General features: G+C 59.3%; 51 protein-coding genes and 8 pseudogenes (2 of these 59 running past the window's edge). 30 read left to right on the forward strand and 29 right to left on the reverse strand.

Annotation, left to right across the window (positions count from 1 at the left end; all coding sequences use genetic code 11):
• From KIO74_RS29880 to KIO74_RS32380, 5 genes are all read left to right on the forward strand, one after another.
• A protein-coding gene (locus KIO74_RS29880; protein WP_213339451.1) for a CaiB/BaiF CoA transferase family protein crosses the window boundary here: on the forward strand, positions 1-29 show its 3' end. It extends 1,060 nt beyond the left edge of the window; the window shows 29 of its 1,089 coding nt (coding positions 1,061-1,089); its start codon lies beyond the left edge, outside the window; it ends in the stop codon at positions 27-29.
• 56 nt (positions 30-85) lie between these two features.
• Positions 86-709 (forward strand): TetR/AcrR family transcriptional regulator, encoded by a 624-nt coding sequence (locus KIO74_RS29885; RefSeq protein ID WP_213339452.1) that lies wholly within the window; start codon positions 86-88, stop codon positions 707-709.
• Between the two features lie 106 nt (positions 710-815).
• Positions 816-2,837 carry an oxidoreductase gene (locus KIO74_RS32580; protein WP_213339453.1) on the forward strand — a complete coding sequence of 674 codons (2,022 nt, stop codon included), beginning with the start codon at positions 816-818 and terminating at the stop codon, positions 2,835-2,837.
• Positions 2,767-3,576 (forward strand): TetR/AcrR family transcriptional regulator, encoded by an 810-nt coding sequence (locus KIO74_RS29895; protein ID WP_213339457.1) that lies wholly within the window; start codon positions 2,767-2,769, stop codon positions 3,574-3,576. Before KIO74_RS32580 ends, KIO74_RS29895 begins: the two co-directional genes overlap by 71 nt.
• Before the next feature lie 261 nt (positions 3,577-3,837).
• Positions 3,838-4,131 (forward strand): SDR family oxidoreductase, encoded by a 294-nt coding sequence (locus KIO74_RS32380; protein WP_283772227.1) that lies wholly within the window; start codon positions 3,838-3,840, stop codon positions 4,129-4,131.
• Here the strand turns inward: KIO74_RS32380 and KIO74_RS29905 are convergent.
• Positions 4,049-7,015: a Tn3 family transposase gene (locus KIO74_RS29905; RefSeq protein ID WP_213339465.1), complete on the reverse strand. Its 2,967-nt coding sequence runs from the start codon at positions 7,013-7,015 to the stop codon at positions 4,049-4,051. The two genes, KIO74_RS32380 and KIO74_RS29905, sit on opposite strands and share 83 nt — an antisense overlap.
• Positions 7,016-7,174: 159 nt before the next feature.
• Between KIO74_RS29905 and KIO74_RS29910 the strand changes: the two genes are divergently transcribed.
• Positions 7,175-7,756 carry a recombinase family protein gene (locus KIO74_RS29910; protein ID WP_213339554.1) on the forward strand — a complete coding sequence of 194 codons (582 nt, stop codon included), beginning with the start codon at positions 7,175-7,177 and terminating at the stop codon, positions 7,754-7,756.
• Positions 7,757-7,986: 230 nt separating this feature from the next.
• On the opposite strand, the gene KIO74_RS29915 is transcribed toward KIO74_RS29910, so the two are convergent.
• The 8 genes from KIO74_RS29915 to KIO74_RS29950 all read right to left on the reverse strand — a co-directional run bounded on the left by KIO74_RS29915 (position 7,987) and on the right by KIO74_RS29950 (position 14,292).
• The gene (locus KIO74_RS29915; RefSeq protein ID WP_249731665.1) at positions 7,987-8,790 is read right to left on the reverse strand and encodes an SDR family NAD(P)-dependent oxidoreductase; all 804 of its coding nucleotides are present in this window, start codon (positions 8,788-8,790) and stop codon (positions 7,987-7,989) included.
• A gap of 5 nt (positions 8,791-8,795) precedes the next feature.
• Positions 8,796-9,092, reverse strand: coding sequence for a YciI family protein (locus KIO74_RS29920; RefSeq protein WP_213339468.1), 297 nt, complete (start codon positions 9,090-9,092; stop codon positions 8,796-8,798).
• A 4-nt stretch (positions 9,093-9,096) separates the two neighbouring features.
• The gene (locus KIO74_RS29925; protein WP_349629246.1) at positions 9,097-9,924 is read right to left on the reverse strand and encodes an SDR family NAD(P)-dependent oxidoreductase; all 828 of its coding nucleotides are present in this window, start codon (positions 9,922-9,924) and stop codon (positions 9,097-9,099) included.
• Between the two features lie 71 nt (positions 9,925-9,995).
• Positions 9,996-10,964 (reverse strand): phosphotransferase family protein, encoded by a 969-nt coding sequence (locus tag KIO74_RS29930; RefSeq protein ID WP_213339469.1) that lies wholly within the window; start codon positions 10,962-10,964, stop codon positions 9,996-9,998.
• The gene (locus tag KIO74_RS29935; RefSeq protein WP_213339470.1) at positions 10,957-11,262 is read right to left on the reverse strand and encodes a hypothetical protein; all 306 of its coding nucleotides are present in this window, start codon (positions 11,260-11,262) and stop codon (positions 10,957-10,959) included. Before KIO74_RS29935 ends, KIO74_RS29930 begins: the two co-directional genes overlap by 8 nt.
• Entirely contained in the window at positions 11,259-12,287 is a 1,029-nt protein-coding gene (locus KIO74_RS29940; protein WP_213339471.1) for an Rv3169 family protein, read from the reverse strand. Before KIO74_RS29940 ends, KIO74_RS29935 begins: the two co-directional genes overlap by 4 nt.
• Complete coding sequence (locus KIO74_RS29945) at positions 12,284-13,906, reverse strand: class I adenylate-forming enzyme family protein (RefSeq protein ID WP_213339472.1); 1,623 nt, start codon at positions 13,904-13,906, stop codon at positions 12,284-12,286. The genes KIO74_RS29940 and KIO74_RS29945 overlap by 4 nt, the downstream gene beginning before the upstream one ends.
• A complete protein-coding gene (locus KIO74_RS29950) occupies positions 13,903-14,292 on the reverse strand; it encodes a nuclear transport factor 2 family protein (protein ID WP_213339473.1) in 390 nt (129 codons plus the stop codon). Before KIO74_RS29950 ends, KIO74_RS29945 begins: the two co-directional genes overlap by 4 nt.
• Before the next feature lie 143 nt (positions 14,293-14,435).
• Here KIO74_RS29950 and KIO74_RS29955 point away from each other — a divergent pair, with 143 nt between their 5' ends.
• Positions 14,436-15,182: an SDR family NAD(P)-dependent oxidoreductase gene (locus KIO74_RS29955; RefSeq protein ID WP_213339474.1), complete on the forward strand. Its 747-nt coding sequence runs from the start codon at positions 14,436-14,438 to the stop codon at positions 15,180-15,182.
• A gap of 6 nt (positions 15,183-15,188) precedes the next feature.
• Here KIO74_RS29955 and KIO74_RS29960 read toward each other — a convergent pair whose 3' ends face one another.
• From KIO74_RS29960 to KIO74_RS29985, 6 genes are all read right to left on the reverse strand, one after another.
• Positions 15,189-15,899 carry an ABC transporter ATP-binding protein gene (locus KIO74_RS29960; protein ID WP_213339475.1) on the reverse strand — a complete coding sequence of 237 codons (711 nt, stop codon included), beginning with the start codon at positions 15,897-15,899 and terminating at the stop codon, positions 15,189-15,191.
• Positions 15,886-16,644, reverse strand: coding sequence for an ABC transporter ATP-binding protein (locus tag KIO74_RS29965; protein WP_213339476.1), 759 nt, complete (start codon positions 16,642-16,644; stop codon positions 15,886-15,888). The genes KIO74_RS29960 and KIO74_RS29965 overlap by 14 nt, the downstream gene beginning before the upstream one ends.
• Entirely contained in the window at positions 16,610-17,926 is a 1,317-nt protein-coding gene (locus KIO74_RS29970) for an ABC transporter permease subunit (RefSeq protein WP_213339477.1), read from the reverse strand. The genes KIO74_RS29965 and KIO74_RS29970 overlap by 35 nt, the downstream gene beginning before the upstream one ends.
• The gene (locus KIO74_RS29975; RefSeq protein WP_213339478.1) at positions 17,923-18,864 is read right to left on the reverse strand and encodes a branched-chain amino acid ABC transporter permease; all 942 of its coding nucleotides are present in this window, start codon (positions 18,862-18,864) and stop codon (positions 17,923-17,925) included. The genes KIO74_RS29970 and KIO74_RS29975 overlap by 4 nt, the downstream gene beginning before the upstream one ends.
• A gap of 126 nt (positions 18,865-18,990) precedes the next feature.
• Positions 18,991-19,557 carry an ABC transporter substrate-binding protein gene (locus tag KIO74_RS29980; protein WP_213339479.1) on the reverse strand — a complete coding sequence of 189 codons (567 nt, stop codon included), beginning with the start codon at positions 19,555-19,557 and terminating at the stop codon, positions 18,991-18,993.
• Positions 19,554-20,378 carry an IS5 family transposase gene (locus KIO74_RS29985; RefSeq protein ID WP_213331959.1) on the reverse strand — a complete coding sequence of 275 codons (825 nt, stop codon included), beginning with the start codon at positions 20,376-20,378 and terminating at the stop codon, positions 19,554-19,556. Before KIO74_RS29985 ends, KIO74_RS29980 begins: the two co-directional genes overlap by 4 nt.
• 168 nt (positions 20,379-20,546) lie before the next feature.
• Here KIO74_RS29985 and maiA point away from each other — a divergent pair, with 168 nt between their 5' ends.
• The 4 genes and pseudogenes from maiA to KIO74_RS30005 all read left to right on the forward strand — a co-directional run bounded on the left by maiA (position 20,547) and on the right by KIO74_RS30005 (position 23,509).
• Positions 20,547-21,011 carry a maleylacetoacetate isomerase gene (gene maiA / locus KIO74_RS29990; protein ID WP_213339481.1) on the forward strand — a complete coding sequence of 155 codons (465 nt, stop codon included), beginning with the start codon at positions 20,547-20,549 and terminating at the stop codon, positions 21,009-21,011.
• Between the two features lie 63 nt (positions 21,012-21,074).
• Positions 21,075-21,841 (forward strand): annotated as a pseudogene (locus KIO74_RS29995) (IS5 family transposase).
• A complete protein-coding gene (locus tag KIO74_RS30000; RefSeq protein ID WP_213339482.1) occupies positions 21,814-22,308 on the forward strand; it encodes an FAD-binding protein in 495 nt (164 codons plus the stop codon). The pseudogene KIO74_RS29995 and the gene KIO74_RS30000 overlap by 28 nt, the downstream one beginning before the upstream one ends.
• 43 nt (positions 22,309-22,351) lie before the next feature.
• Positions 22,352-23,509 (forward strand): epoxide hydrolase family protein, encoded by a 1,158-nt coding sequence (locus KIO74_RS30005; RefSeq protein ID WP_213339483.1) that lies wholly within the window; start codon positions 22,352-22,354, stop codon positions 23,507-23,509.
• Positions 23,510-23,682: 173 nt separating this feature from the next.
• Here the strand turns inward: KIO74_RS30005 and KIO74_RS30010 are convergent, their stop codons facing one another.
• From KIO74_RS30010 to hmgA, 4 genes are all read right to left on the reverse strand, one after another.
• Positions 23,683-24,789, reverse strand: a complete 1,107-nt coding sequence (locus KIO74_RS30010) for a Gfo/Idh/MocA family protein (RefSeq protein WP_213339484.1) — start codon at positions 24,787-24,789, stop codon at positions 23,683-23,685.
• 260 nt (positions 24,790-25,049) lie between these two features.
• Complete coding sequence (locus KIO74_RS30015; RefSeq protein WP_213339485.1) at positions 25,050-26,114, reverse strand: fumarylacetoacetate hydrolase family protein; 1,065 nt, start codon at positions 26,112-26,114, stop codon at positions 25,050-25,052.
• 22 nt (positions 26,115-26,136) lie between these two features.
• On the reverse strand, positions 26,137-26,961 hold the full coding sequence (locus KIO74_RS30020) for an IS5 family transposase (RefSeq protein ID WP_213331959.1): 825 nt from the start codon (positions 26,959-26,961) through the stop codon (positions 26,137-26,139).
• A 54-nt stretch (positions 26,962-27,015) separates the two neighbouring features.
• A complete protein-coding gene (hmgA, locus tag KIO74_RS30025) occupies positions 27,016-28,392 on the reverse strand; it encodes a homogentisate 1,2-dioxygenase (protein ID WP_213339486.1) in 1,377 nt (458 codons plus the stop codon).
• Positions 28,393-28,548: 156 nt separating this feature from the next.
• Here hmgA and KIO74_RS30030 point away from each other — a divergent pair, with 156 nt between their 5' ends.
• Positions 28,549-29,049 carry a MarR family winged helix-turn-helix transcriptional regulator gene (locus KIO74_RS30030; protein ID WP_249731660.1) on the forward strand — a complete coding sequence of 167 codons (501 nt, stop codon included), beginning with the start codon at positions 28,549-28,551 and terminating at the stop codon, positions 29,047-29,049.
• 165 nt (positions 29,050-29,214) lie between these two features.
• Here KIO74_RS30030 and KIO74_RS32585 read toward each other — a convergent pair whose 3' ends face one another.
• Positions 29,215-29,475: a beta/alpha barrel domain-containing protein gene (locus tag KIO74_RS32585; RefSeq protein ID WP_349629247.1), complete on the reverse strand. Its 261-nt coding sequence runs from the start codon at positions 29,473-29,475 to the stop codon at positions 29,215-29,217.
• Positions 29,472-30,296, reverse strand: coding sequence for an oxidoreductase (locus KIO74_RS30035; RefSeq protein WP_349629248.1), 825 nt, complete (start codon positions 30,294-30,296; stop codon positions 29,472-29,474). Before KIO74_RS30035 ends, KIO74_RS32585 begins: the two co-directional genes overlap by 4 nt.
• Before the next feature lie 191 nt (positions 30,297-30,487).
• Between KIO74_RS30035 and KIO74_RS30040 the strand changes: the two are divergent.
• Positions 30,488-31,365 (forward strand): annotated as a pseudogene (locus KIO74_RS30040) (IS1595 family transposase); the annotation flags it as partial.
• Positions 31,366-31,642: 277 nt separating this feature from the next.
• Here the strand turns inward: KIO74_RS30040 and KIO74_RS30045 are convergent.
• The gene (locus tag KIO74_RS30045) at positions 31,643-32,893 is read right to left on the reverse strand and encodes a cytochrome P450 (protein ID WP_213339488.1); all 1,251 of its coding nucleotides are present in this window, start codon (positions 32,891-32,893) and stop codon (positions 31,643-31,645) included.
• A gap of 209 nt (positions 32,894-33,102) precedes the next feature.
• On the opposite strand from KIO74_RS30045, the gene KIO74_RS30050 reads away from it, so the two are divergent.
• Positions 33,103-33,426, forward strand: a complete 324-nt coding sequence (locus KIO74_RS30050) for a 2Fe-2S iron-sulfur cluster-binding protein (protein ID WP_213339489.1) — start codon at positions 33,103-33,105, stop codon at positions 33,424-33,426.
• A 15-nt stretch (positions 33,427-33,441) separates the two neighbouring features.
• On the opposite strand, the gene KIO74_RS30055 is transcribed toward KIO74_RS30050, so the two are convergent.
• Positions 33,442-34,368, reverse strand: a complete 927-nt coding sequence (locus tag KIO74_RS30055; protein ID WP_213339490.1) for an NAD(P)-dependent oxidoreductase — start codon at positions 34,366-34,368, stop codon at positions 33,442-33,444.
• A gap of 134 nt (positions 34,369-34,502) precedes the next feature.
• On the opposite strand from KIO74_RS30055, the gene KIO74_RS30060 reads away from it, so the two are divergent.
• From KIO74_RS30060 to KIO74_RS30105, 10 genes and pseudogenes are all read left to right on the forward strand, one after another.
• Positions 34,503-34,928, forward strand: coding sequence for a carboxymuconolactone decarboxylase family protein (locus KIO74_RS30060; RefSeq protein WP_213339491.1), 426 nt, complete (start codon positions 34,503-34,505; stop codon positions 34,926-34,928).
• Positions 34,929-35,030: 102 nt separating this feature from the next.
• Entirely contained in the window at positions 35,031-35,984 is a 954-nt protein-coding gene (locus KIO74_RS30065; RefSeq protein WP_213339492.1) for a Bug family tripartite tricarboxylate transporter substrate binding protein, read from the forward strand.
• A gap of 64 nt (positions 35,985-36,048) precedes the next feature.
• Positions 36,049-36,510 (forward strand): tripartite tricarboxylate transporter TctB family protein, encoded by a 462-nt coding sequence (locus KIO74_RS30070; protein ID WP_213339493.1) that lies wholly within the window; start codon positions 36,049-36,051, stop codon positions 36,508-36,510.
• A 2-nt stretch (positions 36,511-36,512) separates the two neighbouring features.
• On the forward strand, positions 36,513-38,015 hold the full coding sequence (locus tag KIO74_RS30075; RefSeq protein WP_213339558.1) for a tripartite tricarboxylate transporter permease: 1,503 nt from the start codon (positions 36,513-36,515) through the stop codon (positions 38,013-38,015).
• 6 nt (positions 38,016-38,021) lie between these two features.
• On the forward strand, positions 38,022-39,269 hold the full coding sequence (locus KIO74_RS30080) for an NAD(P)/FAD-dependent oxidoreductase (RefSeq protein WP_213339494.1): 1,248 nt from the start codon (positions 38,022-38,024) through the stop codon (positions 39,267-39,269).
• 71 nt (positions 39,270-39,340) lie between these two features.
• A pseudogene (locus tag KIO74_RS30085) lies at positions 39,341-39,505 on the forward strand (transposase); the annotation flags it as partial.
• A 180-nt stretch (positions 39,506-39,685) separates the two neighbouring features.
• Positions 39,686-40,717 (forward strand): IS110 family RNA-guided transposase, encoded by a 1,032-nt coding sequence (locus KIO74_RS30090; protein WP_213332749.1) that lies wholly within the window; start codon positions 39,686-39,688, stop codon positions 40,715-40,717.
• Positions 40,718-41,040: 323 nt separating this feature from the next.
• The gene (locus tag KIO74_RS30095; RefSeq protein ID WP_213339496.1) at positions 41,041-42,258 is read left to right on the forward strand and encodes an IS701 family transposase; all 1,218 of its coding nucleotides are present in this window, start codon (positions 41,041-41,043) and stop codon (positions 42,256-42,258) included.
• Positions 42,259-42,545: 287 nt separating this feature from the next.
• Positions 42,546-42,878: pseudogene (locus KIO74_RS30100) on the forward strand (IS110 family transposase); the annotation flags it as partial.
• A 179-nt stretch (positions 42,879-43,057) separates the two neighbouring features.
• Positions 43,058-43,609: pseudogene (locus tag KIO74_RS30105) on the forward strand (IS21 family transposase); the annotation flags it as partial.
• A gap of 22 nt (positions 43,610-43,631) precedes the next feature.
• Here KIO74_RS30105 and istB (KIO74_RS30110) read toward each other — a convergent pair.
• Positions 43,632-44,402, reverse strand: a complete 771-nt coding sequence (gene istB, locus KIO74_RS30110) for an IS21-like element helper ATPase IstB (protein WP_213339498.1) — start codon at positions 44,400-44,402, stop codon at positions 43,632-43,634.
• Between the two features lie 20 nt (positions 44,403-44,422).
• Entirely contained in the window at positions 44,423-45,958 is a 1,536-nt protein-coding gene (gene istA, locus KIO74_RS30115; RefSeq protein WP_213339499.1) for an IS21 family transposase, read from the reverse strand.
• Positions 45,959-46,127: 169 nt separating this feature from the next.
• Here istA and KIO74_RS30120 point away from each other — a divergent pair.
• From KIO74_RS30120 to KIO74_RS30130, 3 genes and pseudogenes are all read left to right on the forward strand, one after another.
• Positions 46,128-47,174 (forward strand): annotated as a pseudogene (locus tag KIO74_RS30120) (Mu transposase domain-containing protein); the annotation flags it as partial.
• Positions 47,171-48,064: an IS21-like element helper ATPase IstB gene (istB, locus tag KIO74_RS30125; RefSeq protein ID WP_213339500.1), complete on the forward strand. Its 894-nt coding sequence runs from the start codon at positions 47,171-47,173 to the stop codon at positions 48,062-48,064. The pseudogene KIO74_RS30120 and the gene istB (KIO74_RS30125), both read left to right, overlap by 4 nt.
• A 43-nt stretch (positions 48,065-48,107) precedes the next feature.
• Positions 48,108-48,825 (forward strand): annotated as a pseudogene (locus KIO74_RS30130) (IS110 family RNA-guided transposase); the annotation flags it as partial.
• Between the two features lie 284 nt (positions 48,826-49,109).
• Here KIO74_RS30130 and KIO74_RS30135 read toward each other — a convergent pair.
• Positions 49,110-49,691: a recombinase family protein gene (locus KIO74_RS30135; protein ID WP_213339554.1), complete on the reverse strand. Its 582-nt coding sequence runs from the start codon at positions 49,689-49,691 to the stop codon at positions 49,110-49,112.
• 159 nt (positions 49,692-49,850) lie between these two features.
• Between KIO74_RS30135 and KIO74_RS30140 the strand changes: the two genes are divergently transcribed.
• Together KIO74_RS30140 and KIO74_RS30145 are read left to right on the forward strand one after the other, a co-directional pair.
• Positions 49,851-52,817, forward strand: a complete 2,967-nt coding sequence (locus tag KIO74_RS30140; protein ID WP_213339465.1) for a Tn3 family transposase — start codon at positions 49,851-49,853, stop codon at positions 52,815-52,817.
• A gap of 51 nt (positions 52,818-52,868) precedes the next feature.
• Positions 52,869-52,982, forward strand: a pseudogene (locus KIO74_RS30145) (transposase domain-containing protein); the annotation flags it as partial.
• On the opposite strand, the gene KIO74_RS30150 reads toward KIO74_RS30145, so the two are convergent.
• Positions 52,946-53,560: a COG3904 family protein gene (locus KIO74_RS30150; RefSeq protein WP_213339501.1), complete on the reverse strand. Its 615-nt coding sequence runs from the start codon at positions 53,558-53,560 to the stop codon at positions 52,946-52,948. The pseudogene KIO74_RS30145 and the gene KIO74_RS30150 sit on opposite strands and share 37 nt — an antisense overlap.
• A 1,245-nt stretch (positions 53,561-54,805) precedes the next feature.
• Here KIO74_RS30150 and KIO74_RS30155 point away from each other — a divergent pair.
• The gene (locus KIO74_RS30155; RefSeq protein WP_110378463.1) at positions 54,806-55,072 is read left to right on the forward strand and encodes a WGR domain-containing protein; all 267 of its coding nucleotides are present in this window, start codon (positions 54,806-54,808) and stop codon (positions 55,070-55,072) included.
• A gap of 123 nt (positions 55,073-55,195) precedes the next feature.
• Here the strand turns inward: KIO74_RS30155 and KIO74_RS30160 are convergent, their stop codons facing one another.
• Positions 55,196-55,888 carry a hypothetical protein gene (locus KIO74_RS30160; RefSeq protein ID WP_213339502.1) on the reverse strand — a complete coding sequence of 231 codons (693 nt, stop codon included), beginning with the start codon at positions 55,886-55,888 and terminating at the stop codon, positions 55,196-55,198.
• A 585-nt stretch (positions 55,889-56,473) separates the two neighbouring features.
• On the reverse strand, positions 56,474-56,892 hold the 3' portion of the coding sequence (locus KIO74_RS30165; protein ID WP_213339503.1) for a hypothetical protein. Its footprint extends 199 nt past the window's final position; the window shows 419 of its 618 coding nt (coding positions 200-618); the start codon falls outside the window, past its right edge; it ends in the stop codon at positions 56,474-56,476.

Raw genomic sequence — 56,892 nt, forward strand, 5'->3', positions numbered from 1 at the left:
ACGACGCATTGGCGCGCTGGTCGCAATGAGAGTGGAGCAAGCCGGAATGCTAGGCGAGGCGCTGCGGTCAGGCGTCGCCGACAAAATGTCGGGCGAGGAGCGCAAGGCCGATCTCCTGGAAGCCGCCCTTAGGGTGTTCTCGGAGAAAGGCTACAATCGTGCCTCGTTGCAGGATATCGCCAACAGCGTTGGGATATTGAAAGGCAGCCTTTACTATTACTACAAATCAAAGGAAGCTTTGCTCTTCGATGTTTTGAAATTCGTGCACGACGAGCATCTGGCCAATGCCCAGAAGCTGGCTTCCGGAAGCGGCGATCCGCTCTCCCGGCTGCGCGCTTTGCTTGAAGGCCATGCCGCGTTCGTTTGCGACAACCTCGATCGCACAACAGTTTTCGTTCGGGAGATGGATCGGCTTCCGGCGCGCCTGCAGACTGAGATATTGGGAGCTGATCGCGCCTATCAAAGCGTATTCCGCAATCTGATCATTGCGGCACAGGGGACAGGCCAAGTGCCGGCTTCCGTACATCCGAAGCTCGCCACGCTCTGGATCCTTGGCTCGCTCAACTGGCTCCACCGCTGGTATCGGCCGGAACGCGCCGGGGGTTCCTCTCTGATCGCAGCACAGTTCGCCGACCAACTGACGCGGGCCATCGCGCCTTCGCCGCTTTGGAATGTTGTTGAGATAGACTCACGCAATCAGGATCGCTGATGGACTATCCGAAGACAGGCGGGGCTACCGGAACCGTGGCGCACATAGGGAGTATAGTGGCGTTCCGTTGGAAATCTGGAGCCCAACCGTCGAAAAGGAATGAGGCGTGAGGATTCCTGACACCCACCCTGAACTCGGACCGGCATTTCCTCTTCTCGGTCAACCAATCAAGCTTGCAGGGTTTGAACTCCCAAATCGGGTCGCTATGGCTGCAATGTCTAGCGGGCTTGGCTCGCCAGAAGGTCGGGTCACTCCGGACAGCCTCGAATATTACAGGGCGCGCGCGGCGGGCGGCGCAGGGTTGATCACCGTTGAATTCACCTGCGTGGACACCCGTTACGGCCGGGCCGAAATGGCACAATTGGCGCTCGATCAAGATGAATTTATCGACGGGCATCGCGGGCTTGTCAAAGCCATGAAGGATGAAGGCGCCGGGACTGCCCTTCAGCTTCATCTTCCTGGACAGTTAGCCGATCCGCGTACGCTCCAGGGGCTGCCGTCCGGCCCGAGCATCGTTCTGTCGCGGCGTGACGGAACACCTCAGTGCCTTGCCTTCTCCGAGGAGGAAGTGCACGGTTTGGTTCGCGCTTTCGGCTCTGCGACAGAGCGTGCAGTCGAAGCGGGGTATGATGCGATTGAACTCCATGGAGCGCACGGCTATCTTTTGATGGCTTTTCTGTCTCCGCTCAAAAACACCCGTGATGATTTCTGGGGGGGGGATGAGACGCGGCGCCTGAACTTCCCGCTCGCAGTCATCCGGGCGGTGAAAGCGGCGCTGGGACCAGATAAACCGCTCATCTACCGGTTGTCGTCGACAGATTACCTGCCGGGCGGGATTACGCTGGAAGACACGCTTCGCATCGTACCCCGACTTGTCGCTGCTGGCGTCGATGCGATCCATGTCTCAACCGGCAACATCGAAGGCTCGCTAGATATGACAATCGATCCGATGTCGATGCCGGAGGGCTGGCGGCTTGACCATTGCCGCGCCATCCGGGACGTCGCCGGGGTCCCTGTTCTGGGGGTGGGTCCCGTACGTTGGCCGGCAACCGGGGAAACGGCCATCCGAGAAGGTGCTCTCGATATCGTGGCGCTCGGACGTCCTCTCCTCGCCGATCCGTTCTGGGCAAGAAAGGCCCTATCCGGCAGGGTAAAGGACATTCGTCCATGCACGAATTGCAACTGGTGTTTCGACCGTATCCTGCGTCATGAAACAATCGCATGCGCCGAGAACCCGGTCGCGGGGTACGAGCGGATCAGTCGCGCGCTTTCCGGCGGCGGTGAACGTAAGGCCATCGTCGTCGGCGGCGGCCCGGGCGGCATGGCCGCGGCACTTGATTTCGCCGCCGCTGGCTTCTCAACTGAGCTTTACGAAACGCGTCGCGAACTGGGAGGCGGACTCATTGCGTCAGCGACGCCACCGCTGAAAGACAAGCTGTTCTGGTATCTCGATTATCTAAAAGAACGCCTCGCCGAGAGCGCCGTCACGGTCCATTGTGGCCACAAGCTCGATCCGGGAGCGGTGGTGGCGCTCGCGCCTGATGTCGTCTTGCTTGCGACCGGCGCGCGCGCAGCAAACTTTCCGCTCCAGACAGACGCCCGGGCCCGGATCGTGAGCGCCTATGATCTCCTCATGAGCGAGGCGGATCTGCCGCCTCCGAACACCCTACCTGTAGTCGTCTATGGAGGCGGAGAAACCGGTTGCGAAACGGCAGAATATCTGACCGAGCGCGGATACTCTGTCGTTCTTGTGACGCGCTCTCCGGCCCGGCAGCTCGCACGCTCTGCGGAACCAATGTATCGGAAGCAGTTGCGCGCTCGCCTCGCCAATAACATGGCGCTGACAATTGTTGAGAACGCGACCATAGCGAGTGTCTGCGGTGAAACGGTCCGAATCGAGGTTGCCGCCGGCGGAATGGAGATCTCCTGTACGTGTGTCGTGATGGCACAAGGCCGGGAGAGCGGCACCGATTTCGATATTGCTCTGTCCCGGCAGGGCATCCCGTTCTCTGTGGTGGGCGACGCGCAAAGTATCGGCCGCATCGGCGACGCCGTGCATGCCGCTCGCCGCGCCGTGCTGCATCTCAGCGACTCTCACCCGCCAGCCCGACCAAATCGAGGGGTCTGACGAAGGTGCGCGCGTTGGTCAAAATGAGCAGCGGACGATCGCTTGCGATCCTCATGAGAAGGGCGACGACGTGATGGCTCACGCCACGGCACCAGAGAGAAGCCGAAACGCTTCGCATGATCGGCGACGAGCTGAAATCATTCGCGCAGCCGTCCGGCACTTTTGGGAAAAGGGTTCCGAGGCAACTTCGCTTCAGAGTATCGCCGATGCGATTGGCGTTCGAAAAGCAACTCTCTATTATTATTTCGCCGCGAAAGACGAACTGATCGAGGCCGTTCTCGTCGACATCATTACAAAAGGTGTTCGAAATATCGCCGAACTCGCCTCTCTTAATGACGATCCCCTGACCCGTCTGTGGCGGCTAATTGCGAGCCACATTGACCATGTGTGCGAGAACCTCATCGAGACGGCGGTGTTCCTGCACGAACGAAAGCGCTGGACGCTTGAGCAGCGGCAGCGCATTCTCAGCGATGACTACCGCTATCAGCAAATTTTCATATCGACGATCCGCGAAGGGCAGGCAGCCGGTCAGATCCGGCCTGAAATCGATCCGACGATCGCCGCCCTCAGTATTCTAGGCTCAACCAACTGGACCTATACGTGGTATCGACCGGGCGGTGATCTTGAACCCGCGCTGATCGGCGCCCAGTTTGCCACTTTGACTGCAAACAGCCTCGCCACGTCCGACACGCTCCAGCTCTGGCGGTCGCCATTATCGCCTCTGCCCTCCCACGGATAATTCTGAATGAAGATGCCGGCGTCGTACGCAGCGTCCGTCCAATGAGCTACCACGCATGCTGCATTTTCCGGCTGGAACGCCGCCCGCTTTTGGAACACCCATAGAGATCGCAGAAGAAATCGTCTGGGCGGGACTGGACCATTCTCGCAGGCGCGGGCCACTCGCCCCGACCAACCCTGCTGTATGCGACGAACAGTGATCTGTTGCTCGCTGGCGATCAAATTCTCGCCTCGATCTCACCTTTCGTCGGCACTCCTCCGGATGACTGGCACGCCAGTCCCATGCGGGATCGACGTCGTGTCGCTCACTCTCACCGCGGCGCGTGACCTGGGCCGCTTCGGCATCCGGCTCAATGCAATTGCCCCTGGATTCATGGACACGGATATGTTCGCCGGGCTCCCATCCGAATGGGCGCAGAGGCGTCACGACACGAAAGTGGTGAATCTGTCCGACATTCGAGAACATATAGTGATCAAGCGGCCAGCATCGACGTCTCTCGCCGAAGCGGCCTTAGGTCGAGACTGTCAGTCGGGGTCCAGTTGTAGTCGCCGGTGAGGCTGATATGCTGCCATCCGAGCGGCGTGATGTGCTTGATCACGTCGGCCGGCGTTGCAATGCCTTCGCGATTGAGTTCGGCAAACGTTGGTTCGAGATAGAGCGTGTTCCAGTAAACGATCGCGTTGATGAGCAGGTTCAGCCCGGACGCCCTGTAGAACTGGCTCTCGAAGGTTCTGTCCCGCAGCTCTCCGAGACGATTGAAGAACAGCGCCCGGGCCAGAGTGTTCTGGGCCTCGCTCTTGTTGAGGCCTGCGGTGGCGTTCCTGCGCATTTCAGGGTTCTGCCACCATTGCGGCAGGAAGATGGATCGATTGATGCGTCCAATGTCGCGCAACGCGAGCGCCAGTCCGTTTTGGCGCGGGAATGCGGACAGTTTCGCCAGCAAGGTCGAAGGCCGCACCTGGCCGGAACGGATCGTCGTGACGAGACGCAGGATGTCATTCCAGTTTGCCCTGATCCGCTCGATGTTGATGGGTTCGCCGAAGAGCGGGGCGAGGTTTTGGGGAGGCGCGTCGCCCGGGAAGAGATAGAGCCGGCGATCCTTAAGGCCGCGCAACCGGGGCACGAGCTGGAAACCGACAAGATGGCAAAGAGCGAAACTCATGTCGCTGACCCCGCCGGTGTCGACATAGTGGGTTTCGATAGCGAGATCGCTGCCGTGATAGAGCAGACCGTCGAGGACGTATATGGCCTCGCTCGCATTGGCGTTCATAGCGATGATGTGGAACGCCCCATACTGGTCGGAGGTGAAGCGATAGAACTTCGCGCCGGGGTTAGGGCCATAGCGGGCGTTGAGGTCGCCGATCGCCTCGGCGTGCCCTCCCGCCGGAAAATACTGCCCGTCCGAGGATGAGGTGGTTCCGTCGCCCCACAATTTCGCGAGAGGCAATTGCCTCTGGGCATTGACAAGGATGGCATGCGCGCCGGTGTAACCCTCCTCCCGGATATGCCAGTCGTGCACCCAGGCGAGCTGGCGCATCGTCAGCCCGGGGGAAACATCCGCCATTCTGGTGAGTCCGAGATTGATGCCGTCCGCCAGAACGGCGGTAAGCAGGGCAAGCTTGTTGTCGGCCGTGCGCCCGGTGCGCAGATGGGTGAACGCATTCGAAAATCCCGTGCGGGCGTCCACCTCAAGCAGCAGGTCGGTGATGCGGACGGCAGGCAGCCGGTTTTCCACCTTCGGTTTCAGCGACTTCGCGATGTCCGGGAACATGGCCTTGTGTGGCGTGACGCTGAAACCCGTGCCGGCCAGTTCGACATCGTCGAGCTCACCGGCTTCTGCTAGACGGGAAAGCTCGCTCAACCCGTCGTTCAAGGTCTGGCGCTGTTGCTTCAGATAGGTTTCCACATCGGTATCGACTGCGACCGGAAGCGGACCTTCCTCCCGCATCAACTCGAATGTCGGCGCGGGAATGAGGAAGCTCTCGAAGGACTGGAAGCGCTTCGCGCCCTCCACCCAGACATCGCCGGCATCGAGGCGGCGTTTCAATTCGCTGAACAGGCAGAGTTCATAGGCCCTGCGATCGATCTTGCCATCCTGCAGGATGAGCGGCATCCAGCCTTTCGGTGCAAAGAATATGGGTGCTCTGTCGGGTATCGCTCTTTTCCCTTTGCGGTACAGATTGGCGACCATGGATAGCGCGCGCAGGAGATTCGCCGCCACGGCGTGGCCACGAAACACGAACGTCGACAGGAATTCCGGCGCCATTTTCCGGATTGTCGGATAGCGCTGGAGCATTTCGATTTTCCCGTCGATGCTGTCGGGGGCAATCAGCGTGTCGACCGCCTGGACACTGGTCGCGAAGATCGGCCATTGAATGACCGTTTCGAGCGACCTGCCGATATCCTCGCCCTTCTGCCTGGCCTCTATGATCGCATGGCAAACTTTCGAAACGTCCTTCAGCGGCTTCTGAACCTCCCGGACCGAACGGGTGATGCGGGCGGTCGCCTGATTGTCGGCTCGCCGCGTCATGGCGCCGATTAGCTTCTTGAACACGTCGATTGCGCAATCGGTCAGATGGCGGGAAAGATGCAGGACCGTTGCAGCCAGCACGGTGTGCCGGCGTTCGGGGTTGAGGTCGCGTAAATGCTGTGCGCTCATCCGCATCCCTTCCGCGGCGAGTTCATCAAAAACCTTGGCCGGAATGCGCTCCATCAGTTCCATTGGCAGGTTCAGGGACCGAAGAAACTGAACGCGTTCGGCTATCCTGTCGAGATTGATGGCGGTAGGCGACAATGCCGGTGTTCTGGCCCACGCGAGGATGGTCACATTCGTCCCCTCACGCGGGTCGAGAAGTTTGTCGAGGTCACGCTTCTGGCCTTCCAAGAGCCCGCCAGCCAAGGCCCGGTGAGCGATGCGGATGCCGCGCCGGATTGCAACGTGGATGATGGCTTCGAGTGCTCCGCGCGCCGGCAGGAGAATTCGCCGGCGTCGCAATTCCTCCACAACCATATCCGCCAAAACATCGGCCCGGCGCAGGGTTTGCGCCGCGGGCGTCAGCCAGCCGGTCAGTGCCCTCACGTCCGAAGGCGCAAATGGGCGCATCTTCATTTTCTCGAACAGCAGGGCGAGGTGCTCGCGGCGTGTCTGCGGACGTTCGAAATATCGGTCGATCTCGCGATGATCGGCACCGATCTGCCGCGCCAGGAACCGCAAGACGCCGGAAGGCAGGATCTCACCATCCGCGAGTGGTCGGCCTGGAAATCGCAGCATCGCCAGAACGCAGGCCAGGCCCAGCCGATTCGACGCCTTGTTCTGTCGCATGACCAGATCGAGATCCGACTGGTCCAGCGTGTAGTGCTTGGCGATCTCCCTATCCTCATCCGGGATCGTGGTTACCTGGCACCACCATGTTTCGCTCAGCAATACTCTTCGAGCCATTCACTCACCTCTCAGCGCGGACGCTGCACCGAAATGGAAAATGCCTGTTCGGCAAACGGTCGTTTTGCGGCTTCCACAGATTTGGTCCGTAAACCTTGTCATGCAACGGCAAATCGGACATTGTCCGAGTTCAACGAGAAAGCGGACAAGCCACACCTCATGACCTCGATCGGCTACGCAAGGGTATCCACCGGCGACCAGGATACGGCGCTTCAACTCGATGCGCTGCGCAAGACGGGTTGCGAGAAGCTGTTCGAAGACAAGGCATCGGGTGTGAAAACCGATCGGCCGGGGCTGACCGAAGCCGTGCGCTATGCTCGGGACGGCGACACGCTTACGGTCTGGAAGCTCGATCGCCTCGGTCGATCGATGAAGCACCTGATCGAGATCGTCACCGAGTTGGAATCCAAGGGTATCGGCTTCCGCTCTATCACCGAGAACATCGACACCACGACATCTGGCGGTCGCCTGGTCTTCCATCTGTTCGGAGCGCTGGCCCAGTTCGAACGCGATCTCATCCGGGAAAGAACCCGCGCCGGACTGCAGGCAGCAGAGGATCGGGGTCGACGCGGAGGCCGCCAGGCGGTTGTAACACCGGAGAAGCTCGCAAAGGCTCGTCAGCATCTGGCTGCCGGTCTCAATGTCCGCGAAGCCGCCGCCCGCGTAAAGATCGGAAAGACCGCGCTCTATGAAGCGCTCAAAGCCGAAAAATCAGCCGCACCCACCGTCAAACCGGCGTGAGTTCTTAATGCGTTCTCAAAAGTCGGACAGATTCATCACTTTCGTGTCGTGACGCCGCAGAGGCTTGTCGACAAAACTGTGTTCCCGAAGCGCCTCGGCTATGCCGAGGAATTTGCGATCTCGCCTTGCACATCATGGAGAACCGCTTCATGATCCGCTTCGGTGATCCGCTTCGATGCCGGATCCCGCGTCTAACGCGGCACAGGTTTCGCCGCAGCGTCGAGCCGGAATCAGTGGGCGGTTGCGCCCGCGTCGACGAAGAGCGTTGTCCCGGTCACAAGTGAAGCCATATCACTGACGCAGAAGAGAGCGGCCTGCGCGATGTCGTCCTCATCAGCAACACGCCCCAGCGGCAACTGTCTGGCGAGCGTTGCTTCAAGCTGCGCCGCCTGCCCCTGAGCGTCTCCGGCGTGGCGCGCCTTGATTCCCGGTGTCGGAACGAGCGTCGGTGCGATCGAGAGAACACGGATGCCGCGCGGCCCGAGTTCGATTGCAAGGCTCTTGGTCAGACCAACCACGCCATGTTTGCTGGCCGTGTAATGTGCCAGCCCGGCCCGGCCACGATACCCGGAGACAGACGAAATATTCAGGATGACGCGCCCCGCGTTTTGGAAAGCGATCATACGACGCGCCGCCTCCTGCGCACCGAGGAAAGTTCCTCGAAGATTGACCGCGATGACTTTGTCCCATTCGGACACGTCCATATCGAGGAATTGTGAAACGGGATAAATTCCCGCATTGTTGACCCACACGGTCAAGGGTCCGGTTGCTTTCTCTGCGCATTCTGCGAACACTCGGATAGCGGCAGGGTCGCTGACGTCAAGTGCACCACCATAGGTCCTGACACCGAAGCTCGCAGCCAACGCGCTCGCAACGACTTCTGCCGCGGCACCATCGAGGTCGCCGATTGCAACGGCCGCGCCGGCTTCCGCTAGGCGTGCAGCGATCGCTCGTCCAATGCCCCGGGCCCCGCCCGTAATGACGGCATTCCGTCCGTCGAGCCGCAGCAGGTCGGAAGCCGGCTTGTCAAACATTTCGCTCACAGGAAACTCTGGCCGGCAAAGAATGCCTTGCGCCAACGACTGATCCAATACTGCCCATAGATGCCTCCCGTGAAAAACGGATCCTTTGCGACAAAGTCCTCAGCGACCCTGCGGTCGTCAGTATCGATAATGATGACGCCGCCATGACCGGTGTTTCCGTCATCCGTCAGCAGGCCACCGCTGGCAAGCACATCGGGGGCATGCGCCCGAATATAGTCGATATGCGCGCTGCGGAGTTCCAGCCGGAGGTTTTCACTGTTCTCGCGGTCAAAGAAAATGATGGCATAAGGCATTCTGCTAACCCGGCTTTGGCAGAAATTTAGCGGAAGACCAGCCGCCGTCTACGGGCATGATCACCCCGCTGACGAAACTGGCCGCGTCCGAAGCCAGGAAAGCGCAGACCTCGGCGATTTCCTCGGCCCGCCCCGGCCGGCCGAGGGGGCAGCCCTCGATCATCATCCGGCGGAACCAAGCATTCTCGTTGAGCCTCTCTTCCGTTAAGGGCGTCGCTATCAGACCCGGCGCCACGGCGTTAACCCGAATCCCATCTCGCCCGTGCTCCGCAGCTAGCTGCAATGTCATACCGGAGAGTCCCGCTTTCGACACGGAGTAGGCCGAAGAGCCCGCCGCCCCTCGAAGCCCGAACACGGACGAAACATTGACGATTGCGCCACCGCGCCCCTTCATTCGCGCGATCGCGGCGCGGCAGAGGGCGAAAGGCGCCACAACGTTGACTCGCAGGTATCGTTGGAGATCGTCATCTGAGGTCTCGCTGATCGGACGGGCATCGCCAATGCCCGCGTTGTTGATCAAGATATCGAGGTCAGTCGCCGCAGCATGCGAGACAGCTTCCTCTGCAGCTCCAGACTCGGCAAGGTCGAGCGCCAATGCCGTAAAGCCTGTCCGACCTGTAAGCTCCAAAGGAGCATCTGCTCGGTCGACTCCGAGAACGCGGGCGCCCTGATCAAGAAAGAGTGATGCGATCGCCTTACCGATGCCGGAAGAACTGCCCGTTACGATTGCCGATTTATCGCGAAGACCTCTGGCCATTAAGAACTCCTGTTGTCGCTCGCCTGCTTGCCGCAAAGAACACGATTGTCTGCTCGTTGCCCGGCGCGGCCCCATCCGTCACCTGCGTCCGCCGCGCATTTTGCGACTTTGTGATCGGATGATCCTTAGCGCTTTCTCACCCCCCTTCAACACAAAGGTTCGCCGGCCATCGCCGCTGCCAGGCGGTCTAGCCTAATCGGTAGATGAAGCCGCAACGCGGCAAGGCGCAGGTCCGGCACTTTCCCACTGTCGAAAGCGCGTGTCGCGGAAAGCGCGTAGTAGGAGAGGCGCAGAAAAGCGAGCACGCGATGCCAATGGAGTGCATCTGAATCGATGTCGATTCCAGTGCGCTCGGCATAGCGTTTCAGCAATGGTGCCTCGTCTACCCCGGGAGGTTCCCAAACCGGGATAAAGCACCAGACGAGGTCGGCGAGCGGATCTCCGGGGGCAGCCATTTCCCAATCGAGAATGCCCGTAATGCGGCCCTCATCGACGACCATATTCCCCATGCGATAATCACCATGGACGATGGCGCGACGCGGCTGCATCTTCGGTTGGTGCCGAGCAAGCCACCAAAGTGCGGCGTCCATCACGGGTGGGAGGGGAGATAGCCGCCTCGCCAATCGTTCAAGGCCGCGGTAATCCATCAGCGAGGACGGTTCCGAGTGCGCGAGCGGCGTCTGGTCGACATCAATGGCGTGGAGGCCAGCCAAGGCGTCAATCGCTTGTTCCGCCAAACAATGTCGGACGTCAGTGTCAAGCGCCTCCCAGCCCACCGGAACGGACCCGGGCGCTCGTGCCATGACAATAAATGGGCATCCAAAGAGGTTGTCGTGCCCGTCGTCATGCCACAGCAGTTCCGGCACGGGGAGGTGATGACCGGCAACCACCTGCAAAGCCAATCGCTGCGCAAGGATGGAACGCCCGCCGGAAGCCGCCGTGGGTAAGCGGAGGACGATGGGCCGCAGCTCAGCGCCATCACGAAGGGTTCCGAGCCACGTTATCTGCGAGAGACCGACGGTGGTGCGTGCCTCGATTATAACATCATGCAAGGCGCCGTGTGCGGCGAACCAGGCCCCGAGCCGCTCGGCAATGTCCTTACGTGGATCAGCCACCGGTGACTTTCCCCCAGTCGACAGGCAAGACGGCTTCACGGTCTAGCGTTGCAAGGGATCGCGCCGCTGAGATGATCCCGGCCTCCTCGCCGGCGGCGAGCGCCTCTGCAAGCGCGGTCCGTCTTTGCAATCGTTCCTTAGCGGCGATCTGCTCTCGCCCTATGTGGCGGATAACCGCGGCAAGGCTGAAGACCTGTGCCCGCAATTCCGGCTCGGTCAGTCGTTCCGCTAGTCCCTCTGTTGTGAGGGCAACGCGCTCGAGGTCCATCGTGGGCCAGGCTGTGGGCGTGTCTGTCAACGGGCACCCTCCGGACGATAGCGCGCATGCGCTCCCAATCCTGTTTCGACATAGCCGTTGCCCACGCGGCCATCACACTCGAACGTTGCGCCATTGTCGAAAAGCCCTTGCCAGGCCGTCAGTACGCCAGGATCAGACATATCGAGACGGTTGGTCCCTGGATCACTGCGGCCCAGGACCGATGTGTAACCGACGCTTTCCATGAAAAGGCGCCCATCGACCCGGAACCCGATGCGGCTTTGACGGCCTGATTCGAAAGTGACGGCGAATCTACCCTCGTGCGCTAACAGGTCGTCGAATTTGATGTCGTGAGAGATATTGACTGCTCGGTCGCTGATGCCGTCTTTGTTCATCGTCCAACCACTCGTCAGCATGCGCTCACCGTGGGCGTTCTCATAAAGCAGCATGTAAATCGACTCGTCCGCCAGTTCGCAGCCGCAGAACACATGCATGCCGCGCTGTGCGGCTCCCTCATGCTTGCGCAGGCCCCAGCCACGATCCCGAAAGCCCATTACATGTTCGTAGCGGCGTTCTTCGCCGTCGGCGACGACAACGCCCGAATAGATTCCGGATTGGAAGAAATGCATGTAATCGGTGACAACCTCTCCATGCCGCTCGATCCGGTTCCGCGGACCCTCGATAGCTGGAAAGCGTGCGACGTATGTGAGGTCGAACGAGAACGGGCACGATGCGTCGTCGAGAATGAGACGCACGCGCCGGAGCGGTTCCACCACCTCGATTCGTATGCTGCCCACTGAGGGCGTATCAGGGCTATCTCCCTGTCGAAACTCCTCGCGGGTCCGCTGGGCATATTGCAGGCGACCGGTGTTCAGCCCCGCTTTTGCCGTCTGATGACCGGCATGGGGATTGACCGCCCGACCCGCTCCGAGCACCCAACCATCTCCGAAATTGACGAGATGCCAGCAGCGTTCGGCCCAGCCAGGTTGCTGATGCGCAGTGACAATCGCCGGCGCAACCAACTGGTGTCCGTAAGCCTCATCGGCATCCGTGATCCGCGACATCATGGTACCCCCGTGCCGAAAGCCTGTTCTTCCAGAAACCGTTCACGAAGCTTGTGCTTCATGACTTTGGTCGCTGACATGGGCCACTCCGTTACGAAGCGCACATGACGCGGAATCTTGTAACGGGCGATCTTGCCTTCGCAGTAAGCGAGCAATTCCTTCGCGGTGAGCTTGTGACCGCTCATCAGCTCAATGAACGCAACGGGGACCTCGCCCATCCTTTCATCTGGCGTGCCGATCACTTGTGCGACCTTCACAGCGGGATGAGAGCATAGGAACGACTCGACCTCGAGTGCCGAAACATTCTCGCCACCGACCTTCAATTGGTCCTTAAATCGCCCATGGAACCGCAGGCGGCCATTCATGTCCAGCGATCCAATATCGCCGGTGCGGAAGAAGCCGTCCTCCGTAAAACTTTTTGCCGTCATTTCCGGATCGTTGAAATAGCCGTCGAAGAGGCCGACGCCCCGGATTTCGATTTCGCCGCGTTCCTCGGTAGACACTGGACGGCGTGTCTCGGAATCGACGACCCGGAAGTCCCATCCCGGAAGGGCGGTTCCGCAGGTTCTCGTGCGGTCTTCAAAACTATCGTCGGGAAGGCTGAACGTAACCGCACCACATGCCTCGGTCATTCCGAATGCGCTGCACAAGGTGGCCTGAGGGAATGCGGACTGAACCTTGAGCTGTACATCTTCAGGTGCGACGCTGAACACGTAGCGCACGCTGTCAAACGATGTCCGGGCAAAACGCGGATGGTCCATGATGGCCAGCGTGATCGGCGGAAAGAGCGGATAGAAAATAGTCGGCTTCACCGCCTCAATGGTGTCGAACGTCGCGTCTACTTGGAAGTGCGACATTCCGACATAGAATCCTGCCACCGAAAACATGGTGGTCATAAACAGGATACCGCCGCAGTGGAACATGGGCAGAGGACACCACCATACGTCGTCGCGCGTTATTTTGTAGCGTCCGGCTAGCGCCATCGCGGTTCCAACGAACGCACGGCTCGAGATTATGCAGGCCTTGGGGTTGGCTGTAGTCCCTGATGTGTACATTAAGAGAAACGGCGCCTCGGCACTAGGGCCTGTTTCCGGGAACCGTGCGGCCTGCGCGCGCTCCCGTAATGCCGATCGGTCGGTAAACGGCTTTCTTGCGGCGCCGAGTAACAGGACCGCCCTGAGGAAGGGAAACCCTTCGATCTGGAGATTGAGGGGGTCCGTCTCCTTGTCGAGGCCGGGCAGAGCGGCCAGCAAAAGCGCCGGAAAGTCTGCGTGCTCGGCAACAGCGTCGGTCGTAATGATCGCGGTCATCTGAGAATCGCGGACGACATGGGACGTCTCAAACGATTTGAACCGGGTATTGATCGGGACGGTAACGACGCCCAGCATCGCAGCGGCTATCATGGTTTCGACGAATTCGATTGAATTCGGCAAGAGTAAACCAAGCCTATCACCCGATTTTAGGCCGAGGGCGGCCAGTTCCCGCGCGCGGTCGGAAGCCCCGTTGCAGAGCTCGGCATAGGTTCGGCGCTCGTCGCCAATCTGGATTGCCGTAAAATCGGGACGTTCGGCCGCGGCAGCACGCACCATCTCGCTGTAGCTCAAAACATCCTTATGCGTCATGCCTTTACCTCGCCCGAGTCGGAGAGCAGCCGTCGGACATGGGCGATGTCGTACCATGTGACCAGTCGAGCGATCCGGCCCTCCCTGATGTCAAAAACGTCGAGCGCCTCAAATGTGACCCGCTGATTCGCATTGGTCGTTCCTGTGAAATTAATCTCAATGGCAAGACAACCCTCGCCCCGCATGCGACGGCCTGGCTGGTCATGATGCTCGCGCCAGGGATCGAACATGCCGCGGAAATACTCCAGGGCGGCAGCGCGCCCAAGACGCGGCTTCGCTCCAACTGCTCGGTGATCGCAGTTCTCGGCTAGAAGATCGCCTAGTCCATCCCAGTTCTCGTTATTCACATATTCAAAGTAGAGATCAACGATCCGATCGTCATTCATCTCAGACTCCCCCACGCTCCGTCATAAAACCGGAGCGTGCATCATCCTGCTGGAAAGACAGATTGAGACCTATCGCAAGATAGGCCTAACCCGCATTCGCAATCTGAAACGATGTGGTGATAGTTTTTGCGATGGAGAACAGTATGGGCGATCTCGATTTTGGCGGAAAGACGGCGCTCGTGACCGGCGGCGGACGGGGCATCGGCGCAGCAATCGCTAGATGCCTTGCCGCCCACGGGGCTGAGATCATCGTGGTGGACATCGATGGCGTCAACGCAGAATCGGTTGCAGCCGAGATTGGGGGCGTCCTCTCATCCGGCCTTGATATTGCCGACAAAGCCGCATGCATGTCGCTCGCCGAACGGCTCCTCGGTTCGGGTCGAAAACTCGATATCCTCATCAACAATGCCGGCATCATTGAACGACACGGCATTGACGATGAGGGCTTCGATGAGGGATGGCGGCGCTCTCTGGCGGTCAACCTTGATGGTAGCTTGAATATGATCCGCGCCTTCCTGCCGCAGTTGCGGCAAACACGCGGCAACGTCATCAACGTTGCGTCGATCTCAAGTTACGTTTTGTTGGGGACCTCCCTCGCCTACACGACGTCGAAAGCGGCACTTGCCACGATGACGAAGAGCCTTGCTCACGAACTCGCCCAGGATGGCGTACGCGTCAATGCGATTGCCCCGGGATCGGTGGTCTCTGTTCTCAGCGAGCGGACGCGGAACGACCCCGAGAGGCGCAAAAAATTCCTTTCGCGCATCCCCATGCGTCGGTTTGGCGAGCCGGACGAAATCGCGGGGCCAGTTCTTTTCCTTGCTTCCCCGCTCGCAAGCTACGTCACCGGTGTCATCCTGCCAGTTGACGGCGGCCTCCTCACGGCGTGAGTCCTCTCACGCTGCTTCGAGCCAGGACGAGCGCACATCCGCATTCGTCCTCAGCTCGTCTGGCGTGCCTTCGAATACGATACGGCCGTGCCCCATCACCAGGCATCGATCAGCGATGCGCAGTGCGATGGTCATCTTCTGTTCGACGATAACGACGGAAACGCCGCGCCTGACGATATCGCGCATCACATTGACGAGGTTCTCTACAATCTTGGGCGCAAGCCCCTCCGTTGGCTCATCAATGAGGATGATCTTTGGATGACAGAGCAACGAACGGCACAGCGTTAGCATCTGCTGCTCGCCGCCAGATAACCTCCCCGCTCGTGTCGTTCGCCGTTCCAGCAGACGCGGGAAATAGGCGTACATGTCGTCAGCACTCCAGGACGGTGCGCCAGGCGGACCCTTCTGCACCCCAATCAGGAGATTTTCCTCAACGGTAAGGTTGTCGAAGACCAGCCTTTCCTCCGGTACATAGGCCAACCCACGTCGCACAATCCGATAGCTCGGCTGCCCAGCAATGTCCTCGCCCTCGAGACGTATCGATCCCCCGGTTGGGTTAACAAGACCCACGAGGGTCTTGAGCATTGTCGAGCGCCCTGAGCCGTTACGACCGAGCACGGCCACGGTCTCACGCTCTGCAACTTTGAGCGACACACCCGTAAGGATATGGCTCTTTCCATAGTGGGCGTGCAGCGCCTCGACCTCAAGCAGGTTCATGATTTTCCTCTCCGAGATACGCTTCCTGGACCTTGGCGTTCGACCGGATCGCCTCGGGCGTGTCGGTCGCGACAACCTCACCATAGACGAGAACCGAGATGCGATCTGCAATCGAAAACACAACGCTCATATCGTGTTCGATGACGATGAGGGTTTTCCCAGTCGTCACGTCTCGCATCAGTTCGACCATGTAAGCCGCCTCATCGCGCGACATCCCCGCGGTCGGCTCGTCGAGCAGGATCACGTCCCCATCAGGGCCGAGCGCCATGCCGATTTCGAGCGCACGTTGCTCGGAATAGGTGATATCCCCCGCGAGTTTCTCCGCGATCGGCATGAGTCTCACACGTTCGACCAACTCCCAGGCGTTGTCATTGATCGCCTTTGCCGCCGCTACGCGGCGAAAGAGGCCGTAACGCGCGTTGTGCCGAGCCATGACCGCGATGCGAATATTCTCGAAGACGCTCAGGGCCGGGAAGATCGCTGTAATTTGGAACGATCTCGCGAGACCGGCGCGGTTGACGAGATGGGGAGGCAGCCCAGCAATGTTCTTCCCGCGGAGCAGGATCTCACCGCTTGTCGGTTTGAGATAGCCGGTCAGCAGATTGAACAGCGTGGACTTCCCGGCTCCATTCGGGCCTATCACTGCATGGCGCTCGCCCTTTGCAATTGCGATATTAAGCCCGCGAATGATTCGGTTCTCACCGAAATTCTTAACGAGAATTTTCGCTTCCAGAACCGTTTGCATTAGCCGCGCTCTGCCTTCTGCGCGCGTTCCAGCGCAGGACACACACGCCCAATACGAGTGAAAGAATCGGCAGGAACCACGTGATCACTTCTGCAGGATTCCACGCGAAGCCCAGTGCAGGCACAGGAACCCATGTCCCCGTCTGCCCGGCCTTTGTCATGTAATCATGCGTCATGACCGTGCTCAGCACTTCGACCAGAAGCAGAACTCCCAACCCAACCAAGATGACCCCTGCGAGCACGATACCAATATCCCGAATCGTTCCCACACCACGCTCTCTGAAGTCCTTCGCCGCGTCCATCAGGAGCACCGCAAAGCCTTTCGGGGCAAACAGCATCAGAGCAATGAAGATAAGGCCTTGGTACAGTAGCCACGACCTGGTGAGATCAGACACAACGTAGCCGAACACCGTTAGAACGAAGGCACCCACGACAGGCCCGAGGAACACCGATGCACCGCCGATGAAGGTCTGCAGCACAACAGCAGCCGAGTGGTTGACTGAAAAAATTGCGTAGTTGGCGCTCTCGGTCGCCATCGAGAGAAGCGCTCCGGCAACCCCGGCGAACATCCCTGAAATGGCGAAAAGGAGAACTTTTGACCAGTAAACATTGTAACCCAACGCAGGGAGGCGGTTCTCATTTTCGCGTAGCGCGATGGCGAGCCTTCCCATCAGTGTCGTCGTGAACAAGCGGAGGAAAACGACGCATATTGCGAACCAGCCTAAGATGAGCGAATAGACGTGGCTCTCCCGGCCGAAATTGAAAGTGAGAAACGCCGATCTGTACGCTGTCACGCCGGATTCTCCTCCAAAAAACTCCTGGAGATTAGGCGCAAGAACGTAGATGAGTTCCGACATGGCAAGCGTGACCATAGCGAAATAGACGCCACTGCGCCGACAGGCAAACAGACCGGCTAGACCGCCGGTCACCAGCCCGATCGCAGCGCCAGTCAGCGGGATGAAGGGTGTCGGGATATAGATGAGACCGGCGTCAACTGCCTTCATCGCATGGATGGCCATGAATGCGCCAAGACCAAAATAGGCAGCGTGGCCGAACGATAACATCCCCGCTTGGCCGAAGAGGAGATTGAAGGATAGCGCGAATAGCGCTGCGATATAGGCCTTTCCAATAACACTCATCCAGGCGTCGTTTAGATAGAAGGGGGCACTCGCAAGCACGATCAGAAGAGCCACGAAGACGACTATCTGCCTCGAGCGACCAATGGACTTCTTTGCTGTGCCGACGGAGGCATCAAGGCTTCCGGAAAACGACACGACTGTCATCGACGATCTCCCATCAGTCCCGACGGACGCGTGAGCAGAACGAGTAGCATTACAAGTACGGGAACCGCACTTGCGTATGTGGATAGATTCATTCGCGCAACCGAACCCAGGATGGACAATGACTCGCCGAGGCCGATCATTCGTCCAATGTCTGTGAGAGAAACACTGATTCCGATTGAAAATGTTGTGAGAAGGCCAATTAGAAGAGAAGCAATGAAGGCTCCCGCGAGAGAGCCCAGTCCACCGACGATCACGACCACGAAGGTCAGGATCGACATTTCTATCGCCATATTCGGATTAACCGTGAGCAATGCGCCGCCGACGGCACCGGCGACGCCCGCCATCCACGCGCCAATGCCGAAAGTCACCATAAACACCGCGCTGACATTGTGGCCGAGGGCCCCCGTCATTTCGGGACGCTGGACGGCAGCTCGCACGACAATGCCGATACGGGTGAAGCGCAACACCACAAATAGTGTTCCGAGGAGAACTAGCGCCACCAACGCCACGAAGAGCCGGTAGAAGGGGTAGTCGCTGCCAAATAATTGGAAAGCCGGAAAGCGCAGGACGTCGGGGACTTTATAATTTACAATGAAATGACCAAAGAGAACCTTAACGAACTCTTCAAACACGAACGCCAAACCGAAGGTAATCAGCAATTCGCTGGCGTGGCCGTATTTGTGAACCGGCCGCAGAAGCCAGCGCTCGACCCCCAGACCGATGAGCGCGACGAAGATCGGACCGAACAGCAGGCCCCACCAAAAACCAAAAAGCGAGGAGACGACGAAAGCCGCATACGCACCGATCATATAGAAGGACGCATGTGCGAAATTCAGGACGCCCATCATGCCGAAGACAAGCGTCAAACCGGCGGAGACCATGAAGAGCAGCAAACCGTAAACCGCGCCGTTGATGAGAGATACGACGAACCATTCCATTGCGCATCGCCTGTTGTCTTGCCGTGTTTGAGTAAGCCGCGTCAGGCCGCGACTGTTCCGGATGGGCGAAGGGCAGGCCACCGGGTTGTACGCCAGCCTGCCCTCACGATCATGCTTTCGTTCAGTTCAGCTCGGACGTTTCATCACGCATTTCGGCGAGGGCGGCACAGCCGCCTCTTCAGGCGAGACGATTTTCAGGAGTTTGAAGCCGAATGGCGTGCCGTCATGCTTATCCTTTGCGTCCCGGGAGACTTCCGAGATGTAAACGGGCATCTGGACCTGATGGTCTTGTTTACGGATTGACCACTTTCCACCGGGAGTGTCGTAGCTCGCGCCCTCGATCGCCAAGGCGATCTTGGTCGCATCAATAGGACCACCCTTGAAATCGACTTTCTTGAGGGCGTCGCCAAGCAGCATGAATGCGAAGACCGTGGTGGGTTGCTCCGAAGCCGGCAGAACGCCAAACTGCTTCTTGAAGTCCTCGTTGAAAGCATGTCCAGCCGGCGCTTCCGTATTGTAGAGCTTGGCAAAGTACGCGCCCTCAACGGCTGGTCCTGCCGCGGCCAGTGTGCCCGGGGTATCGAGGGACTGGTTACCAAAGCGAACCTTCAGGCCTGATTCGCCCGCAGCCTTCAGAAGCAATACGATGTCGTTGCCCCAGTTTCCACTCAGAGTCCGTTTGAGAATGGTCATGGATGGACACTTCTTCGGAGCATGAGGCTGCCGAGAGCGAGGTGGATCATCGCCTCTGAAACGTCGATCCGCTTCTCATAATCGCGAACGAGCCGTTTCCAGCGCGTCATCCATCCGAAGGTGCGCTCGACGACCCAGCGTCTGGGCAGCACCTTGAAGCCCGGCTCCTTGTCGGAGCGACGGATGATCTCGAGGACGAAGTCCTGATATGCCGCGGCGTCCATAAGGCGGGTGCGGTCGTAGGCACCGTCGGCAAACAGATGCTTGAGCCATGGCCATCGCTTGCGGACGGCCGCGACGATCGTTTGAGCACCGGCGCTGTCGGAGATGTCGGCAGTGGTCAGATTGACCATGAGCAACCTACCATCGGTATCGACGGCAATGTGCCGTTTACGACCGACCACCTTCTTACCGGCATCAAAGCCCCGCTTTTCCGCAGCTGGTGCCTTGATGGACTGGCTGTCAACGACGGCGGCCGTCGGGCTCTGTTCACGCCCTTCGCGCTCGCGGTCGAGCATCAGTGTGACGTCGTGGATCGTACGGAACAGTAGCCGGCGCACGAAGCGGCGGAACCACCAATACACCGTCTGCCAGGGCGGAAAGTCGTTCGGCAACATCCGCCATCCACCACCTGTGCGCGCCAGATAGCGAAGCGCATCAAGCACATCACGCAGGTCCGTCGCCGGCTTGCGTCCACGCTTGGCCACCGGTGGTAGAAACGGCTCAACGAACAGCCATTCTTCGTCCGTCAGATCGGTCGGGTAGCGCTTCGATCGCTTCTCAAATCCAGCCATCCGGCTACGGCTCGCTCGGGTCCACATCCCAAGCTTGAATCATGACCCAGCCGTCACATCAACCCATTCTCAAACGGTCTCTTAGATCTGCAGCAAGGTTGAAGACGTGATGTTTGGTCACCCCGGAGGTGGCATTGGTAAGCAATCGTCCTCAATGCAATGTGAGCTCTTCAGCGCACTTTGGGAGAATTCGAGATGAAGCTCTACAGCTATTTTCGCTCATCCGCGGCCTACCGCGTCCGCATTGCTCTGAATCTTAAGGACATCGACTACAGACTACACCTAGTCCATATGCTGCGGAGCGGAGGTGAGCATCTCCAGCCCGCATATCGCGCAGTCAATCCTCTTGGGCTCGTCCCGGCTTTGGAGCTGGGCGATAGTACCGTCCTAACCCAGTCTCTCGCGATTTGCGAGTACATCGAAGAAACCTATCCCGAGCCACCCCTCCTTCCGAGGCACGCTGTGGATCGTGCCTATGTCCGCAGCCTAGCCCAACTTATCGCCTGCGACATCCATCCGTTGAACAACCTGCGCGCACTTAAGCGACTTGTCGACGTGATCGGCGCGACCGAGGAGAAAAAGGCAGCCTGGTATCATCACTGGGTCACGGAGGGTTTGGCCGCACTGGAGGCGGAACTAGCGTTCGTGGACAAAGGTTGACTGAGGAATCTGGTTTTGATTCAAGGCTTCCATTTGGAGGTAGCCTTGGGCGAACGGATTGGCGTGACGGACGAGGAATGGGGTCTGATCGGTCCGCTTCTTCCGGCTGAACGTGGTCGCGGCTGCCGGCCTGCTCAGGACAATCGCAGCTATTTCGAAGGCATGATGTGGATGGCGCGCACGGGAGCGCAATGGCGGCATCTGCCTGACGAATACGGCAAGTGGAACAGCGTCTTCCGCCGTTACCGACGCTGGGTCGAGACCGGCGTATTCGAGGCAATGCTCGAAACCCTGGCCGAACTGGTCGAGCGCGATCGAAGCGCCGACATGATCGACAGCACGGTTGTCCGGGCACATCATTGTGCGGTCGGCATAAAAAGGGGACTCAGGAGGCCGAGGCGCTTGGCCGATCGCGCGGCGGCTTCACCACCAAGCTCCATGCCCGATGCGATGCCAAAGGCCGTCCGCTCGGTTTCCTCCTGACGCCCGGGCAAACCCACGACACCCAAGGCTTTGCGCCTTTGTTTCGGATGATTTCCGACCGGATCGAGGCTTTCCTGGCCGACAAGGGCTACGATGCAGACGCCATTCGCGAGGAGATCGCTGAGGCCGACATCGAAGCCGTCATCCCCGCAAAGAGCAATCGGCGCGACCCGATCCCGCACGACAAAGCCAAATACAAATGGCGAAACCAGATCGAGCGGCTCTTCAACAGGCTGAAGAATTGGCGACGCGTCGCCACCCGATACGACAAGACCAAGGAATCCTACCTCGGCTTTGTCGCCATCGCCGCAGTCAAACTATGGATACCCTTTGTCCACGAGCGCTAGTTAAGGGGAAGTCAATTGTAGATCTTGCTGCCCAGCTTGGTATTGATGGTAAAATTTTGGCCGAAACTATCGAGCGGTTCAATCGAGATGCGCGCCACGGTCAGGACACGGAATTCGGCAGAGGAAACTCGAAGTATAATTGTTACGTAGGCGATCGGGACCACAAGCCAAATCCCTGCATAGCGCCCGTCGAAAAAGGGCCTTTTTACGCTTTGCAACTCCATACGGGCGATATTGGAACTGCCTTAGGGTTGCGCGCTAACACAAATGCTCAGGTCCTGGACGGTAAGGATAAGCCAATCGAAGGGCTTTACGTGTGTGGCAATGATATGAATTCGATATTCGCGGGAACTTATGCCACGGGCGGCGTTACTCTCGGACCAGCGCTGACATTTGGATACATCATCGCAAACCACATGGTAAGCCTCCGAGGACAGGGGTACAAATGCCCCAGTGCTGCAGCCTGATCGCCAGCAACCTGTCAATAACCGAGTGCGAAGGAAGGGTCCCTTGACGCCGCAGCCAACTCCGTTTTCCCTCACCGTGCCAGACGAGGCGATCGCCGATCTGCGGGAGCGGTTGACCAGGACGCGGTTTCCTGATGCACCGGCCATTGAATCCTGGCAATACGGCACGGACCCAGTCTGGATGCGAAGACTCGTCGCATACTGGCGCGATACGTTCGACTGGCGGGCGCAAGAGTCGCGCCTGAACGCGCTGCCGCAGTACAAGGTAGCATGGCATGGTATCGATCTCCATTTCCTGCATGTCCCGGGCCGTGGGCCCAATCCCTACCCGCTGCTGCTCTCGCACGGCTGGCCCGGATCGGTCTTCGAATTTCTCGAACTTATTCCCCGGCTTACAGATCCGGCCCGCTATGGCAACGATCCGATGGACGCCTTCACAGTCGTGGTTCCATCGCTGCCGGGCTATGGTCTCTCCTTCGAGCCCGGCCAGAAGCGTTTTGGCATTGAGGCAATGGCGGATTGCTTTGCCGGACTCATGAGCGAGGTCCTGGGCTACGAACGCTTTGCGGCGCAAGGCGGCGACTGGGGCTCTCTAATCACATCTCGGCTCGCGTACGCCTATCCCGAGCGGTTGATCGGAATTCATCTCAATCTGATGCTGCTGCGACAGCCCGATTCGGTCTCCGCACCCTCCAGCGAGGAACGCGCGTTTCTTGAGAAGCTCGCCGCATGGCGGAGGGAGGAATCAGGATACCTGCGCATCCAGAGCACGCGACCGCAGACACTCGCGTTCGGGCTGACGGATTCGCCCGCGGGTCTTGCGGCTTGGATCATCGAGAAATTCCGGGCCTGGTCGGATTGCGGCGGCGATCTGGAATCGGCCTTCACCCTCGATGAACTGCTCGCCAATATCAGTCTTTACTGGTTTACGGGAGCGATCGGTTCGTCCTTCTGGCCCTATTACACGCAGATGCACGAGCCCTGGCAAATTCCGAAGGGCGAAAAGATCGGTGTTCCGACCGGGTATTCCGCCTTTCCGGGAGAGCCTCTCCATCCGCCGCGACGATGGGCCGATCACGCCTTCAGCGATATCCGACGTTGGAGCAGTATGTCCCGCGGCGGCCATTTCGCTGCTATGGAGCAACCGGACGACTTGGCGTTCGAGTTGCGTGAATTCTTCAGGAACCTGCGACGCCCATAGGACTCGTGCCGGCGCGCATCGTGCAGAATAGCCGAAGTGTCAATCGGCAATCCTTCGGGGCGGACAAGATCAGGCTGCTGATTTGACCGCCGACATCGTGCTTTTCTGGCGCCTGCGCCGTGTCGGGCTTTTGGGGCGCGGTAGCCGCGCGGCAATCCCGGCACGAGAAGCGCCTATGGCGTGACGGAACTGCCCGTCTCAGCTGCGGCCTCCACAGCCGCGATTAGCCGGTGCAAGGCGACCGCGTCGTCAAAGCTCGGAGCTGTGCGTGTCCCGTCCCGCAAATCCGCAGCCATCCTGGCGTAAGTGCACGCCACATTCCGGTGCACGACATCGTCCGGCCATCCGGCATAAAATGAGTTCGGGACGTCCACCGGCCGCATTTCTTGCTCGGCTCCGCGTCCCCCCTTGATGGCGAGCCTCACCATCTGGGCATGACCCGACGCACCCGTCACCTGAATATCGCCTTCAGTGCCGTTGATCTCCCAGAGGAGGCCCGGGCCGCGTGCGGCCCCGCCACGATAATGGATGGAGATCGGAGCACCGCCTTCGAGCACGCCGCTCACCAATACCTGGTCGGGCGCGGTCATCGGTAAGGTTTCCCCCGTGTCAACAATTAGGGCTGACGTGCGCCGGTTGGCCAGGATCGCGGATAGCGCGACGACATCCCCGAGGACGTCGCGGAGAGCTGCCAGAGTGTGGCCGAGAGGAATTGTCAGCATGGTGGCGCCGTTGGCGCGATCCAGCAGATAGGCGCCGGTTTTCTTCTGAGGGATTGAGGCTCCCCAGCCACCTGCCCGGGCGATAAGAGTCGTTGACAGGACTTCGCCCACGAAGCCATCTGCAATCAACTGGCGCAGATACGCGATCTCAGGGGCCACGCGCGCCTGCGTCCCGACGACGCCGAGCACGCCTTTCGAGCGCGCGATACCGGCCAGCTCCTGAGCCTCGGCGAGGCCGTTGCCTAGCGGCCATTCGCAATAGACATGCTTACCGGCGTCAACCGCCGCCTTCACAATCTCGAAATGATGCGGCACCTTCACGGTCACCGCGACGATATCGACGGCCGGAGAAGCAACGAGCTCGGAGACGTCGGCGAACGCACGGGGAATATTGCAAGCCGCGGCCGCCGCTTCGGCGCTGGCGCGGCTGGTGTTGGCGACCCCGACGATTTCATAGTCGCGGGACAGCGCGCGAAGCGCCGGAATGTGGGCGCGAGCTGCCCAACTTCTTCCCGGTTGCAATCCGACGATGCCCACGCCAAAGCGCCGTTCAGTCATTGTTGTTCTCCCTGTCGACAAAGCGACCCCGCCGCAGGCTTGCAGGCTCGGTGCCGTCGCACTTGGTGGCACCAAGTGGATTGAGATTATCGTTGCATAAGAGAGGCCCTTCAGGTCGTAGCGCCGCAACTTGCTTGGCACTGCGGTCCTCGTCATATCTGCAAGGGCGCTATGCGCTTAAGTACTGGAGCTTAGGTCTAGGTTGGAGGTGGCCGAAGAATTCGCTAGCGATCGGTTCAGGTGAGTCCATCTGGACAGAATCAACTTGGAGTCTGTGCCGTGGCGGTTACCACACTCACGTCTGACAGACCGCCACCTACGCGCCGCACAACCCGCTGTTCGATCCGGCCAAAGATTGATTGGCCAGCCCAATCTTTCATCTCAATCGCCACGATGTCGTCGAAGCGTAGGAACGGTGTGGCAGGAGCGCCGTGGAGGATAGTCTCGACGGACCGCGTCTCAGCGATGCATGAATAGCCAAGGCCGCCTTCTGTTACCGGCTTTCCGCAGCCGCCGTCAGCATCCCGGTTCGAGATAGTTCCTGAGCCGATCAACGTGCCCGCCGACAGGCGACGAGTCTTGGCTGCGTGCATGATGAGAGTCGGGAAATCAAACGTCATGTCGATACCCGCATTGGGCTTCCCCATCAGCTGGCCATTAACGAAGGACAGCATCGGGAGATGAAGCAACCCGCCATCCCAAGCTGAACCGAGCTCATCCGGTGTCACTGCGACAGGCGACAGCGCGGAGGAGGGCTTGGCATGCACGAAGCCGAGCTCCTTCTTGATCTCTGACATCAGCACGATGCGCAGGGAGATGTCATTGACGAGCACTACGAGCTTGATTGCGGCAGCAGCTTCCTCGCGGGTTGGTGCCATCGGAACATCGTCAACTACGACAGCGATCTCGGCCTCGTAGTCGATGCCCCACCCCTCATCGTCCATTTCAATCGGGTCGCGGGGCGCAAGGAAGATATCGGAGCCGCCCTGGTACATCAGCGGATCGGTCCAGAAGCTTTCCGGAACGACGGCTCCACGCGCCTGACGGACGAGTGCGACATGGTTTACATAGGCCGACCCATCCAGCCATTGATAGGCTCGGGGGAACGGCGAGGCGACGTACGCTTGATCGAACGGCACGGAAGCTAAAGAGCCTATTTCGAGCTGCCTTGACAGTTCGCGCAGTCGAGGCTCTGTTGTGGCCCAATCATCAATTGCCGCTTGAAGTGTCGGGGCTACGGAGGTGGCATCGGCCATTCGCGTCAGGTCTCGCGAGACAGTCATCAAGCGGCCGTCGCGGCCATGTTTAAGAGAGGCGAGCTTCATCTTAGAGTCCGTTTGAGAATGGTCATGGATGGACACTTCTTCGGAGCATGAGGCTGCCGAGAGCGAGGTGGATCATCGCCTCTGAAACGTCGATCCGCTTCTCATAATCGCGAACGAGCCGTTTCCAGCGCGTCATCCATCCGAAGGTGCGCTCGACGACCCAGCGTCTGGGCAGCACCTTGAAGCCCGGCTCCTTGTCGGAGCGACGGATGATCTCGAGGACGAAGTCCTGATATGCCGCGGCGTCCATAAGGCGGGTGCGGTCGTAGGCACCGTCGGCAAACAGATGCTTGAGCCATGGCCATCGCTTGCGGACGGCCGCGACGATCGTTTGAGCACCGGCGCTGTCGGAGATGTCGGCAGTGGTCAGATTGACCATGAGCAACCTACCATCGGTATCGACGGCAATGTGCCGTTTACGACCGACCACCTTCTTACCGGCATCAAAGCCCCGCTTTTCCGCAGCTGGTGCCTTGATGGACTGGCTGTCAACGACGGCGGCCGTCGGGCTCTGTTCACGCCCTTCGCGCTCGCGGTCGAGCATCAGTGTGACGTCGTGGATCGTACGGAACAGTAGCCGGCGCACGAAGCGGCGGAACCACCAATACACCGTCTGCCAGGGCGGAAAGTCGTTCGGCAACATCCGCCATCCACCACCTGTGCGCGCCAGATAGCGAAGCGCATCAAGCACATCACGCAGGTCCGTCGCCGGCTTGCGTCCACGCTTGGCCACCGGTGGTAGAAACGGCTCAACGAACAGCCATTCTTCGTCCGTCAGATCGGTCGGGTAGCGCTTCGATCGCTTCTCAAATCCAGCCATCCGGCTACGGCTCGCTCGGGTCCACATCCCAAGCTTGAATCATGACCCAGCCGTCACATCAACCCATTCTCAAACGGTCTCTTACCAGTTTCCTGAATCTGGGCGGGACGGATCGAAATGCTTTTTCAGTCCGTTCCAGCAATCAGCGTAGTTGTCCTGAAGCTGACCGCCCTCCGTCGCATATCGCGTGACGCGCTGCGCGAAACGGGTTTCGAACATGAAGGCGAGGCTTCCTTCCATCTTGGTCGGCTTCAATTCAGCAGCGCTCGCATGCTTGAAAACGCCGGCATCGGGCCCGTGAGGCAGCATCTGGTTGTGCAACGAAATGCCGCCCGGGTTGAACCCATTCGGGCGGGCCTCGTAGACGCCGTGGACGAGCCCCATGAACTCCGCCATCAGGTTGCGATGATACCAAGGCGGCCTGAAAGTGTCCTCTGCCACCGACCAGCGATCGGAAAAAATGACAAAATCGACGTTGGCGGTTCCGGGTGTCTCCGAAGGCGCTGTGAGCACGGTGAAGATCGATGGGTCGGGATGATCGAACAGTACGGCGTTTACTGGCGAGAAGCGCCGCAGATCATATTTGTACGGTGCGTAGTTGCCGTGCCAGGCCACGACATCCAGCGGCGACTGGCCGATGGTCGCGGAATAAAGTTCACCACCCCATTTCGCGTAGAGTGTCGATGGCTGTTCGACGTCCTCATAGGCTGCGACGGGGGTCAGAAAGTCGCGCGGGTTGGCGAGGCAGTTCGCCCCGATAGGTCCACGATCCGGTAGGGTGAAAGCGCCACCGTAGTTCTCGCAGACATAGGCTCGGGCGGGGCCATCGATCAACTCAACTCTGAACACCACACCCCGCGGGATGACGGCGACTTCGCTCGGATGAATCTCGATGCCGCCAAATTCGGTCCGGAAGCGCAAGCCACCCTGTTGAGCAACAACAAGCAACTCGCCGTCGGCATTAAACATATACTCGTTTACCATCGAGCGCGTGACGATTGCCACGTGGGCGGCCATGCCTGTCTGGGCGTCTGTGTCGCCAGCGGTCGTAATGGTGCGCAGCCCCGTCACAAAGGTCAGTGCCTCATCCGAGATGGGGATCGGATCCCAGCGCATTTGTGCGATCGGGAGATTGCTCTCGTCGCGAGCGGCTGGCGCCGAGCGTATGAGCCCCTTGTCGATCTTCTGGAATCGACCGGAATGCTTGACGCTTGGCCGAATGCGGTACAACCACGACCGTTGATTCGTAGCTTGCGGCGCAGTGAAAGGAGAGCCCGACAACTGCTCAGCATAAAGGCCGTAGCTCAGCCGCTGCGGCGAGTTGCGGCCGACCGGCAAGGCACCCGGCAGTGACTCGGTCTCGAATGAGTTGCCGAAGCCCGACATATATCCTGGCGCCGTGGATATCTGTCCCGTGCGAGTGATTGCCATCTCGTCGTGTGTTGTCGGCTTGTTCATCTGACCCCCTCCCTCCCCTATGCGGCAGTGCTGAAGTCGCATAGTCACAGTTACAGATGTAACTATCAAGCTCGGGCAGGAAGAATGTCGGAGTGGTAACGCCCACAGCGACCGGCCGATTTTGGATGACGACAGACTCCCTTGAAGATTTGTGGGATGCAGGTTAGTCCTATTCGCAACAGTTGCGGGAAATGTCCGATCGCCGTGTCAGAGCTTCGTCTCGAGGTTTTCCTCCCCTATCGCTTGAGCAAAATTGCCATGGCGGTCTCGCGGCGGTTTAAGGAAGTCTATGGCAAGCAGTTCGAGCTCTCGATCCCCGAATGGCGTGTTTTGGCTACCATTGCCCAGTTTCAATCGATTTCCGCCAAGGAAATCGTCAAACATTCGGACATGCATAAGACCAAGGTGAGTCGGTCCATCGCTAAACTCGAGCGCAGGCGCTGGCTGAAACGTGAAAAAAATCAACTGAACCGGCGTGAGGAAATACTTACCCTGACACTGTCCGGACGCCAGAATTACAAGAAATTGGTACCCCGTATGCGGGCGCTGGAGGAGGAATTGCTAGGGCTTCTGGGGTCAGACGCGTCGGCAATAGATGCACTCATGAACCGTCTCGAACAAGTGCTGCTCGATTCCAGACGCGTAAGCGGTAGCTGACTGTTGACGCAATGCAGGCGCGAGGGGCGTTGTCATGTGGGAGCAGTACTTGTTCCGACCTCATGTCGGCACTGCCGAATGGTGTTTGGCGTAACCGAGAATGAAATCAAAGTTTGTACGAAGCCGACAATTCGGATGCGGACAAGTGTTCCCGCTCGATTTTGTTCAGTGAAGACTCAGGAGGTGTTCCCTGCTGAACGAGAGCAATTCTTCTGCGTTGCCATGACGAATGCGAAGGGTCCAATCGGGGTTCGAAATCAACGACCGGCCCACGGCGATGATGTCGAAGTCGCCTCTGGCGATCCCGTCTAGAACGGCGTCGAGCGTCTTGAGACTGAGAGCGCCCGCAGCGATCCCGGTGACGTCGGCCTTGAAGTCAAGGTCGAGCGTGACCGAACCGACCGCCATGGTCGGCTTGCCGGTCACCTTCTTTGTCCATTTCGCAAGATTGTCGGGGCTGCCGGGAAAGGCAGGCGTATCGAACCGACGGGTCGAACAATCGAAAAGGTCCACGCCCGCGTCCACCAACGGACTGAGGCAAGCTGGGCCCCGTAATCGTAGATCTTCCATTGCGAATAGCGAAAGACAATCGGAAACCCGGGGCCGCCCCGTCGGCGGCACTCGCGGACGACCTCCGTGGCGAATCGGGTCCGCTCCGCAATTCCGCCGCCGTAGGCGTCGCTTCGACGGTTCGTGAAGTTCCAAAGGAACTGATCGAGCAGGTAACCATGAGCTCCATGCAGTTCTATCCCGTCGAAGCCAAGTCTTGCGGCAGCCGCCGTCGCGTCGCCGAAATCGGCAATCGTCTCGTCGATCTGCTTTTGGGTCATAGGCGCGCCAACCGTTTCTCCAAGCCCTGTAAGGCCGGATGGCCCAATCATTTCCGCTTTGCTTTTGATGGTATTGGGATTGATCACCGTATCCGTCTGCTGGATGCCGACGTGCCAGAGCTGCGGCATGATCGAAGCGCCTGCGGCATGAACGGCGTCAACCACGCTCTTCCAACCCGCCAAGGCATCATTGCCGTAAAATCGGGGAATGAACTCGTTGCGCATTCCGACGCGATTGATGGCCGCACCCTCCGTCAGTATAAGTCCCGTTCCCCCCTCGGCGCGCCGCCGATAATAGTCAACCACGTCTTGCGACGGCACCCCTCCTGGGCAAAATTCGCGAGTCATCGGGGCCATCGCAATCCTGTTTGGCAACCGGAGATCGCCGAGGGCGAACGGCTCGAACAGCGAATCCATCGCGCCTTCGAGAACATTGGCTGCTTTCCCGTCAGTCATTCGACAATCCCATGCTAGATAAATAGGACAAAGCGTCTCGCGTAGCTTTCGGCGTCCGGGCCCGATGCCGCCTCGTTGCTCGACGGAACACTTTGACGGTCTTCGTCTGCGAACACCCCTATCGACCGATAGGCAGATAAACCGGGGGGCGGAGTGGCGATTGCCGGTTCCAGTTTACCGTGACGACCTACACCCCGCTGCACGCGACCAAATTGCCCTTGCGTGTCTGGCTGAAAGCGATGTGGCTGCTGCTGCAATCGGATAAAGGATTGTCCTCGGTACGTCTGGCCGAGACGCTTGGGGTAAGCCAGCCCACGGCCTGGCGGATGGGACATGCGCTACGCCTTATGGTGGCGCGAGAGAACATGCTTGCTGGCACGGTAGAGACCCACCCTTTCTATCGGAGGAAGATCCAGAAAGGAGCCGGATGAGCCACCTCCGGGACGGGGCCGGAAAGGTCGGGTGAAGACAGATAAAACACCGGTCATGGCGATGGTGCAGCGACTGACCGACGTCACACCCGGAACTCCGGCCGGTGAAGCGCGTGCCGCGGTCGTGACCGGTCTTTCGTCGCGCGCGGCCGAACGTGCGATTGAACCGCAGATCAAGCCCAACGCCCATTTGATGAGTGATAAAGCGAAGGCATTCATGGCCTTGGCGAGAGTTTTCCCAGGCATGAGACGGTGAAGCATTCCAGTCACGAATATGTTCGCGGCACTGTCCACGTCAATTCGGTAGAGGGCTACAATTCCCGCGTTCGACGGACCATCGCTGGCGTTTTTCACCACACCAGTCCGCAACATGCCGATCTGTATTTCCATGAAATCGGATTTCGCTGGTCCCAGCGGATGGTCACCGGAAGTGTCATCCGGAGAACCCGTAGTGGTCGGGAAATCTTGAAAACTCACTGGTCACGGGTGCCGCCGGCGATGCAATTGCCGAATGTTTTTGCACCGCCACGGGACGTCAGATGCGCCGCAACCCGGATGGCGGTATCATCATTAAATCAGCTGTAGCTGTCTTTGGTTGATAAGGGCGTGACACGCTAAGCCAGAACGAACCAGAAACTCTGCTTTTTACAGGCGCCTGAGGTACGATGTCGTGATAGGTCGTACAGGCGACCGCGCTGGTTCACCAGTCAGCTTCAGGGATTCGTTTTGCCCCTCCTCTATCCGTCTGATGCACCAAGCGAGGGAGATTGAACCAGGCATTTGATGGATCGATCTTGGCGTGCGGATCGACTTCTGACGTCCCGGCAAGCTCGCGGGGTAATGCGCACATCTTGAGACTGCGGACATGCAAGCTCTCTAGCGTCGCTGCTTCACCCATATTGGGCGGTATGAACGGAACATGAAGCCCTTCAACGCTGGTTTATTGCCGGGCACCAAGGCGAGGTTTGGAAAGCGCTCCAGAGCCTGGCCTATCGCTTCGATTAATTCAGCACGAGCAAGATTCGCACCCGGACAGGAGCGCGGCCCGGTGTTGAATGTGTAGTGCGTTCGACCATTCTTCCGATCGAGATCGGCCGCGTGGGGGCACTGAAACTGCGCCGGATCCCGGTTGGCCGCCTGAAGGATAGAGATGACCATATCGCCACTCGCGATTTTCTGGCCACCGAGCTCGGCATCGACGGTTGCCCGGCGAGGACGGAACTGCACGCTGCCATTCAGGCGCAGAACTTCCTCAACGAATCGGCTCGTCGTGGCGGAATCACCACTTCGAACGTTATTCAAGAGCTTAGGATCCGTGAGCAGCATGTTGAACCCGTTGGCGATCGACAGAGTCGTCGTGTCCGAGCCCGCGAATAGCAATCGTCGACACGCGTCGAGAGTGTCTGTCTCATTCCAGTCCGGGAAGATTGTTTTGCCGCCGGCCCAAAGGCGGCTGATGAAATCGGTGCCTGTGCCCGCCTTCCGCTCCTTTGCCAATGGAAGGAGCATCGCATTCAGTACTTCTGCCGCGGCGACGGCTCGCTCCTGAATTGCTTTGGCTTCGGCGGAAGCCTCGCCCTCGAGCTGGAGGGAGTTAGCGACGTTTGCGAACTCGGCGATACGGTCGTTCAGGCCCTTGATGATAGCGAGCTGTTCGGGGCTGCGATCCGGCAAGTCCATCAAACGCGCAAAGATGGCGACAGGGATGCGCTCCGCGTAGTCATCCACGATATCGAACGTATCCCGCTTCTCCAGGCCATCCAGAAGCTCCTTTACAACCGGAACGACGACATCCTCCCGGTAACGAGCGACCCATTGGGGAGACAGTAGTTCCCGAAGCCACCAGCGGTGCATCGCCCGGTGCAGGTCTCCGGTCAAAAACTGGAATGAGCGAGGATTGTTAAGACGCAGAGCCCGGTAACCTTCTCCCGCCTTCATGGAGAGATAAGGTTGCGCGAAAGTCGAGTCGTCCATCATTACAGCCTTGAGGGCTTCTGCGCCGACGACCAACCATGCATTCATCCGGTCATCCCACACGACATCTCCTCGTGAGCGCAACTCCTCGTAAAACGGATGAGGATCGGTATCAACAGTGTCCAAGTAGCTCTCAGCCAAGTCAAACGTCATCTTTCTCTCCTGATCCCCGGCACGCAAACCGATGCGCAGGGCGCCCGTCGGAACGGGCGCGAAACTTTCCCTACAAGGCAGCCGTTTTGGGCAACGCGTCACCTATCTTTCAGCAGGTGCGGCCGGGGCAGCAGATCCGCACTATACCGTCCATAAGGTGCGCCACGCAGCCGATGCGTGACCTCAGATCAACAGTTCCGAGAGCTACAATGCCCCAAGTTACTTATGTTAATCAGGACGGATCATCCAATCACATTGAAGCCACACCGGGCCAATCCGTTATGCAGATTGCGGTCAGGAATGGAATCGATGGCATCGTCGCGGAATGTGGAGGCGCGCTCATGTGCGCCACCTGTCACGCATATGTTTTACCGGAGGATGCGGGCCTCTTTCCGCCGCCCTCGGAAATCGAGAACGAAATGCTTGAAATGACAACCGCGCCGCGCACAGAGTTTAGTCGCCTGTGCTGCCAGTTGGTGATTGAAAAGAATCACGATAACGTGACAGTTTTCCTTCCTGAAAGCCAGACATGACAGGTGGCTGGGGTCTCAAGATCGAGCTGCGTCTTCCCGTACCTCGATACCTGCCGCCCGCTCAACCAACTTGACCAGCGCTGTGACGTCATCACCCGACATTCCTGCCTCCCCGGCAGCCTCCCAAAGCTTGGCCATCCCGCTGAGGGCAGGCATGTCATGGATGGGAAAGCCTGCTTGTTCGGCTTGCTCAAAAGCGAGCGCGATATCTTTCTCGAGCAGGGCGATCTTTCCGCCGTTGTCGAAGCGGCGCGATGTGATCGCATCGATCCGACGACGGGTGAATCCGGTACTGGCACCGCTGCTGCGCATGACGACATCAGCCATTCGGGTCGGAGACAGCCCAAGCTTGCACCCGAGTGTCAGGGCCTCGAAAGCCGTAGCCATGTTCGCTGCGGCTAGCAGGTTGTTGACGAGCTTCATGGTTTGAGCGTCACCGGGCCGATCTCCGATAGCGATGACAGACGTGCTGATCCTGGACAGGATCGGTTCGAGGAGCGCATGCAGCGCCTCCTCGCCAGCCGTCATGATGGTCAGCGATCCGCTTCTCGCGGCAGAGGCGCCTCCCGATACGGGCGCATCTAACGTCCGGATGCCTGATTTGCTGAGAATGTCCGCATAATCTCGTAAGTGGTTAGGTCCGACAGTCGACATTTCGACAAACACACGTATCCTCGATCCCTTCACCAATCCTGACCCGCCCAGCGTAACCTCCCTGCACGCAGCGAGGTGGGGAAGACAGGTGAAAACAACATCGGCCGCGTCAGCAACACCTTGTGGTGATGAATGTGAGAAAGCGCCTAGGCCCGAGAATCGTTCGAGCGTTGCGGCATCCGAATCGTAGACATGAAGAGCCGCGCCCGACGATAGTAGCCGACCAGCTATGGCGCCGCCCATATTGCCGAGACCAACGAATCCGATGTCAGAGATGGCTTGGCTCACTTTGGTCTCCGTGCTTTGATTTCTCAGTTACCGTTTAATCTAGTAGGGTAGGCCAACTCCTATCCTTAGGAAGGCGAGCAAACCTAGTGTCCTGAAGAATAATCGAAGTTCAAGTAACAGCCAACGAGTTTGATATGACCAGTCTAAGCGAGACGGGACGCAAGATCCTACGGCGCCTCATCGGCGAGAGCAATTTTGCTGCACGCGATGCCTCCCGAAATACCTTCAATTCAGATTTTCAACGCATATCAGAAGAATACGCCTTTGCGACCATCTGGAACCGGACGGGGCTCGATTTCAAGACCCGCAGCCTGCTCTGCATCGCCTCGCTCACTGCACTGGGGCTCTGGCCGCAGCTTAGGATGCACATCCACAGCGCCTTGAATAATGGATCAACAATAGACGAGCTTAAGGAGGTGGTCATTCACCTTTCGGTCTATGTCGGACTCCCTGCTGCGTCCGAGGCCGGCCGTATGATCGAAGCAGTACTCGCCGAACGGGGACAGAGCCCGGCAACTACACCTCAGCCACCCGCTAAAGGCCTATCCGATGATAGGTGAACCAGAATGCGCTTCGGAAAAGACTGCTGTTCCGTACAGTCTCGATAAAGAAGACCTGCTCCCAACGTCCCCAATGGACTGCGGTCAAATCTGGAGGAAAGTATGATTTCACGTATCATTGTGGGTGCGCTCGCCTTGGGCGCGCTCGCAGTTCCGGCTGCCGCGGCGGACTATCCGGCTCAGCCTATCAAGGTGATCTTGCCATTCGGTCCAGGGACGGGCAGCGATATTGCGACCCGGATCGTGCTCGACGAGGTTCACAAGCAGACGGCTGCAAACTTCGTCATCGAGAATCGCGCGGGAGCGCTCGGCGTCATCGGGGCGACGGCGCTGCTCAGGGCACCCGCCGATGGCTATACGGTCCTGATGACCGGAACGTCCTCACATTCGCTCGCGCCATCACTCTCCAAGTCAGCTACGTACGACCCGTTAAACGATTTTTCGCATGTCATTACGATGACCTATATTCCCTTCACGGTGCTCGTCCCATCAACATCGAAATACGACACGATCCAGTCGCTGATAAAGGATATCAGGGCGAATCCGGGCAAGCTGACCTACGGGTTCGCCAGCGGAAGTACTCGCATTTTCGGCGCTAAATTTCACAAGCTGTCTGACATCGATGCTCTGGGAGTTTCCTACAAGTCATCCCAAGAGGCGTTGACTGATCTGCTCGGTGGTCAGCTCGACTATATGGTCGTCGACTCGGCTGCCGCTGTTGGCATCATCAAAGGAGAAAAAGCTCGCGCCTTAGCGATGCTGAGCGACGAGCGCTCCAGGCTGCTGCCCGACGTTCCAGCGTTGAAGGAACTCGGATTGCCGTCCATCAAGCTCACCGGTTGGACCGGGCTCGCGGGGCCCAAGGGCATGCCCGATGAGGCGAAACGATGGCTGGCCGAGCACATCGGTGCTGCCCTTGCCGACACTGCAACAATCGAGAAGCTGAAGAACAGCACGGTCGAGGCCGCGACACCGGTAGATGTGGATCAATGGGTACGGACTCAGCTTCAAAGCTGGAGCGAGGCCGCGAAGGAAGCTGGAGTTCAGCCGGAATAAACCCGGTCGGTCGCCTTACCAAGGTGGCGGCCGACGATTTCCTCCCGACCGAAGCGAGAAACGTATGTCGATCAATCGGCCCAAAGACCTCATTCTTGGTTTGATTTTCCTCGTCGTGGGCTTGACAGGAATTCTGATCGCGAGGGGTTACCCGTTCGGTACGACCCGGATCATGGGACCGGGTTTCTTCCCAATCATGCTGGGGGGGGGCCTTGTCGGACTGGCGGCTGTCCTGTTGGTCCGGAGCACCCTTGGTCCCCGCGATAGCCTCCTGTCGATCGCGATAAGGCCGCTGGCTCTCATACTTGGCGGAACGCTACTATTTGGTCTCCTGATCCGGCCCGCAGGATTGATCATCTCGATCATTCTCATGGTCGTGGTCGGCACCGCAGCGGACAGGCAACTGAAGCTTCACCAGACACTCCTCCTCGCCGCTATCCTCGCCGGTGCTAGTGCTTTTGTTTTCGTTTATGCATTGGGCCAGCCCATTCCGATCCTCGGGAGCTGGTTCGAGAACGGAGTATAATGATGGATCTGCTGCAAAATCTCGTTCTCGGATTCGAGACTGCGGCCACGGGACAAAATCTCCTGTATTGTTTTGTCGGGTGCTTTCTGGGCACGCTGATCGGTGTCCTCCCAGGTCTTGGCCCCGCTGCGACCATCGCCATGCTCCTGCCGGCAACCTTCGCGCTCGATCCGACCGCCGCGCTAATCATGTTGGCAGGCATTTATTACGGCGCCCAGTACGGTGGATCGACCACGGCAATCCTGGTCAATCTTCCAGGCGAATCCTCGTCTGTTGTGACGGCAATTGACGGTTACCAACTGGCCCGGCAAGGTAAAGCGGGCCTCGCGCTCAGCACCGCTGCACTCGGCTCTTTCTTTGCTGGATCAGTCGCCACCCTGGTGATCGCGATGTTCGCGCCAGCGCTTTCTTCAACGGCACTTCTTTTCAGCGCGCCCGAGTACTTTTCGCTGATGGTTCTCGGCCTTATCGCATCCGCCGTATTGGCGCACGGCTCCCTCGTCAACGCACTTGGGATGATTCTCCTGGGTCTTCTCATCGGCATCGTTGGAATCGACGTGACATCGGGAGCGAACCGTTTTGCATTTGGTATACCGGAACTTTCGGATGGAATTGGAATCATTCCTGTAGCGATGGGAATGTTTGGACTGGGAGAAATCATTCATAATCTTCAGGCCAACGAGGGTGAGCGAACCGCATACAAGGCAGCTCTCGGCGGCATGTTGCCGAGCCGGAAGGAAATGCGCCAGATCACGTCGCCGATCCTCAGAGGGACCGTCATCGGCACGATCCTTGGCATACTCCCAGGAGGCGGCGCACTGCTGTCTTCGTTTGCATCGTATGCGATAGAAAAAAAGCTCTCGAAGGACCCTAGCCGTTTTGGTCGTGGCGCAATCGAAGGCGTGGCCGGTCCAGAATCGGCTAATAACGCTGGCGCCCAGACATCTTTCATTCCGTTGCTCACGCTCGGGATCCCCTCCAATGTCATCATGGCGTTGATGGCAGGCGCAATGATCATGCACGGAGTGCAGCCCGGCCCGGCCGTCGTACGCGAGCAACCCGCGCTGTTCTGGGGCATGATCGCATCGATGTGGATTGGCAACCTTATGCTTGTCATTCTCAATCTGCCGCTGATCGGTATTTGGGTTCGTCTGCTGACGATCCCTTACAAATATCTCTTCCCGTCGATCATGGTGTTCTGCGCCATCGGCGTCTTCACTATTGGCGGGAGCCAAGTCGATATATACGTGATGGTGATCTTTGGATTCATGGGTTTCATATTCCGGAGACTGGATGCAGAGCCCGCGCCGCTCCTCATGGGAATGATCCTGGGTCCGATGATGGAAGAATATTTGCGTCGTGCGATGCTCATCTCGCGCGGCGACGCCACGGTATTTCTGCTGCGCCCGATCAGCGCGACATTGCTAGCGCTTTCGGTCGCGGCAGTTCTGCTGGTTGCCTTTCCAGCCATCCGTCGCAAACGCGACGAAGCTCTGCAGGATTGATGCAAATTGGACAGCAGTAGCAAGCATCAACCTGTCGTCATCGTCGGAGGCGGGCAAGCCGGGTTCCAGGTGGCGGCCTCATTGAGGCAGGCAGGTTTTGCGGAGCCACTTCTCATCATCAGCGACGAAAACCATCTGCCTTATCAACGCCCACCTTTATCGAAGTCGTATCTCAATGACGGTGCAGCGCCAGAGAGCCTCCACTTTCGTCCGCAGGAGTTTCTTGAAAGCAACAGGATCGACTTTGAGAACAGCACTTTGGTTCAGGCCATAGATCGGCAAGCAGGCAAGATCGTTACGTCGAAAGGAAAAAATCGGTCATTCAGCCGGCTCGTGATTGCAACAGGCTCACGCAACCGGGCCTTGCAAGTCCCTGGCGCGCAGTTGAAGGGCGTCGTCGGTCTCCGGACGATTGCCGATGCCGAGTATGTTCGTTCATTGCTTCTCGATGCGGAAGATGTCGTGATCGTCGGTGCGGGATTTGTCGGTCTCGAACTCGCATCTCATTCCGCGAAACGTGGCCACCGGGTAACCGTCGTGGAGGCGGCCGAAAGAGCTATGCAGCGTGTGGCATCACCGCAAGTATCGGCTGTCTTCGCTCGAGCGCACGCGCAAAATGGTGTGATGTTTCGCTTCCGTAGCGGCGTCGTGAAGCTGTTGGGTGAAGCCGGTCATGTCAGCGCTGTTGAGTGTGACAACGGCGACATTATAAGAGCCGATTTGGTGCTAGTCGGAATTGGCGTCATACCGAACACCGAACTGGCAGCCGAGGCTGGCTTACCGGTCAACAATGGTATCGTCGTCGATGAGCGTCTTCGCACAGCCGACCCTCGCATTTCCGCCATAGGCGACTGCGCGAATCATCCAAGCCGCTTCGCGTTGAACTCCGTGCGAATTGAATCCGTGCAGAATGCTACCGATCAGGCTCGCCATGTCGCGTTGAGTCTTTCAAACGGGACGGACGAACCTTATGCTGCGGTTCCGTGGTTCTGGAGTGAGCAGGGCAAGTTGAGGCTTCAGATCGTCGGGCTATCCCACGGGGTTGATCATTGGGTAATGCGTGGAGAGCCAGACTCGCACGCATTCTCCGTCTTTGGCTATCGCGGGTCGAAGCTCGCCGTTGTAGAATCCGTGGGTCGCCCGGCTGACCATGTCCTCGCACGAAGGTTAATCGGAGCCGACATTGATGTCCCGCCGGAAATGGCAGCCGACCCGTCGCGTGACATCAAAAGCCTAGCCTGGTTGGCTACCTAGGGTCCGGACCCATAAAAGTGGTTTGCTGGTTAGGCGATTTGTGATTCACGGCTTCCGACAGGAGGCTACGAATGAATCGGGACTGTTTCTGGCTGACAGACGAGCAATTCGCGCGGATTGCACCCCATTTGCCGAACGATACGAGAGGCAAGCCGCGCGTCGATGATTGGCGGGTGATCAGCGGGATCGTGCACGTACTTTCGAAGGGTTGCCACGCGTTACGATCGCCTCGCGACCAATTTGCTTTCCGCAGTCTGCACCGCCGCGACCATCAGCTGCTGGTTATGAGTCTTGGCCCTAGATGCCGTAATGGGCCGGTGTCTCAAGAGTAGCCATGCTGTGTGGCTGTCCCTCAGAATGATGTTGTTGAAACGAGGTTCGAGCGATCGGCCTCAAGCATCATGAGAGGAACAGCCGTGGAGCATTATGCAGGAATCGATGTCTCTCTGAAAGAGAGCAACGTGTGCGTCGTCGATACGACTGGAAAAGTGGTTCGCGAGGTGAAGCTCGTCAGCGAGCCGGAGGCCTTGGTTGGGTATTTCGAATTGCTCGGATTGCCTGTTTCCCGGATCGGTCTCGAAGCCGGCCCGCTATCGCAGTGGCTGCATGCAGCGCTCTTGGCTGCCGGCCGTGACGTGGTTTTGCTGGAAACGCGGCACGTGAAGGCGGCGCTTTCAGCGATGACGGTGAAGACTGACCGGAAGGATGCGCGGGGCATCGCGCAACTGCTGCGGATGGGATGGTATCGGCCGGTCCATGCGAAGTCGTCAGCGGCCCAGGACACACGAGCGTTGCTCGTCGGGCGTAAGCTCCTCCAGGGCAAGCTGCTCGATGTCGAGCTCAGCATCCGCGGCATCTTGCGGGGCTATGGATTGAAGGTCGGTGAGGTCAGCCGGGGGCGGTTCGAGGCGCGTATCCAGAACCTGATCGCGGGACACGCCACACTCTCGACGGTGATCGGCGGAATGTTGGCGGCGCGAGCGACGCTATGGAGCGAGTTTACAAAGCTTCATCGGGAGATGCTCCGGATCGCTCGGGCCGACGCGATCTGCCACCGACTGATGTCGGTGCCCGGCGTCGGTGCGCTGGTTTCGCTGACATACCGCTCGGCAGTGGACGACCCGACACGCTTCGGGAAATCCAGCACCGTCGGCGCATACTTCGGTCTGACGCCGAAGAAATATCAGTCCGGGGAAACCGACCGGGATGGCGGTGTCACGAAAATTGGCGACGCCATGGTACGCACCGCCTTGTTCGAAGCAGCACATATCATGCTGACGCGGGCGACGCGCTTCTCCGGCCTCAAACAGTGGGGGCTGAAAGTTGCGCGGCGGCGCGGAATGAAGCGCGCGAAGGTGGCGCTCGCCCGCAAGCTGGGTGTCGTGCTCCATCGCATGTGGATCGACGCGACCGACTTCCGGTGGAGCGCCGTGCACGTGGCCGCTTGAGAGTAGAAATGAGATTGGGTCGGTCAGGTTAGGCCGGCTCTGTTGGGGTCCCGTCGCCGGGACGCAGGCTTGGCAAGGTCGTGTGTAGTGCTGTGATTGCCTCGGCAAATCACGCTTCCTAGATTGACCTGCCGGCTTGAGGATCTGATGGCATGGTGTGGCAGCCTTCGTGCTGACCACGGACAGAAGCATGATCCTGGCGACGAGATATCGTTCAGAGGGACTTGACGATCAAAGGCCCATTACAGAAGCATTACTTTGGCAGATTAATCCTCGATTAACGATGATCGGCCATCTTTGGCACTTCAACAGGGGTGCGATGGATGGTGGAGCAGGATGTTGCACTGACGGATTGGCTGAAGCCGTTCGTGGAGAAGCTTGGTCACAAGAAGCGGCGGAAGATGTGCCCGATTTATATTTCCGGCCTGATCGGTCCGGGAGATCGCAAGAGCATCGAGCCGATGGCGGGGCGACTTGCGCCCGATCATTATGATCGCCTCCATCACTTCATCTCTGATGGCATTTGGGAGGCTGGTCCACTTGAGGCAGAATTGGCCGTGCAGGCTGACAAGATCGTCGGGGCTCCAGATGCATTTCTGGTGATCGACGATACAGGTCTTCCGAAGAAGGGCGACCATTCTGTTGGGGTCGCGCCGCAATATGCGTCGATGCTGGGCAAGAGAGCCAATTGTCAGACGCTGGTGTCGTTGACGTTAGCACGCGACGAGGTCCCCATCCCAGTGGGTTTGCGTCTGTTCCTGCCCGAAAGCTGGGCCAGTGATCACGATCGGATGGCAAAAGCTGGTGTTCCCGAGCCGATGCGGATTTCCAGAACCAAGCCGGAGATCGCACTCGACGAGATCGATCGGCTGATCGCAGTAGGCATGCGGTTCGGCACTGTGCTGGCTGACGCAGGCTATGGTCTATCAGCCGCTTTTCGCCAGGGCTTGAGTGCGCGGGGCCTCACCTGGGCCGTCGGCATTCCCAAGCATCAGAAGGTCTATCCCCATGATGTCGCATTGATCTTTCCTGTCGCCGGCCATGGAAGACCGCGTAAACATTCCATCCCCGATACGCTATCGACAGCAGCCGAAACGATCTTTGCAGGTTCAACATGGAAGAAAGTCAGTTGGCGTCGTGGCACGAAAGGTCGATTGGCCGCGCGCTTTGCTGCCGTCCGCATTCGGATCGCTGATGGCAGTCCGCAACGTATCCTCGACAAGGGACAGCAGCATATGCCGGGCGAAGAGGCCTGGCTGGTCGGTGAATGGCGTTCAAACGACGAACGCAAATATTATCTCTCCAATCTGCCGGCAGAGACGACTTTGAAAGCTCTCGCGACGGCCATCAAGGCTCGATGGGTCTGCGAGCAGGCCCATCAGCAAATGAAAGAAGAACTCGGCCTCGATCACTTCGAAGGCCGGTCATGGCAAGGCCTTCACCGACACGCCCTGATGACGATGATTGCCTATGCCTTCCTGCAACATCAGCGCCTGCACAAGGTAAAGCGGGAAAAAAAGGAAGAGACACGGCCCGCCTAAACCGACACTGCCAGCTATTCGGCGCGCAGTCATAGCCGCGCTCTCAAACCACCATCCACGACAACGATGTCCACACTGCCGTATCAGGCTCCAAATGATCCCAAAATCAATTCTGCCAAAGTAGTGCTAGGAGACCTGTGCGCCGGTAGGTGCTGGACGCAGGGTGTTGACTAGATGTCGTACTGGGCCTGCCGCCAGCGGGGTAGCGTGGCGGGACGGCTGTCCCTCAGAGTGATGGTGTCGAAACGGGTCCGAGGGATCGGCCCCAAACATCATGAGGAACAGCCATGGACTATTATGCCGGAATCGACGTGTCGTTGGAACTCAGCAGCGTCTGCGTGATCGACGCGACAGGGCAGATCGTTCGCGAGGCGAAGGTGGCGAGCGAGCCCGAGGCGCTCATCGCCTTCCTGACCGAGCTGGAACTGCCCCTGACCCGCATTGGCCTGGAGGCGGGCCCTCTCTCGCAGTGGCTGTATGCGGGCTTGGCGAAGGCCGGGTATGACGTCGTGCTGCTGGAGACACGGCATGTGAAGGCGGCCCTTTCCGCCATGATCGTCAAGACTGATCGCAGGGATGCGCGTGGCATCGCCCACCTTCTGCGCATGGGATGGTTGCGCGGCGACAATCAAGGTGAGATTCAGCGTCAATCAGGATGAGACTCTGCGGCGGGGGTGTGACGTAGGGAGGGCGTAGCCCGACCGCAGTTACACCCCCGCCGCGGCGCAATTTTTCGGCGTCTCATGATCGCGGTCGGGCCGGTAGCGTTGGTGGTTTTCTGGAATGGAGAATCACCTTTGTGCCGGGTCGCCACGTAACCGATCATCAGACGAGGCTTTTTATGAAGTACCGACAAACGCATTCTGTTGAGATCGCCGCCGCAAAGGCGTCGATCAGCCGGGCGACGGCTTACCGCATCGAGAAGGACGCACGTCTTCCATCGCAGAGCAGGCCGCCGCGCAGCCGGCGTCGCCCGGATCCGCTTGAGCATATCTTCGACGCGGAGGTCGTTCCTCTCCTCAAGGCCGCTCCAGGTATCCGTGCGGTCGCCGTTTACGACGAGATGCTGCGGCGCCATCCGGAACTGTCCGAAGGCATTCGCCGCACGCTTGAGCGGCGTATCCGGTCATGGCGGGCTGTTCACGGCGAGGCACAGGAGGTGATCTTCCGCCAGACGCACGAGCCCGGCCGACTGGGGCTGTCGGATTTTACCGACATGAGCAGCCTCGGCGTGACGATCGCGGGCCAGCCTCTCGACCATCTGCTCTACCATTTTCGACTTGCGCATTCCAGCGATGATGGGCAGTCATTCCGGGCGATCGTGGGCAGTGGTTCCACGGCATCGTGGGCAGCTTGAGCCTGACCGACGGCTGCTATGAGTTCATAGGATTTTGGTCGGCGTCAAGAGCCTGTTTGCCGGCTGTTTTGCGCATGCTTTCGCCGGTCATGGTCAGGCGATGGGCATTGTGGACGAGGCGATCGAGGATGGCGTCGGCCAGGGTTGGCTCATCCCCGATAATCTCGTGCCATTGCTCGACGGGCACCTGGCTGGTGACGATCGTGGAGGCGCGTCCGTTGCGATCCTCGAGCATTTCGAGCAGGTCGACGCGCTGGCTCTGGGTCAGGCCGGACAGACCCCAGTCATCCAGAATGAGGAGTTCGACGCGTGCGAGGGATTTGAGCAGCCGCGCATGACGGCCGTCTCCGCGCGCCATCGCCAAAGCTTCGAACAACCGCGGCACGCGCTGATAGGAGACCGATCGCCCATCCCGGCAGGCTTTGTGCCCAAGCGCGCAGGCCAGCCAACTTTTCCCGACGCCGCACGGGCCCGTAATGGCCAGATTATTGTGGCGGCCGATCCAGTCGCCGGCGACAAGCCTGGCCAGGAGTGCCCGGTCGATGCCGCGCGGCGTGCGCAGATCGATATCCTCGACGCAGGCATTCTGGCGCAAGGCGGCGAACTTGAGCCGGGCTGTCATGCGCTTGGTGTCACGTTCGGCGACTTCCCTGTCGGCCATGATGCCGACCCGCTCCTCGAAGGACAGAGCCGCCAGATCGGGCGAGGCCCTCTGTTCCTCGAAGGCTTTGGCCATGCCGGGCAAGCCAAGGGCGATGAGCCGTTCATGGGTGGGATGGTTGAGCATTTTCTTCTCTCCGGTTGCGGTCAGTGGAAGTAGGAACGGCCGCGGATGTTGCCGTGGCGCACGGGTTTTGCTGGTTCCGGCTCAAGGAAAGCGCGGTCCAGGCCGGATTTGAGGATGGAGCGGATGGAGGCGACCGATCTGGCCTGGATGGTGTTGCCGCGCTGGCAGGCCGCTTCCAGCCGCTCAGTGCCATAGGTCTTCTGCAAGGCCAGGATGCCCATGCAGGTGCGGAACCCCTGCTCTGGATGAGGGCGGGCAGCCATGATCGCCATGGTCAGAGCTGCCGTCGACGGGCCGATCTTCTCAGCAGCGGTGGTCAAACGGGCCGGCGTCCACAAGGCGTAGCGCCGATGCGCGCTCGGCATGTGGTCGGCCACCGTTGTATGGTTGCGGCGGCCAGGGCATTTGGCGTGGCTGGCCACCCGCTCGCCCTTATGGAAGACCTCGACGGTGCGATCGGCTATGCGTACATCGACGAGTTCGCGGATCAGCCGGCAAGGCACAGAGTACCAGTTGCCGTCGGCCTCGACATGATAATCGGGCGCCACCCGGCAGCGCTTCCACACCGCAAACGCGTAGGGCTCCGCTGGCAGCGGCTTCAGCGCCGGCGCGTCCACAGCGGCAAACAGCTCCGCCCGGCTCATGCCATAGCCGCGCATGAGCCGCCCATTGAGATCGGCAACCAGTTCCGCGATCGCCTGGTTGAGCTCGACCAGACTGAAGAAGCGGCGGTTGCGAAGACGCGCCAGCACCCATCTCTGGGCAATTTGCACCGAGACCTCGACTTTCGACTTGTCTCGCGGCTTGCGGCTGCGAGCCGGCAGGATGGTCGTGCCATAGTGCCGGGCCATGTCCTGGTAAGTGCGGTTGAGGCCGGGATCGTAGCGATCCGCATTGGTCACCGCCGCTTTCAGATTGTCGCAGACCGTCAGCGACGTCACGCCGCCGAAAGCGGCGAACATGCCGACATGGCAGCCGATCCAGTCGGCCAGCCCTTCGCTGGGCCGGGCTTCGGCATAGACATAGCTGGAAGCCCCCAGCGCGCCGACAAACAGCTTCATGGCCTGCGCTTCACCCGTGATCGGCTCGATGACATCGATGGTGTCGCCGGCGTAATCGACGAACACTTTCTCGCCGGCAGCGTGGCGCTGGCGCATGGTTGGCGATGCCCGTTGCTTCCAGGCTTCGTAGCGCTCACAGAACCACGAATAGCCGTAGCCATCCGGATGCTCGGTTCGATATTCCTGCCACAGCAAGGCGCGCGTCACCGCAGGGCGGCGCAGCTCCCGATCAACATGGCGCCAGTCTGGCTCTGGGCCGCGATCCTCCGCGGCCGTCGGTTGACCCGGGAACAGCCGGCGCTCAAGCGCCGTGTCGTCCATCGCTTCGGGCAACGGCCAGTCCAGCCCGGCCGCCCTGGCGCGGGAAAGATAGGCGCCCACCGCCCCTTTGCTGATGCCAAGCGAGGCCGCAATCGTCCGGCTGCTCAGCCCATTCTCGTACTTCAGTCGCAATAGTTCGCGGATGCGGCGCATCGACAATCTCTCGGTCGGCATATGGCTTCCTCGTTGAAAAACGAGGCAAGCCATAGCTCGCTCAGATTGTCGGTCGAGGCTCCTTCACACCCGCTGCAAGGGTGCCCACGATCCCGTGGAATCACTGCCCACGTTCGCCTGGAATTGCTGCCCACGATCCCGTGGAATCGCTGCCCATCTTCCCGTGGAATTCGCATTTCGACTCGCCTGGTCGGGCTTCGAACACGGCCATGTCATCCTTGGTGGCGAAAGCTTCGTCGCTCTGGCCGAGGGGTTGCAGAACGCGTTGTGGTCTGTTGGCGGCACGCCGCTCTATCATCGCAGCGACAGCCTGTCGGCCGCCTTCCGCAACCTCGATGCCGACGCAAAGGCCGATCTTACGCATCGCTACGAGGAACTGTGCGCCCACTACCGCATGACGCCGACCCGCAACAACAAAGGCATCGCACACGAGAACGGCTCGATCGAAAGCTCCCACGGCCATCTCAAGAACGCCGTTCGCGACGCCCTGCTGATACGCGGAACAAGGGACTTCGACGATCTCGGCTCCTACCGCACCTTCATCGATGAGATTGTCAGCCGCCGCAATGCGACACACGGCAAGCGCATCGACGCCGAGCGTCCGCATTTGCAGGGGCTTCCCGATCGTCGCACTACCGACTTCGAAGAGGTGGTTGTCACGGTGTCGCGCACCGGCGGCTTCACCTTGCGCAAGGTCTTCTACACCGTGCCCTCCCGCCTGATAGGACATCGGCTTCGAGTGCGCCTCTTCGACGATCGCCTCGAGGTCTTCATCGGCGGCACGCATCTGATGACCTTGCCCCGCGGGCGTGGCCATGCCGACGGCCGGCATGACCAGGTCGTCAATTACCACCACGTCATCCATTCCTTGCGCAAGAAGCCGATGGCGCTTCGCGGGCTCGTCTATCGCGACAAGCTCTTCCCGCGTCAGGAATACCGCAGGGCTTTTGAGGCTCTCATCGAGCATCTTCCCGACAAGCAAGCCTGCAAGATCACCGTCGAACTGCTGACACTGGCCCATGATCGCGGCTGCGAGCGTGAACTGGCCGAGGAGCTTGCCAGAACGCTCAACGCCGGCGACCTGCCCGACATTGCCGCCCTGCGAACCCTCTTCGCTCCGGACCCGGCCCGGTTGCCGACCGTTCATGTGCAACTGGCGTCGCTCAATGGCTATGAAGCCCTGATCGGCACGACGTATGCGGGAGAAGCCGCATGAAGGGCGCCCACACCATCGACGAAGCTCGTCTCGGCATCATGCTCAACGAGCTGAGGCTGCCGACCATCAAGACGCTCTGGCCGCAATTTGCCGAACAGGCGGATCGGGAGGGGTGGCCGGCCGCGCGCTTCCTCTCGGCCATCGCCGAGCATGAACTGGCCGAACGTGCCCATCGCAGGATCGAAAGGCATCTCGCCGAGGCGCACTTGCCGCCCGGAAAGACGCTCGACAGCTTCGCCTTCGATGCCGTGCCCATGGTCTCCAAGGCCCAGGTCATGGCGATCACCGCTGGTGACAGCTGGCTCGCAAAGGGCGCCAACGTCCTCATGTTCGGGCCGCCCGGCGGCGGCAAGAGCCATCTCGCGGCAGCCATCGGCCTTGCGCTGATCGAGAACGGCTGGCGCGTGATGTTCACCCGCACCACCGATCTCGTCCAGAAGCTTCAGGTCGCGCGACGCGAGCTCCAACTCGAATCCGCTATCGCAAAGCTCGATAAGTTCGATCTGCTCATCCTCGACGATCTGGCCTACGTCACCAAGGACCAGGCCGAAACGAGCGTGCTCTTCGAGCTCATCTCCGCCCGCTACGAGCGGCGTTCCATCATGATCACCGCCAATCAGCCCTTTGGGGAATGGAACAGGGTCTTCCCGGACCCCGCAATGACGCTCGCTGCGGTCGATCGCCTCGTCCACCACGCAACCATCTTCGAGATGAATGTCGAAAGCTATCGGCGCAGATCCGCAATGGAAGCCAAACGCCAGCGCGGCAGACCAGCCTCATACGCGACAATCAAAAACACCCTGGAACTTGTCGCGGAGCGGCAATCAGAAACCAGCGAAGCGCTTGCCAGCGAAAATCAGCATGATAACTTCCAACCGACCGCGACATAAGAGTCTCATCTAGATTGTCGCCGCCGTCTCATCCTGATCGCCGCGCCATAGATGGTTCCGGCCGGTGCACTGCAAGCCGCCTCCGGCCCAGGAGACCAGAGCGCTGCTCGTCGCGCGCAAGCTGTTGCAGGCCAAGATGCGAGATGTCGAGCTCAGCCTGCGCGGCGTTCTGCGGGGCTTTGGTCTGAAGGTCGGCGAGATCAGCAAGGGTCAGTTCGCAGCCCGCGTACGCACGCTGACGGCGGGTCACACAATGCTGGAGCGGATCGCCGAGGCGATGTTGCGAGCCCGTGAGGCGCTGCAAACGGAGTTCGGCAAATTGCATCGCGCTATGCTGGCGATAGTGCGCGGCGACGAGGTCTGTCGGCGGCTGATGACGGTGCCAGGTGTCGGAGCGTTGATAGCAGTGACGGTTCACGTCAGCGGTGGACGGACCCGAGCGGTTCTCCCGCTCCAGAGCGGTGGGAGCGCATTTCGGCCTGACGCCGAAGAAGTACCAGTCCGGGGAGACCGATATCACCGGCGCGGACAGCCGGGTCGGCGATCCCATGGCGCGCACGGCTCTTTACGAAGGAGCGCACATCATACTTACGCGGGCGGTGCGTTTCTCGACGCTCAAGCGCTGGGCGATGGAGGTCGCCAAGCGGCGGGGCAAGAAGCGTGCCAAGGTTGCGCTCGCCCGCAAATTGGCAATCGTTCTCCATCGGATGTGGATGGATGACACCTCATTCCGCTGGGGTCGGGAAGCGGCTGCCGTATAAGGAGAAGCACAGTTTGGAGCTGGCCCTGTTCCCCTGAGATCCCGTCGCCGGGACGACGGAAGCGGTAAAGCCGTAAGTAGTGCCGTGAGCGCCTTTCGAGGTGGAGCACGCGACCTAGATGGGCTTGCCGCATCCTCTCTGATGGCATGATGTGGCGGCTCTGCGCTGACCACGAACAGAAGCAAGAGTTCGGCGACGTGACAATCACTCAGGGGCTTGACACCAGACGGCGTCACGACACGAAAGTGATGAATCTGTCCGACTTTTGAGAACGCATTAAGAACTCACGCCGGTTTGACGGTGGGTGCGGCTGATTTTTCGGCTTTGAGCGCTTCATAGAGCGCGGTCTTTCCGATCTTTACGCGGGCGGCGGCTTCGCGGACATTGAGACCGGCAGCCAGATGCTGACGAGCCTTTGCGAGCTTCTCCGGTGTTACAACCGCCTGGCGGCCTCCGCGTCGACCCCGATCCTCTGCTGCCTGCAGTCCGGCGCGGGTTCTTTCCCGGATGAGATCGCGTTCGAACTGGGCCAGCGCTCCGAACAGATGGAAGACCAGGCGACCGCCAGATGTCGTGGTGTCGATGTTCTCGGTGATAGAGCGGAAGCCGATACCCTTGGATTCCAACTCGGTGACGATCTCGATCAGGTGCTTCATCGATCGACCGAGGCGATCGAGCTTCCAGACCGTAAGCGTGTCGCCGTCCCGAGCATAGCGCACGGCTTCGGTCAGCCCCGGCCGATCGGTTTTCACACCCGATGCCTTGTCTTCGAACAGCTTCTCGCAACCCGTCTTGCGCAGCGCATCGAGTTGAAGCGCCGTATCCTGGTCGCCGGTGGATACCCTTGCGTAGCCGATCGAGGTCATGAGGTGTGGCTTGTCCGCTTTCTCGTTGAACTCGGACAATGTCCGATTTGCCGTTGCATGACAAGGTTTACGGACCAAATCTGTGGAAGCCGCAAAACGACCGTTTGCCGAACAGGCATTTTCCATTTCGGTGCAGCGTCCGCGCTGAGAGGTGAGTGAATGGCTCGAAGAGTATTGCTGAGCGAAACATGGTGGTGCCAGGTAACCACGATCCCGGATGAGGATAGGGAGATCGCCAAGCACTACACGCTGGACCAGTCGGATCTCGATCTGGTCATGCGACAGAACAAGGCGTCGAATCGGCTGGGCCTGGCCTGCGTTCTGGCGATGCTGCGATTTCCAGGCCGACCACTCGCGGATGGTGAGATCCTGCCTTCCGGCGTCTTGCGGTTCCTGGCGCGGCAGATCGGTGCCGATCATCGCGAGATCGACCGATATTTCGAACGTCCGCAGACACGCCGCGAGCACCTCGCCCTGCTGTTCGAGAAAATGAAGATGCGCCCATTTGCGCCTTCGGACGTGAGGGCACTGACCGGCTGGCTGACGCCCGCGGCGCAAACCCTGCGCCGGGCCGATGTTTTGGCGGATATGGTTGTGGAGGAATTGCGACGCCGGCGAATTCTCCTGCCGGCGCGCGGAGCACTCGAAGCCATCATCCACGTTGCAATCCGGCGCGGCATCCGCATCGCTCACCGGGCCTTGGCTGGCGGGCTCTTGGAAGGCCAGAAGCGTGACCTCGACAAACTTCTCGACCCGCGTGAGGGGACGAATGTGACCATCCTCGCGTGGGCCAGAACACCGGCATTGTCGCCTACCGCCATCAATCTCGACAGGATAGCCGAACGCGTTCAGTTTCTTCGGTCCCTGAACCTGCCAATGGAACTGATGGAGCGCATTCCGGCCAAGGTTTTTGATGAACTCGCCGCGGAAGGGATGCGGATGAGCGCACAGCATTTACGCGACCTCAACCCCGAACGCCGGCACACCGTGCTGGCTGCAACGGTCCTGCATCTTTCCCGCCATCTGACCGATTGCGCAATCGACGTGTTCAAGAAGCTAATCGGCGCCATGACGCGGCGAGCCGACAATCAGGCGACCGCCCGCATCACCCGTTCGGTCCGGGAGGTTCAGAAGCCGCTGAAGGACGTTTCGAAAGTTTGCCATGCGATCATAGAGGCCAGGCAGAAGGGCGAGGATATCGGCAGGTCGCTCGAAACGGTCATTCAATGGCCGATCTTCGCGACCAGTGTCCAGGCGGTCGACACGCTGATTGCCCCCGACAGCATCGACGGGAAAATCGAAATGCTCCAGCGCTATCCGACAATCCGGAAAATGGCGCCGGAATTCCTGTCGACGTTCGTGTTTCGTGGCCACGCCGTGGCGGCGAATCTCCTGCGCGCGCTATCCATGGTCGCCAATCTGTACCGCAAAGGGAAAAGAGCGATACCCGACAGAGCACCCATATTCTTTGCACCGAAAGGCTGGATGCCGCTCATCCTGCAGGATGGCAAGATCGATCGCAGGGCCTATGAACTCTGCCTGTTCAGCGAATTGAAACGCCGCCTCGATGCCGGCGATGTCTGGGTGGAGGGCGCGAAGCGCTTCCAGTCCTTCGAGAGCTTCCTCATTCCCGCGCCGACATTCGAGTTGATGCGGGAGGAAGGTCCGCTTCCGGTCGCAGTCGATACCGATGTGGAAACCTATCTGAAGCAACAGCGCCAGACCTTGAACGACGGGTTGAGCGAGCTTTCCCGTCTAGCAGAAGCCGGTGAGCTCGACGATGTCGAACTGGCCGGCACGGGTTTCAGCGTCACGCCACACAAGGCCATGTTCCCGGACATCGCGAAGTCGCTGAAACCGAAGGTGGAAAACCGGCTGCCTGCCGTCCGCATCACCGACCTGCTGCTTGAGGTGGACGCCCGCACGGGATTTTCGAATGCGTTCACCCATCTGCGCACCGGGCGCACGGCCGACAACAAGCTTGCCCTGCTTACCGCCGTTCTGGCGGACGGCATCAATCTCGGACTCACCAGAATGGCGGATGTTTCCCCCGGGCTGACGATGCGCCAGCTCGCCTGGGTGCACGACTGGCATATCCGGGAGGAGGGTTACACCGGCGCGCATGCCATCCTTGTCAATGCCCAGAGGCAATTGCCTCTCGCGAAATTGTGGGGCGACGGAACCACCTCATCCTCGGACGGGCAGTATTTTCCGGCGGGAGGGCACGCCGAGGCGATCGGCGACCTCAACGCCCGCTATGGCCCTAACCCCGGCGCGAAGTTCTATCGCTTCACCTCCGACCAGTATGGGGCGTTCCACATCATCGCTATGAACGCCAATGCGAGCGAGGCCATATACGTCCTCGACGGTCTGCTCTATCACGGCAGCGATCTCGCTATCGAAACCCACTATGTCGACACCGGCGGGGTCAGCGACATGAGTTTCGCTCTTTGCCATCTTGTCGGTTTCCAGCTCGTGCCCCGGTTGCGCGGCCTTAAGGATCGCCGGCTCTATCTCTTCCCGGGCGACGCGCCTCCCCAAAACCTCGCCCCGCTCTTCGGCGAACCCATCAACATCGAGCGGATCAGGGCAAACTGGAATGACATCCTGCGTCTCGTCACGACGATCCGTTCCGGCCAGGTGCGGCCTTCGACCTTGCTGGCGAAACTGTCCGCATTCCCGCGCCAAAACGGACTGGCGCTCGCGTTGCGCGACATTGGACGCATCAATCGATCCATCTTCCTGCCGCAATGGTGGCAGAACCCTGAAATGCGCAGGAACGCCACCGCAGGCCTCAACAAGAGCGAGGCCCAGAACACTCTGGCCCGGGCGCTGTTCTTCAATCGTCTCGGAGAGCTGCGGGACAGAACCTTCGAGAGCCAGTTCTACAGGGCGTCCGGGCTGAACCTGCTCATCAACGCGATCGTTTACTGGAACACGCTCTATCTCGAACCAACGTTTGCCGAACTCAATCGCGAAGGCATTGCAACGCCGGCCGACGTGATCAAGCACATCACGCCGCTCGGATGGCAGCATATCAGCCTCACCGGCGACTACAACTGGACCCCGACTGACAGTCTCGACCTAAGGCCGCTTCGGCGAGAGACGTCGATGCTGGCCGCTTGATCACTATATGTTCTCGAATGTCGGACAGATTCACCACTTTCGTGTCGTGACGCCTACATCGCCGACGTGCTCGCAAGGATCGTCAACGGCCATCCAAACAGCCAAATCGACGATCTCCTGCCTTGGGCCTATATCGCCGCTTCCGAGATCAAGGCCGTGGCCTGAGAACACCGCTTACCCTCTTTCGGCTCAATCCACCGCATCTCGCCAGGACCGAACTCACTGGCCACGCCCATTAGACGCGCATCGACGCCCATTTTAGCAACGTACAAAGCTAGCGCGGCAGTGAGCCGCTGAGTTCGATCTAGATCATTCCCTGTGAACAGGGTTTCCGTTGGCGCCTGGAAAGCGCTGGGCAGATAAAACCGGTGAAAACCGAGTTTACTGTCTGGATCCAGGCTTCGTTCCACACCTCCCAAGAACGCGTATGCGCAAGCCGACGCACATTCACCCGGCGTACGCTTCGTGACATCTCCAGAACTCCACATTCGTTTCATGTCGGGCACCAACGCATCCGCACCCACCTCGGTGGCCATCTTTTTGGACCGGATCATCTCCCCTAATTTTAGACCTGCGCTGAGAGACCCTCCTGGTGAGTTAAGTCTGATCCGGTAAGCTTGGAACTCAGATGACTTGAAAAATCTCTCGAAGTCGTCCGGCGTGCTTTCGACGATCTCACCAGTGGCCTGAATAAATTCGCACGTCCGGCACGCCTCATCGCTCCCACCCTTCGAGAACTTCATTGGCTCCGCAACGGCAGCAAAGGACAGGCAGCATAGTAGCGCCCCCACTAACCTCACCAAGAACGTCATAGAACCTGCCCCTAACCCATGCTTGCGCGAATCTACCCGACTTCTTCAAGCCAGTTCAACACGGTATCCGCATTGCAGAACGTTGCCTGAATCTCCATTTCACACACCATCCTCGTACAATCTGTTGTTGCACAAATGTTACACGAAGCTTATGGGAAAACTGTGCGCATCACTGATGATCGCTAGAGCTCAAACACAGATCTAAGCACGCGCTAGAACGAGCAGGGAAGCTCACTGAGCAGCATCCGATCGCTTCGACGTGCACAGATAGCGCTCAAGCAGGGACGCGTCTTACAGAGCGTTTGCAAGCTTTCCAGAAATACAGCTTCCAAGCGATCCCCAAAGCCAGAAAGGCCGGCATGCAACGGTTTGAGCTAAGGCAGGCCAAGAGAACACACCGGATCGAGAGACATAGGCTCACATATAGCGGCACACAAAACCGATGCCGGAGAAATCGAGAGACGACAGCAGAGGAGGCTGAGAGCCGGAGTATCTTTGAGGGAGAGAACGCCTGGTGGGATATCCGGGTGTGAAAGGGTAGGGAGAGCCGGTGAGGGGAGAGGGAAGGTGATGCGAGAGGTGGGAGTGGGGACACAAGAGGGGTGGTGAGATAGCTGGGGGAGCGGCACATCCATGACTTCCCACAAACCACCATAACCTTCCTTGGCTAACCAGAACCGGAACAGTCCACCTTCACCAGGCCAAGGGGTCTCGTTTCCCCAGGCCACCAAGGAAGGTCTTCCAAAACCAGGCCACCAAGACCCAGAGCCGGAATGAGGAGCTTTCTCTCTCACCCCTCTCACAGCCACACAGACCCGTGGACCGGGGTCTCATTCCTACACCAAAGCAACCGTGACCCTGTTCCGGAAGAGGTCTCAAAGGCGATGATCCGGCATACAAGCTTTCTCCGAAGAAACAAACGCTGCACGGCCAACAGCCGAGTTCCGGATAGCCGCTATAGCCTAGTTTACATTCCAGCATCCGCGGCAAGATCGTCGGAATTTCGTCACAACACCGGACTGTCTTTGAGTTGCCGCACATATGCGTCACCCTCACCACCGGAGTTCGCGCTGATCACGACTATGAATCGATGCGCGGTCTTTGATTCCGGATTTGAATTGGACGATGGAGATCTGCGGTGGGAGATTGGGACCGTCTTCAGCCGTGGATTTTGCCATGCCGGAACCGTCTATCCAATATCTTGTCCTGGAGAGGACGGACGCGGCGCACAACATCGCCCGTTACTATGTCCTGTCTCTTGAGCCGACGCTCTTCGCCGAGATGGCCCTTGTGCGCCGATGGGGCCGGATCGGGCGAGCGGGCGGACATCGCGTGGAATTTCACGAAACGCAAGCCGGCGCGACAGAGGCCTTGCAGACATGGCTCAAGCGGAAGCTGCGGCGTTCTTATAGGCTAACCGGAGCCTCGAAGAGGCCAGCTTGACGCTCCCGTCCCGCTAGGCCGAAGACCGGAAAGCTGCTCAAGCCCGATCTAATCATCGGGTTCGCCCGTGCAGCACCGGGTGTTGCGGCAGCGACATCCTATTCGACACCACCAGGACCTTCTTCAGTCCGCCGATTCCTGCGTCCTCCGTCTCGCCCTCTCCAGGCGCTGTTTGAACGCCCCGGGCTGAATCACGAAGCAATCCTCAACCCTCGCCACCTGCCGCGCATATGAGGCTTGCTTCGCGGCATATTCCCCGAGAGGCGGTGTGTTTGAGCCGGACACGACAGTCCGGCAATTGATCGAGCCTGTGCGCATCTTTCCGCGATGCTTGACCTCGATATAACGGGGCAGCACCGACGGCAACATGGACGCCTGATCCTTCCCGACCAACCAGAAGGACGAAATGAACAGGCGTGTGCCGTGGACCTTTCGTTTCTCGGGAAAAGGGGTGGCAAAGTCGATGAAGGCTGCCACCTTCGGCAGGCGCGAGGCTGGAACTGAATCGTTACCAAAGAGCCTGGTGCAGACCTCGCGGTAGAACGCGTTGAATGCTCTCATGCGTGAACGCGCAATCGGTTCGGTCCAGCAGATATCTTCGAATGAGATAATCACACAGAAGAGTTCCTTCTCATCTTCCGCTTGCGCAGGGCTCTCCAAAAGCCTCAGCAGATTGTCGATGCCGCATCGGAGCAACAGATGCGCATCTGGATCGGCTTGGCCTGTGCTACGACGACGACCTCCAAGAGTTGCACGGGACGGAGGAGCGGCCGACCGCCGCACCACTGGAACCCCGCCGACGAACTCAACTGTCATATTGCAATGTCCTTCTCCTGTTCTCTGATCTAGTGGTTCTTCCCATGCGAGTCTCTCTTCTGCAGGAAGCGAGCGTTCTGACCCGCCCACTCTTCGCGTTCCTCGGCTGTAAAGATTCGGACTACACCATGATCGCTGCTATCAAGGCTGGTGACCCCCACCCATTTGTTAGCGGAAACCCCGAGTTTCTTGATCCACGTTTTCTTCATGTATCTGTGTTGTTCTGGTCTTGCGTGTTTATGAACGATCATACGTCTTCCTTTGCTGATGATCTACAAATTTATTTAGTGCAACTTTCGTCGTTAGACGAGAACATATCGATATTATTTTTATCATCATCACTTACTATCTTTTTTTGCCGCGGGATGGACATAACGACCATCTCGCACTGCAAATACCAAAGGTATATTGCCTTCTTCCCACTCAGGCATTTTTTAGGGGCCCGATCGCTACCGACTTTATAGTCCCGCCATATCCGGCCCCCTCCCCCAAGGGCGAGCGGGGCTCGTCTGTAGCAAAGGCTAGCGTCTTTTGAGAAGGTGTGCCGGCAGAAACGGCTGCTGCACAGGGACGATACATCGCGGCTCAGGACAGCCGGTCTCCCATAAGATCGCCTTCCAGCGACCGGTAGAGCTGCGACCAGGCGCATTCTCCAGACATTCTGGCGGCGGCACCGGTTATATCCGCGACCTCCCGATCAACATCATCAAGGTCCAGGATGAAGGCAAACTCCGCAAGCGGGTTCTCGGACCAAAGAACGTGCCATGCCGATGTCCTACCCCACTCGTCGTCGATCGCATCCCAATGGGAGGGTAGCCAAAAGATACCTTCCATCCTGATGCCCCACCCTTCATCCGTCCTGTCCACGATAAAAACGTCCATGACAGGTCGTGCAGCCCCAGGGGTTGCTCCTGAAGCCATGAGCCATCGCTTCACAAGCTCCAAATGAAACCACAATGCGACATTGTCGAGCAAAGCTGGACCCTCAGCCCTGACGATCGCGG

This window comes from Chelatococcus sp. HY11 (assembly GCF_018398335.1).
In the GTDB taxonomy this organism is placed as follows: domain Bacteria; phylum Pseudomonadota; class Alphaproteobacteria; order Rhizobiales; family Beijerinckiaceae; genus Chelatococcus.

Bases quoted from the DNA above. Each gene is read 5' to 3' on its own strand.
- KIO74_RS29885 (WP_213339452.1), top strand. From the start codon at position 86: ATGTCGGGCGAGGAGCGCAAGGCCGATCTCCTGGAAGCCGCCCTTAGG.
- KIO74_RS29895 (WP_213339457.1), top strand. From the start codon at position 2,767: ATGCCGCTCGCCGCGCCGTGCTGCATCTCAGCGACTCTCACCCGCCAG.
- KIO74_RS32380 (WP_283772227.1), top strand. From the start codon at position 3,838: ATGACTGGCACGCCAGTCCCATGCGGGATCGACGTCGTGTCGCTCACT.
- KIO74_RS29905 (WP_213339465.1), bottom strand. From the start codon at position 7,015: ATGGCTCGAAGAGTATTGCTGAGCGAAACATGGTGGTGCCAGGTAACC.
- KIO74_RS29910 (WP_213339554.1), top strand. From the start codon at position 7,175: ATGACCTCGATCGGCTACGCAAGGGTATCCACCGGCGACCAGGATACG.
- KIO74_RS29915 (WP_249731665.1), bottom strand. From the start codon at position 8,790: ATGTTTGACAAGCCGGCTTCCGACCTGCTGCGGCTCGACGGACGGAAT.
- KIO74_RS29920 (WP_213339468.1), bottom strand. From the start codon at position 9,092: ATGCCTTATGCCATCATTTTCTTTGACCGCGAGAACAGTGAAAACCTC.
- KIO74_RS29925 (WP_349629246.1), bottom strand. From the start codon at position 9,924: ATGGGGCCGCGCCGGGCAACGAGCAGACAATCGTGTTCTTTGCGGCAA.
- KIO74_RS29940 (WP_213339471.1), bottom strand. From the start codon at position 12,287: ATGATGTCGCGGATCACGGATGCCGATGAGGCTTACGGACACCAGTTG.
- KIO74_RS29945 (WP_213339472.1), bottom strand. From the start codon at position 13,906: ATGACGCATAAGGATGTTTTGAGCTACAGCGAGATGGTGCGTGCTGCC.
- KIO74_RS29950 (WP_213339473.1), bottom strand. From the start codon at position 14,292: ATGAATGACGATCGGATCGTTGATCTCTACTTTGAATATGTGAATAAC.
- KIO74_RS29955 (WP_213339474.1), top strand. From the start codon at position 14,436: ATGGGCGATCTCGATTTTGGCGGAAAGACGGCGCTCGTGACCGGCGGC.
- KIO74_RS29960 (WP_213339475.1), bottom strand. From the start codon at position 15,899: ATGAACCTGCTTGAGGTCGAGGCGCTGCACGCCCACTATGGAAAGAGC.
- KIO74_RS29965 (WP_213339476.1), bottom strand. From the start codon at position 16,644: ATGCAAACGGTTCTGGAAGCGAAAATTCTCGTTAAGAATTTCGGTGAG.
- KIO74_RS29970 (WP_213339477.1), bottom strand. From the start codon at position 17,926: ATGACAGTCGTGTCGTTTTCCGGAAGCCTTGATGCCTCCGTCGGCACA.
- KIO74_RS29975 (WP_213339478.1), bottom strand. From the start codon at position 18,864: ATGGAATGGTTCGTCGTATCTCTCATCAACGGCGCGGTTTACGGTTTG.
- KIO74_RS29980 (WP_213339479.1), bottom strand. From the start codon at position 19,557: ATGACCATTCTCAAACGGACTCTGAGTGGAAACTGGGGCAACGACATC.
- KIO74_RS29985 (WP_213331959.1), bottom strand. From the start codon at position 20,378: ATGTGGACCCGAGCGAGCCGTAGCCGGATGGCTGGATTTGAGAAGCGA.
- maiA (WP_213339481.1), top strand. From the start codon at position 20,547: ATGAAGCTCTACAGCTATTTTCGCTCATCCGCGGCCTACCGCGTCCGC.
- KIO74_RS30000 (WP_213339482.1), top strand. From the start codon at position 21,814: ATGGATACCCTTTGTCCACGAGCGCTAGTTAAGGGGAAGTCAATTGTA.
- KIO74_RS30010 (WP_213339484.1), bottom strand. From the start codon at position 24,789: ATGACTGAACGGCGCTTTGGCGTGGGCATCGTCGGATTGCAACCGGGA.
- KIO74_RS30015 (WP_213339485.1), bottom strand. From the start codon at position 26,114: ATGAAGCTCGCCTCTCTTAAACATGGCCGCGACGGCCGCTTGATGACT.
- KIO74_RS30020 (WP_213331959.1), bottom strand. From the start codon at position 26,961: ATGTGGACCCGAGCGAGCCGTAGCCGGATGGCTGGATTTGAGAAGCGA.
- hmgA (WP_213339486.1), bottom strand. From the start codon at position 28,392: ATGAACAAGCCGACAACACACGACGAGATGGCAATCACTCGCACGGGA.
- KIO74_RS30030 (WP_249731660.1), top strand. From the start codon at position 28,549: ATGCAGGTTAGTCCTATTCGCAACAGTTGCGGGAAATGTCCGATCGCC.
- KIO74_RS30035 (WP_349629248.1), bottom strand. From the start codon at position 30,296: ATGGATTCGCTGTTCGAGCCGTTCGCCCTCGGCGATCTCCGGTTGCCA.
- KIO74_RS30045 (WP_213339488.1), bottom strand. From the start codon at position 32,893: ATGACGTTTGACTTGGCTGAGAGCTACTTGGACACTGTTGATACCGAT.
- KIO74_RS30050 (WP_213339489.1), top strand. From the start codon at position 33,103: ATGCCCCAAGTTACTTATGTTAATCAGGACGGATCATCCAATCACATT.
- KIO74_RS30060 (WP_213339491.1), top strand. From the start codon at position 34,503: ATGACCAGTCTAAGCGAGACGGGACGCAAGATCCTACGGCGCCTCATC.
- KIO74_RS30065 (WP_213339492.1), top strand. From the start codon at position 35,031: ATGATTTCACGTATCATTGTGGGTGCGCTCGCCTTGGGCGCGCTCGCA.
- KIO74_RS30070 (WP_213339493.1), top strand. From the start codon at position 36,049: ATGTCGATCAATCGGCCCAAAGACCTCATTCTTGGTTTGATTTTCCTC.
- KIO74_RS30075 (WP_213339558.1), top strand. From the start codon at position 36,513: ATGGATCTGCTGCAAAATCTCGTTCTCGGATTCGAGACTGCGGCCACG.
- KIO74_RS30095 (WP_213339496.1), top strand. From the start codon at position 41,041: ATGGTGGAGCAGGATGTTGCACTGACGGATTGGCTGAAGCCGTTCGTG.
- istB (WP_213339498.1), bottom strand. From the start codon at position 44,402: ATGCTCAACCATCCCACCCATGAACGGCTCATCGCCCTTGGCTTGCCC.
- istA (WP_213339499.1), bottom strand. From the start codon at position 45,958: ATGCCGACCGAGAGATTGTCGATGCGCCGCATCCGCGAACTATTGCGA.
- istB (WP_213339500.1), top strand. From the start codon at position 47,171: ATGAAGGGCGCCCACACCATCGACGAAGCTCGTCTCGGCATCATGCTC.
- KIO74_RS30135 (WP_213339554.1), bottom strand. From the start codon at position 49,691: ATGACCTCGATCGGCTACGCAAGGGTATCCACCGGCGACCAGGATACG.
- KIO74_RS30140 (WP_213339465.1), top strand. From the start codon at position 49,851: ATGGCTCGAAGAGTATTGCTGAGCGAAACATGGTGGTGCCAGGTAACC.
- KIO74_RS30150 (WP_213339501.1), bottom strand. From the start codon at position 53,560: ATGAAGTTCTCGAAGGGTGGGAGCGATGAGGCGTGCCGGACGTGCGAA.
- KIO74_RS30155 (WP_110378463.1), top strand. From the start codon at position 54,806: ATGCCGGAACCGTCTATCCAATATCTTGTCCTGGAGAGGACGGACGCG.
- KIO74_RS30160 (WP_213339502.1), bottom strand. From the start codon at position 55,888: ATGACAGTTGAGTTCGTCGGCGGGGTTCCAGTGGTGCGGCGGTCGGCC.